At 60.5% G+C, this 55,877-nt stretch carries 58 protein-coding genes and 1 pseudogene (1 of these 59 running past the window's edge); 44 read left to right on the forward strand and 15 right to left on the reverse strand.

Annotated features, from left to right (window positions below):
- Window positions 1-135: 135 nt before the first annotated feature.
- Window positions 136-846 (reverse strand): TetR/AcrR family transcriptional regulator, encoded by a 711-nt coding sequence (locus AB0P14_RS11850; protein WP_363842201.1) that lies wholly within the window; start codon window positions 844-846, stop codon window positions 136-138.
- Window positions 847-975: 129 nt separating this feature from the next.
- Between AB0P14_RS11850 and AB0P14_RS11855 the strand changes: the two genes are divergently transcribed.
- The 3 genes from AB0P14_RS11855 (at window position 976) to AB0P14_RS11865 (ending at window position 4,918) form a co-directional block, all read left to right on the forward strand.
- Window positions 976-2,418 (forward strand): FAD-dependent oxidoreductase, encoded by a 1,443-nt coding sequence (locus AB0P14_RS11855; RefSeq protein ID WP_363842204.1) that lies wholly within the window; start codon window positions 976-978, stop codon window positions 2,416-2,418.
- Window positions 2,419-2,498: 80 nt separating this feature from the next.
- Complete coding sequence (locus tag AB0P14_RS11860) at window positions 2,499-3,395, forward strand: universal stress protein (protein WP_363842207.1); 897 nt, start codon at window positions 2,499-2,501, stop codon at window positions 3,393-3,395.
- Window positions 3,392-4,918: an APC family permease gene (locus AB0P14_RS11865; RefSeq protein WP_363842210.1), complete on the forward strand. Its 1,527-nt coding sequence runs from the start codon at window positions 3,392-3,394 to the stop codon at window positions 4,916-4,918. Before AB0P14_RS11860 ends, AB0P14_RS11865 begins: the two co-directional genes overlap by 4 nt.
- Window positions 4,919-5,048: 130 nt before the next feature.
- Here the strand turns inward: AB0P14_RS11865 and AB0P14_RS11870 are convergent, their stop codons facing one another.
- A complete protein-coding gene (locus tag AB0P14_RS11870) occupies window positions 5,049-5,411 on the reverse strand; it encodes a DUF5997 family protein (RefSeq protein ID WP_363842888.1) in 363 nt (120 codons plus the stop codon).
- Window positions 5,412-5,500: 89 nt separating this feature from the next.
- Here AB0P14_RS11870 and AB0P14_RS11875 point away from each other — a divergent pair, with 89 nt between their 5' ends.
- The 4 genes from AB0P14_RS11875 (at window position 5,501) to AB0P14_RS11890 (ending at window position 8,291) form a co-directional block, all read left to right on the forward strand.
- On the forward strand, window positions 5,501-6,304 hold the full coding sequence (locus tag AB0P14_RS11875) for a substrate-binding domain-containing protein (RefSeq protein ID WP_363842213.1): 804 nt from the start codon (window positions 5,501-5,503) through the stop codon (window positions 6,302-6,304).
- Window positions 6,305-6,346: 42 nt separating this feature from the next.
- The gene (locus AB0P14_RS11880; protein ID WP_363842215.1) at window positions 6,347-6,805 is read left to right on the forward strand and encodes a carboxymuconolactone decarboxylase family protein; all 459 of its coding nucleotides are present in this window, start codon (window positions 6,347-6,349) and stop codon (window positions 6,803-6,805) included.
- Window positions 6,806-6,913: 108 nt separating this feature from the next.
- Window positions 6,914-7,930 (forward strand): pirin family protein, encoded by a 1,017-nt coding sequence (locus AB0P14_RS11885; protein ID WP_363842218.1) that lies wholly within the window; start codon window positions 6,914-6,916, stop codon window positions 7,928-7,930.
- Window positions 7,931-7,949: 19 nt separating this feature from the next.
- Window positions 7,950-8,291, forward strand: coding sequence for a GNAT family N-acetyltransferase (locus tag AB0P14_RS11890; protein WP_363842221.1), 342 nt, complete (start codon window positions 7,950-7,952; stop codon window positions 8,289-8,291).
- A 69-nt stretch (window positions 8,292-8,360) separates the two neighbouring features.
- On the opposite strand, the gene AB0P14_RS11895 is transcribed toward AB0P14_RS11890, so the two are convergent.
- Complete coding sequence (locus AB0P14_RS11895; RefSeq protein ID WP_363842224.1) at window positions 8,361-8,624, reverse strand: hypothetical protein; 264 nt, start codon at window positions 8,622-8,624, stop codon at window positions 8,361-8,363.
- 292 nt (window positions 8,625-8,916) lie between these two features.
- On the opposite strand from AB0P14_RS11895, the gene AB0P14_RS11900 reads away from it, so the two are divergent.
- From AB0P14_RS11900 to AB0P14_RS11925, 6 genes are all read left to right on the forward strand, one after another.
- On the forward strand, window positions 8,917-9,519 hold the full coding sequence (locus AB0P14_RS11900; RefSeq protein WP_363842227.1) for an NADPH-dependent FMN reductase: 603 nt from the start codon (window positions 8,917-8,919) through the stop codon (window positions 9,517-9,519).
- Between the two features lie 227 nt (window positions 9,520-9,746).
- A complete protein-coding gene (locus tag AB0P14_RS11905; protein WP_363842230.1) occupies window positions 9,747-10,766 on the forward strand; it encodes a proline racemase family protein in 1,020 nt (339 codons plus the stop codon).
- Between the two features lie 32 nt (window positions 10,767-10,798).
- Window positions 10,799-12,055, forward strand: coding sequence for a histidine kinase (locus AB0P14_RS11910; RefSeq protein WP_363842233.1), 1,257 nt, complete (start codon window positions 10,799-10,801; stop codon window positions 12,053-12,055).
- 393 nt (window positions 12,056-12,448) lie between these two features.
- Entirely contained in the window at window positions 12,449-13,126 is a 678-nt protein-coding gene (locus AB0P14_RS11915; protein ID WP_363842236.1) for a response regulator transcription factor, read from the forward strand.
- Between the two features lie 195 nt (window positions 13,127-13,321).
- Window positions 13,322-13,558, forward strand: a complete 237-nt coding sequence (locus tag AB0P14_RS11920) for a hypothetical protein (protein WP_363842239.1) — start codon at window positions 13,322-13,324, stop codon at window positions 13,556-13,558.
- A gap of 200 nt (window positions 13,559-13,758) precedes the next feature.
- Window positions 13,759-13,911, forward strand: coding sequence for a M48 family metallopeptidase (locus tag AB0P14_RS11925; RefSeq protein ID WP_363842242.1), 153 nt, complete (start codon window positions 13,759-13,761; stop codon window positions 13,909-13,911).
- Between the two features lie 3 nt (window positions 13,912-13,914).
- On the opposite strand, the gene AB0P14_RS11930 is transcribed toward AB0P14_RS11925, so the two are convergent.
- Complete coding sequence (locus tag AB0P14_RS11930; protein ID WP_363842245.1) at window positions 13,915-15,018, reverse strand: (p)ppGpp synthetase; 1,104 nt, start codon at window positions 15,016-15,018, stop codon at window positions 13,915-13,917.
- A 226-nt stretch (window positions 15,019-15,244) separates the two neighbouring features.
- On the opposite strand from AB0P14_RS11930, the gene AB0P14_RS11935 reads away from it, so the two are divergent.
- From AB0P14_RS11935 to AB0P14_RS11950, 4 genes are all read left to right on the forward strand, one after another.
- Window positions 15,245-16,210: a carbohydrate kinase gene (locus AB0P14_RS11935; protein ID WP_363842248.1), complete on the forward strand. Its 966-nt coding sequence runs from the start codon at window positions 15,245-15,247 to the stop codon at window positions 16,208-16,210.
- 107 nt (window positions 16,211-16,317) lie between these two features.
- A complete protein-coding gene (locus AB0P14_RS11940) occupies window positions 16,318-17,124 on the forward strand; it encodes an HAD-IIB family hydrolase (RefSeq protein WP_363842250.1) in 807 nt (268 codons plus the stop codon).
- Window positions 17,125-17,158: 34 nt separating this feature from the next.
- Complete coding sequence (locus tag AB0P14_RS11945) at window positions 17,159-17,941, forward strand: glycerophosphodiester phosphodiesterase (protein ID WP_363842253.1); 783 nt, start codon at window positions 17,159-17,161, stop codon at window positions 17,939-17,941.
- A 39-nt stretch (window positions 17,942-17,980) separates the two neighbouring features.
- The gene (locus tag AB0P14_RS11950) at window positions 17,981-19,096 is read left to right on the forward strand and encodes a glycerate kinase (RefSeq protein WP_363842256.1); all 1,116 of its coding nucleotides are present in this window, start codon (window positions 17,981-17,983) and stop codon (window positions 19,094-19,096) included.
- Between the two features lie 129 nt (window positions 19,097-19,225).
- Here AB0P14_RS11950 and AB0P14_RS11955 read toward each other — a convergent pair whose 3' ends face one another.
- Window positions 19,226-20,545, reverse strand: coding sequence for a solute carrier family 23 protein (locus AB0P14_RS11955; protein WP_363842259.1), 1,320 nt, complete (start codon window positions 20,543-20,545; stop codon window positions 19,226-19,228).
- A gap of 69 nt (window positions 20,546-20,614) precedes the next feature.
- A complete protein-coding gene (locus AB0P14_RS11960) occupies window positions 20,615-20,926 on the reverse strand; it encodes a metalloregulator ArsR/SmtB family transcription factor (RefSeq protein ID WP_363842262.1) in 312 nt (103 codons plus the stop codon).
- A gap of 53 nt (window positions 20,927-20,979) precedes the next feature.
- On the opposite strand from AB0P14_RS11960, the gene AB0P14_RS11965 reads away from it, so the two are divergent.
- A complete protein-coding gene (locus tag AB0P14_RS11965; protein ID WP_363842265.1) occupies window positions 20,980-21,909 on the forward strand; it encodes a cation diffusion facilitator family transporter in 930 nt (309 codons plus the stop codon).
- A 153-nt stretch (window positions 21,910-22,062) separates the two neighbouring features.
- Here AB0P14_RS11965 and pgm read toward each other — a convergent pair whose 3' ends face one another.
- On the reverse strand, window positions 22,063-23,706 hold the full coding sequence (gene pgm, locus AB0P14_RS11970) for a phosphoglucomutase (alpha-D-glucose-1,6-bisphosphate-dependent) (protein ID WP_363842268.1): 1,644 nt from the start codon (window positions 23,704-23,706) through the stop codon (window positions 22,063-22,065).
- Between the two features lie 176 nt (window positions 23,707-23,882).
- On the opposite strand from pgm, the gene AB0P14_RS11975 reads away from it, so the two are divergent.
- Entirely contained in the window at window positions 23,883-24,368 is a 486-nt protein-coding gene (locus tag AB0P14_RS11975) for a DUF4190 domain-containing protein (protein ID WP_363842271.1), read from the forward strand.
- Between the two features lie 123 nt (window positions 24,369-24,491).
- On the opposite strand, the gene AB0P14_RS11980 is transcribed toward AB0P14_RS11975, so the two are convergent.
- Window positions 24,492-25,970, reverse strand: coding sequence for a peptide MFS transporter (locus tag AB0P14_RS11980; RefSeq protein ID WP_363842274.1), 1,479 nt, complete (start codon window positions 25,968-25,970; stop codon window positions 24,492-24,494).
- Between the two features lie 157 nt (window positions 25,971-26,127).
- On the opposite strand from AB0P14_RS11980, the gene AB0P14_RS11985 reads away from it, so the two are divergent.
- The 3 genes from AB0P14_RS11985 to AB0P14_RS11995 all read left to right on the forward strand — a co-directional run bounded on the left by AB0P14_RS11985 (window position 26,128) and on the right by AB0P14_RS11995 (window position 27,854).
- Window positions 26,128-26,454 (forward strand): rhodanese-like domain-containing protein, encoded by a 327-nt coding sequence (locus AB0P14_RS11985; protein WP_363842277.1) that lies wholly within the window; start codon window positions 26,128-26,130, stop codon window positions 26,452-26,454.
- 61 nt (window positions 26,455-26,515) lie between these two features.
- Window positions 26,516-27,454 carry a prephenate dehydratase gene (gene pheA, locus AB0P14_RS11990; RefSeq protein WP_363842280.1) on the forward strand — a complete coding sequence of 313 codons (939 nt, stop codon included), beginning with the start codon at window positions 26,516-26,518 and terminating at the stop codon, window positions 27,452-27,454.
- A gap of 226 nt (window positions 27,455-27,680) precedes the next feature.
- Complete coding sequence (locus AB0P14_RS11995) at window positions 27,681-27,854, forward strand: hypothetical protein (RefSeq protein ID WP_363842283.1); 174 nt, start codon at window positions 27,681-27,683, stop codon at window positions 27,852-27,854.
- Window positions 27,855-27,900: 46 nt separating this feature from the next.
- On the opposite strand, the gene AB0P14_RS12000 is transcribed toward AB0P14_RS11995, so the two are convergent.
- Window positions 27,901-28,968 (reverse strand): diacylglycerol kinase family protein, encoded by a 1,068-nt coding sequence (locus AB0P14_RS12000; RefSeq protein ID WP_363842285.1) that lies wholly within the window; start codon window positions 28,966-28,968, stop codon window positions 27,901-27,903.
- Window positions 28,969-29,019: 51 nt separating this feature from the next.
- On the opposite strand from AB0P14_RS12000, the gene serS reads away from it, so the two are divergent.
- The 3 genes from serS (at window position 29,020) to AB0P14_RS12015 (ending at window position 32,623) form a co-directional block, all read left to right on the forward strand.
- Window positions 29,020-30,297 (forward strand): serine--tRNA ligase, encoded by a 1,278-nt coding sequence (gene serS, locus AB0P14_RS12005; RefSeq protein ID WP_363842288.1) that lies wholly within the window; start codon window positions 29,020-29,022, stop codon window positions 30,295-30,297.
- Between the two features lie 143 nt (window positions 30,298-30,440).
- A complete protein-coding gene (locus tag AB0P14_RS12010) occupies window positions 30,441-31,286 on the forward strand; it encodes an HAD family hydrolase (protein WP_363842291.1) in 846 nt (281 codons plus the stop codon).
- A gap of 230 nt (window positions 31,287-31,516) precedes the next feature.
- Complete coding sequence (locus AB0P14_RS12015; RefSeq protein ID WP_363842891.1) at window positions 31,517-32,623, forward strand: hypothetical protein; 1,107 nt, start codon at window positions 31,517-31,519, stop codon at window positions 32,621-32,623.
- 118 nt (window positions 32,624-32,741) lie between these two features.
- Here the strand turns inward: AB0P14_RS12015 and AB0P14_RS12020 are convergent, their stop codons facing one another.
- Window positions 32,742-33,230 carry an inorganic diphosphatase gene (locus AB0P14_RS12020; RefSeq protein ID WP_363842294.1) on the reverse strand — a complete coding sequence of 163 codons (489 nt, stop codon included), beginning with the start codon at window positions 33,228-33,230 and terminating at the stop codon, window positions 32,742-32,744.
- A 188-nt stretch (window positions 33,231-33,418) separates the two neighbouring features.
- Between AB0P14_RS12020 and dacB the strand changes: the two genes are divergently transcribed.
- Window positions 33,419-34,816 (forward strand): D-alanyl-D-alanine carboxypeptidase/D-alanyl-D-alanine-endopeptidase, encoded by a 1,398-nt coding sequence (gene dacB, locus AB0P14_RS12025; RefSeq protein ID WP_363842297.1) that lies wholly within the window; start codon window positions 33,419-33,421, stop codon window positions 34,814-34,816.
- An 8-nt stretch (window positions 34,817-34,824) separates the two neighbouring features.
- Here the strand turns inward: dacB and AB0P14_RS12030 are convergent, their stop codons facing one another.
- Window positions 34,825-35,076 carry a hypothetical protein gene (locus AB0P14_RS12030; RefSeq protein WP_363842299.1) on the reverse strand — a complete coding sequence of 84 codons (252 nt, stop codon included), beginning with the start codon at window positions 35,074-35,076 and terminating at the stop codon, window positions 34,825-34,827.
- Between the two features lie 38 nt (window positions 35,077-35,114).
- Window positions 35,115-35,492: pseudogene (locus AB0P14_RS12035) on the reverse strand (DNA-binding response regulator); the annotation flags it as partial.
- Window positions 35,493-35,495: 3 nt separating this feature from the next.
- On the opposite strand from AB0P14_RS12035, the gene AB0P14_RS12040 reads away from it, so the two are divergent.
- The 13 genes from AB0P14_RS12040 (at window position 35,496) to AB0P14_RS12100 (ending at window position 47,924) form a co-directional block, all read left to right on the forward strand.
- Window positions 35,496-36,698 carry a zinc-dependent metalloprotease gene (locus tag AB0P14_RS12040; protein ID WP_363842302.1) on the forward strand — a complete coding sequence of 401 codons (1,203 nt, stop codon included), beginning with the start codon at window positions 35,496-35,498 and terminating at the stop codon, window positions 36,696-36,698.
- Window positions 36,698-37,765 carry a tRNA lysidine(34) synthetase TilS gene (gene tilS / locus AB0P14_RS12045; RefSeq protein WP_363842305.1) on the forward strand — a complete coding sequence of 356 codons (1,068 nt, stop codon included), beginning with the start codon at window positions 36,698-36,700 and terminating at the stop codon, window positions 37,763-37,765. Before AB0P14_RS12040 ends, tilS begins: the two co-directional genes overlap by 1 nt.
- A 78-nt stretch (window positions 37,766-37,843) precedes the next feature.
- The gene (gene hpt / locus AB0P14_RS12050; RefSeq protein WP_363842308.1) at window positions 37,844-38,395 is read left to right on the forward strand and encodes a hypoxanthine phosphoribosyltransferase; all 552 of its coding nucleotides are present in this window, start codon (window positions 37,844-37,846) and stop codon (window positions 38,393-38,395) included.
- 242 nt (window positions 38,396-38,637) lie between these two features.
- Complete coding sequence (gene ftsH, locus AB0P14_RS12055) at window positions 38,638-40,713, forward strand: ATP-dependent zinc metalloprotease FtsH (RefSeq protein WP_363842311.1); 2,076 nt, start codon at window positions 38,638-38,640, stop codon at window positions 40,711-40,713.
- 19 nt (window positions 40,714-40,732) lie between these two features.
- Window positions 40,733-41,320, forward strand: a complete 588-nt coding sequence (folE, locus tag AB0P14_RS12060) for a GTP cyclohydrolase I FolE (RefSeq protein ID WP_363842314.1) — start codon at window positions 40,733-40,735, stop codon at window positions 41,318-41,320.
- 11 nt (window positions 41,321-41,331) lie between these two features.
- A complete protein-coding gene (gene folP / locus AB0P14_RS12065) occupies window positions 41,332-42,285 on the forward strand; it encodes a dihydropteroate synthase (protein ID WP_363842317.1) in 954 nt (317 codons plus the stop codon).
- A complete protein-coding gene (gene folB, locus AB0P14_RS12070; protein WP_363842320.1) occupies window positions 42,282-42,713 on the forward strand; it encodes a dihydroneopterin aldolase in 432 nt (143 codons plus the stop codon). The genes folP and folB overlap by 4 nt, the downstream gene beginning before the upstream one ends.
- On the forward strand, window positions 42,710-43,234 hold the full coding sequence (gene folK, locus AB0P14_RS12075) for a 2-amino-4-hydroxy-6-hydroxymethyldihydropteridine diphosphokinase (RefSeq protein ID WP_363842323.1): 525 nt from the start codon (window positions 42,710-42,712) through the stop codon (window positions 43,232-43,234). Before folB ends, folK begins: the two co-directional genes overlap by 4 nt.
- Window positions 43,235-43,347: 113 nt before the next feature.
- On the forward strand, window positions 43,348-43,866 hold the full coding sequence (locus AB0P14_RS12080) for a DUF3180 domain-containing protein (RefSeq protein ID WP_363842326.1): 519 nt from the start codon (window positions 43,348-43,350) through the stop codon (window positions 43,864-43,866).
- 61 nt (window positions 43,867-43,927) lie between these two features.
- Entirely contained in the window at window positions 43,928-44,380 is a 453-nt protein-coding gene (locus AB0P14_RS12085) for a PH domain-containing protein (RefSeq protein WP_363842894.1), read from the forward strand.
- Entirely contained in the window at window positions 44,377-45,930 is a 1,554-nt protein-coding gene (locus AB0P14_RS12090; protein ID WP_363842329.1) for a PH domain-containing protein, read from the forward strand. Before AB0P14_RS12085 ends, AB0P14_RS12090 begins: the two co-directional genes overlap by 4 nt.
- Window positions 45,920-46,846 (forward strand): DUF2520 domain-containing protein, encoded by a 927-nt coding sequence (locus AB0P14_RS12095; protein WP_363842332.1) that lies wholly within the window; start codon window positions 45,920-45,922, stop codon window positions 46,844-46,846. The genes AB0P14_RS12090 and AB0P14_RS12095 overlap by 11 nt, the downstream gene beginning before the upstream one ends.
- Window positions 46,847-46,946: 100 nt before the next feature.
- Window positions 46,947-47,924: a pantoate--beta-alanine ligase gene (locus AB0P14_RS12100; RefSeq protein ID WP_363842335.1), complete on the forward strand. Its 978-nt coding sequence runs from the start codon at window positions 46,947-46,949 to the stop codon at window positions 47,922-47,924.
- Window positions 47,925-48,091: 167 nt separating this feature from the next.
- Here the strand turns inward: AB0P14_RS12100 and AB0P14_RS12105 are convergent, their stop codons facing one another.
- The 3 genes from AB0P14_RS12105 to AB0P14_RS12115 are packed head-to-tail and all read right to left on the reverse strand — an operon-like array spanning window position 48,092 to window position 51,422.
- Complete coding sequence (locus AB0P14_RS12105) at window positions 48,092-49,030, reverse strand: ribokinase (RefSeq protein WP_363842338.1); 939 nt, start codon at window positions 49,028-49,030, stop codon at window positions 48,092-48,094.
- Entirely contained in the window at window positions 49,027-50,430 is a 1,404-nt protein-coding gene (locus AB0P14_RS12110; RefSeq protein WP_363842897.1) for an MFS transporter, read from the reverse strand. The genes AB0P14_RS12105 and AB0P14_RS12110 overlap by 4 nt, the downstream gene beginning before the upstream one ends.
- Before the next feature lie 23 nt (window positions 50,431-50,453).
- Window positions 50,454-51,422 carry a nucleoside hydrolase gene (locus AB0P14_RS12115; RefSeq protein WP_363842341.1) on the reverse strand — a complete coding sequence of 323 codons (969 nt, stop codon included), beginning with the start codon at window positions 51,420-51,422 and terminating at the stop codon, window positions 50,454-50,456.
- A 166-nt stretch (window positions 51,423-51,588) separates the two neighbouring features.
- Between AB0P14_RS12115 and AB0P14_RS12120 the strand changes: the two genes are divergently transcribed.
- From AB0P14_RS12120 to AB0P14_RS12140, 5 genes are all read left to right on the forward strand, one after another.
- On the forward strand, window positions 51,589-52,629 hold the full coding sequence (locus AB0P14_RS12120; RefSeq protein WP_363842344.1) for a LacI family DNA-binding transcriptional regulator: 1,041 nt from the start codon (window positions 51,589-51,591) through the stop codon (window positions 52,627-52,629).
- A gap of 168 nt (window positions 52,630-52,797) precedes the next feature.
- Window positions 52,798-54,306 (forward strand): lysine--tRNA ligase, encoded by a 1,509-nt coding sequence (lysS, locus tag AB0P14_RS12125; protein ID WP_363842347.1) that lies wholly within the window; start codon window positions 52,798-52,800, stop codon window positions 54,304-54,306.
- Between the two features lie 5 nt (window positions 54,307-54,311).
- Window positions 54,312-54,464, forward strand: a complete 153-nt coding sequence (locus tag AB0P14_RS12130; RefSeq protein ID WP_363842350.1) for a hypothetical protein — start codon at window positions 54,312-54,314, stop codon at window positions 54,462-54,464.
- A 96-nt stretch (window positions 54,465-54,560) separates the two neighbouring features.
- Window positions 54,561-54,893, forward strand: a complete 333-nt coding sequence (locus tag AB0P14_RS12135) for an Lsr2 family protein (protein ID WP_363842353.1) — start codon at window positions 54,561-54,563, stop codon at window positions 54,891-54,893.
- Between the two features lie 206 nt (window positions 54,894-55,099).
- Window positions 55,100-55,877: the start of an ATP-dependent Clp protease ATP-binding subunit gene (locus AB0P14_RS12140; RefSeq protein WP_363842356.1), read on the forward strand. 1,718 nt of this gene lie beyond the right edge of the window; only the first 778 of its 2,496 coding nucleotides appear in the window; the start codon lies at window positions 55,100-55,102; its stop codon lies beyond the right edge, outside the window.

Here is a 55,877-nt window from a genome sequence, read left to right on the forward strand (position 1 = left end):
CGTGGGTGCCGCCCAAAATGGTCATTCCAGACCAGGCGGCGAGGTCGGCCAGATGGAACATGGGTGCGGCATGGAGCAATGTGGCACCTGCTTGACGGTCTTATAAGACCGTCATGACCCGCCAACGCCGTCTTTTTAGGTTCGGACAGCTGTACAGGAGCCGGGCCCCAACGTTGCTGCTAGTCCGGCGATCATTGCTTTGAGTCCCAGCGCGAACGCGGCGTCGGCGTCATTGGCCCGGCCCGTTCCGGGCGAAGGGCCCAGCCCCCTGTGCTGCACGGCGTCGCTGAAGTGGGGTGCCTCCGAGGCGAGGGATCCGACGTCGAAAATGTCATCCGGTGCGGTGACGTCGTAGGCAGATCCGTAAATGAATGATTCCAAGGCCACGATGGCGTCAATGATGGATTCACGCTGCCAGCCGGCAGCAAGAAAGCCTTGTGTCACGGCCTCATACATGGTGATGGTGGCCGGTGCATTGGTGACCGGCAGTAGCGCAATAACGGGGATCAGCGGCAAATGCGCGGCGAAAACATCCCGATAGGACCGCGCCCAACTGGCCACCGCGGATTCCCATGGCTCGTTTCTGAACGCGGAAACATCCACGCGGCCCATGAGGTGATCCTCCACGAGCAGCAATACGTCCTGCTTTGAACGCACATGGTTGTAAAGGGCTGATGGCGCCACATGCAACGATTTGGCCAGGGCTGCCATGGTCAAACCCTTATAACCGTCGTGGCTGATCAGCTTCAGGGCAGCCTTGGTGATCCTCGCAGAACTCAGCAATGCCTGCGGGGGGCGGCCCGCCCGGCGTCGTGCTTGATGATGCAGATCTGCGGTCTCAACCAAGGTAAATCCCCGTCCTTATCCTTACGCAATCTCCTCGCGCAACTTCTTCAGGCACCTAGGCGCAGTTTTCTTATTTTCTTTGGCCAGCCCCTTTACGGCAGCAGTGACGTCCGTTACAGTCTATTCTAAATGAACGCCATTCATTTAGTGAAGGGCATCACTGAAGTTTTGCAAGAGAGGGAAGCAATGACATCGGCAGACAATCCCGTCAGGATCGAGCGAGACGTCGTTATCATCGGCGCCGGACCATCAGGCCTGACCGCCGCGCATGAACTGAAAAAGGCGGGCCTGAGTGTGGCCGTCCTGGAAGCCCGCGACCGAGTGGGTGGACGCACCTGGTCCAACACGATCGACGGCGCCTGGCTGGAAATTGGCGGCCAGTGGGTCTCTCCGGACCAGACGGCACTGATTGGACTGCTCGAGGAACTTGGCCTGGACACCTACTCGCGCTACCGCGACGGCGACAGTGTGTATATCGCCCCCGACGGCACGCGCACGCGCTACACAGGTGAAATGTTCCCCGTCAGCGCCGGCACCGAGGAGCAAATGAACAAGCTCATCGCCGTCTTGGATGAACTCGCCGCCGCGATGGATCCGGCCAAACCCTGGGACCATCCGCAGGCCCGCGAGCTGGACATCATCTCCTTTCATCACTGGCTGCGGACCCAGAGTAACGATGAGGAGGCTTGCAATAACATCGGCCTGTTCATCGCCGGCGGCATGCTGACCAAACCCGCCCACGCCTTCTCGGCTTTGCAGGCGGTCTTCATGGCGTCCTCCGCCGGCTCCTTCAGCAACCTCGTCGACGACAACTTCATCCTCGACAAGCGCGTGGTGGGCGGCATGCAGGGCGTATCCCTCGCGATCGCCGCCGAGCTCGGTGCCGATGTCATCCTCAATTCCCCGGCCCGGACCGTCCGTTGGGAGAAGAACGACGCCGAATATCTCGCCACCGTGATTGCCGACGGCGCTACCGTCACCGCCAAGCGTGTGATCATGGCCGTTCCGCCCAACCTCTACAGCCGGGTCTCCTTCGATCCGCCGCTGCCGCGGCGCCAGCACCAGATGCATCAGCACCAATCCTTGGGTTTGGTCATCAAGGTTCATGCGGTCTATGAAACCCCGTTCTGGCGGAAAGACGGGCTGTCCGGCACCGGCTTTAGTGCCTCCTCGTTGGTTCAGGAGGTCTACGACAACACAAACCACCAGGACCCCCGCGGCACGCTGGTTGGCTTCGTTTCCGATGAAAAGGCCGACTACGCTTTCACGCTTTCGCCGGAGCAGCGGAAGAAGGAAATTACCGCGTCCCTTGCGGAGTTCCTCGGCGATGGCGCTGGGGAACCGGTGGTCTACTACGAATCCGATTGGGGTTCGGAAGAGTGGACCCGTGGTGCCTATGCGGCCAGTTACGATCTGGGCGGCCTGCACCGCTACGGCCCGGATCAGCTCACCCCCGTAGGCCCGATTCATTGGTCCTGCTCGGATTTGGCCGCCGAGGGCTACCAACACGTGGACGGTGCCGTCCGCATGGGACAGTTCACCGCCGCCGCCCTGATTAAAGAACTGGCCTAGCACACCGGTTCACCAGCACTAATTAGCGACATCTCTGAGCTGTTTCTCTTAGCGACAACGAAGTCCTGAGGAGGACCCTTATGCGGTATGTAGTTGGATATACGGCCAACGCCCGTGGCGGCGATGCCGTCAACCTGGCCGTGGCCTTGGCCCGCCGGCAGGGTGCCGCCTTGGATCTGGTCATGGTGATGCCCCAAGACTCTCCCTACAACGGGGCGTACCCGCCGGTTTCAGGCATCGGCGACATCATGTCCCAACAGATCTCGCAGTGGGTAGAGGAGGGTTTGGCCCTGATCCCGGACGACGTCCCAGCTCAGGCTCACATCCAGCGCGGAGAATCCGAGGCTGAAGCGCTCATTGCTGCAGCGCAAGAGTTGGGAGCTGGTCTGTTGGTCATTGGGGCCAGCAGCACTGGGCTGTTCAAGCGGTTCTCCATCGGTTCGGTTGCCAGCTCTTTACTGCACGCTTCGATGATTCCGGTGGCGCTTGCCCCGTCGGGTTACAGCCGTACTGAACCCATCACACGCCTGACCTGCGCACTGGGCACTCGCATCGGGGCCGAAGAAGTCCTCACCGTTAGCGTCGCAATGGCCAAACGCCGGGGCCTGCCCTTGCGGCTGATTTCCCTCGTGGCCCTTGGCAATGACGGCCCCGGGGCCAGCGAGCCTGGCGCTTCTGTGGATGACGCCCGGGCCCACCTGCGCGGCGTTGCCGAAGCCAGTCAGGATCTGGAGCCCGGAGAGCTGGAAACACTCAAACTCGAGGTTGTGGTTGGCACCGGGCGGAGTATTGAGGACGCCGTGGACCGGCTCGACTGGGAGGACGGGGAGCTGTTGATGATTGGCTCCAGCCGGCTGGCCCAGAACAAATCGATCTTCTTAGGCGCCACCGCCAACCGCATCCTGCGCGCACTGCCGGTCCCCATGATCGTGGTCCCGCGCGACTTCGCACTTTCAGACGAAGAGGCCACGTTATGAGTAACCGAGAAACTGCCACAAAAACCACTACCGGGCTGAGCGAGAAGGGCCTGAAAGCCGGATCGGTAGGGTTGATTGGCGCCGTCGTGATTGGCGTTTCCTGCATCGCGCCGGCCTATACCTTGACGGCCGCACTAGGCCCCACGGTGTCCGAGGTGGGCGTGCACCTGCCGGCCATCTTCCTGGTCGGATTCATCCCGATGCTGCTCGTGGCGCTGGGCTACCGAGAACTGAACAATGCCATGCCCGACGCCGGGACCTCCTTCACATGGGCATCGCGCGCCTTTGGGCCGTGGCTTGGTTGGATGGGCGGTTGGGGCTTGATCGCAGCAACCATCATTGTGCTGTCCAACCTGGCGGCCGTGGCGGTGGACTTCTTCTACCTGATGCTGGCCCAAGTCTTCAGCAACGATTCCTTAGCCGATCTAACCACCGTGCTCCCGCTGAATATCGCCACAACCTTGGTCTTCATTGCCGGTGCCTGCTGGATTTCCTACCGCGGCATGGAAACTACTAAGACGTTCCAGTACGTTCTGGTGGCATTCCAACTGTTGGTGTTGGGGTGGTTTGCTATTGCCGCATTCGCCCATGTGGCTAACGGCACGGCCTTTGACGCCACAGCTATCCAGGCCGATTGGTTTAACCCCTTCGCCGTGGAGTCTTTCTCGCAGTTTGCTGCTGGTGTTTCCTTGTCGATCTTTATTTTCTGGGGCTGGGATGTCACCCTAACCATGAATGAGGAAACCAAGAACCCGGAAAAGACACCGGGCCGGGCGGCCACCGTCACGGTGGTGGTGATCATGGTCATTTACATGACAGTTTCTTTGGCCACGCTGGCGTTCGCGGGCATTGGCACGGAGGGGCTGGGCGCAGGCAACCCGGAAAACCAGGGCAGCATCTTCGCTGTTCTGGCTGGACCGGTTATGGGGCCCTTCGCGATTCTGATGTCGTTGGCCATCTTGAGTTCGTCCGCAGCGTCGTTGCAGTCAACGTTTGTATCCCCGGCCAGAACGTTGCTGTCCATGGGGCACTACAAGGCGTTGCCCAAGAGCTTTGGCAAGATCAGCCCCACCTACAAGTCGCCTAGCTACGCCACCATTGCGGCGGCCATTGCTGCGGCGGCCTTCTATGTTATTACCCGCACACTCTCGGAGAATGCTCTGTGGGACACCATCACGGCCTTGGGCATGATGATCTGCTTCTACTACGGCATCACTGCACTGGCCTGCGTGTGGTATTTCCATGCAGAAGCGTTCCACGGAATCCGGAGCTTCCTGTTCAAGTTCTTGGCGCCGTTGGTGGGCGGAGTCATCTTATTGGTCATGTTCTTCAAGACCGCTTACGACTCCATGGATCCCGACTACGGATCGGGCTCCAATATTGCCGGCCTCGGTCTGGTGTTTATCCTCGGTGCCGGCGTGATTCTGTTGGGCGCAGTCTTGATGCTGATTATGAATTGGCGCCACCCGGAGTTCTTCAAGGGCCAGGTCCTCAGCCGGGCCAGCCAGCCGTACAACCCGTAACTCAACGGCCCTACCCCACGAAAAATGCCGCCGTTCCCGCAATTTGCCACAGGTAGACCAGGTGGCAAATTGCGGGAACGGCGGCATTTAAGATCCCAGCGCGGGAGACCTGACTGCCGGAACGGTCAGGCTAGCTCTTCGGGCGGCGGGCTGCTTCGCGGTCCTTGGCCAGCTTGGCTTCGGCGCGTGCTTTGGCGTGCACGGCGCGCTCCTCAACCAGCCACGCGGGGGGAGCCTGCAGTAGCGCGGTGATCTCCGCTGTCGTGAGTGGCTCGGTGATGTTGGAGCGGTTGAGGCCACCAATGGAGATGTTCAACTTCTGCGCAATCACGGGGCGGGGGTGCGGTCCGTTGCGGCGCAGTTCGGCGAGCCACTCCGGGGGAGTGTCCTGCAAAACCTTAAAGTCCTCCCGGCTGATCGCGTTCTCTTGGAATTCTGCGGGAGCCGCGGGCAGATGGATGCCCAGCTTCTTGGCCGCTGTGGCGGATTTCATGGCTTGGGGGGAAGGATTAATGCTCATACATCAAGGGTACCGGTGCGCGGACGGTAGTTTAGGGCAAAGCGGTGCGTTAGGGTAAACAGGTGTCTGAATCCCGCGAACTTACAGTGACCTTTGTCCCGGGTGTGACCCCCGGAAAGTGGATCCACCGCTGGGAGGAGCGCATGCCTGGCGTGCCGCTCGTCTCCACACCAGTGCCCGAATCCCGCCAGCTGGACGCCGTGCGCGCTGGCGAAGTCGACATGGCGTTCGTTCGATTGCCCGTAGACAAGACGGGACTGCACGTCATTCCGCTCTACAACGAACTCTCCGTGGTGGTGGCGCCCAAGGATCACCCCATCGCTGCCTTCGACGAGTTGGACGTAGCGGATCTGGCCGATGAATACCTCCTAGCCGACCCGGATAATTTCCCGGAATGGCGCGATATTTCCACCGAAATCGCCGCCGGCACCCGCAAACCCCTGCCGCCCATGGCCTCCATCGAAGAGGCTCTGGATCTGGTCGAAGCCGGGCTCGGCATCCTGATCCTGCCCATGTCCGTGGGCCGTCATTTCAGCCGCAAGACCCTGCGTTCACGCTTACTCCATGGCGTTGCCGAGACCAGCATCGCCTTGGCATGGATTGACTCGTTCCAGCCGCTGCCCGCCGAAGATGAGGCCGTCATCCAGGAGTTTATTGGCGTGGTGCGCGGCCGCAGCGCCAACAGCTCGCGCCAGCCTTCCGTGCAGGCCAAGCAGGATGCTGCCCCTAAGAAGGGCGCCAAGACTGGAAAAAGTACGACGTCGGCACGCACCCCTGCTGCCAAGGGAAAGTCGGCCGGGGCTAATTTGCGCGGCGGTGGCCGGCCAGGCGGCAAGGCTCGGGCCGCAAAGCGCGGCCGGCGCTGACTCACCCCTTCCATTTGCCAGATTCCAAGGAGCGCGATCTCGATGACCGAACACTTTTTTCTGGATAAGTCCGACCCCGGAAGCTGGCGGGCACTGAATGGACTAGCTCTCAAGGTGAAGTCAGCAACGGACGCTTCTGATATTCCACGATCCGTTGTGGAACTTCTGAACGTGCGCGTCTCTCAGATCAACGGGTGCGCCTTTTGCTTAGACATGCACAGCCGATACGCGTTGGACGCCGGGGTGAGCAGCCAACAGCTCGCGGTTTTGCCAGTGTGGCGACAAACCGAAGTCTTCTCCGAGCTTGAGCGGGCGGCGCTCTTGATTGGTGAAGCTGCTGCACTCCTGGGCGATAGCGATTCGAGGCAAGAGGAGCTCCAACAAGCCCGAACGGTGCTGACGAATGAGCAATTCTCAGCACTACAGTGGGCCGGCATTGCTATCAATTCGTTCAACCGCGTCTCCATCATGAGCCAGCACCCCGTTCGAGCCCGAGCGTAGCCCCCACACCCTCCCGCTGCTCGCCCCACGCCCTCCCGATCCGCCGCGCGCCCTCCCGATCCGCCGCGTGCCGGGTCTTGCGGCCGCGGTGGTCCTAGACTTGGCCCCATGAGCAACCTCGAAACCACTCCCGATGAAGTGATCTGTGAATTCGAACAAAATGTTGGCGATTCCGAGGTGCTCCCGCCACGGGCGGTCCCGCTAGGCGGAGTCCGGGCCATGGACGTTCGCCGAACCCTGCCGCAAAAGCGCCGCAGCCTCATCGGGGCTTGGTGCTTCGTGGATCATTACGGTCCCGATCTGGTCCCTGCCACCGGCGGGATGCACGTACCGCGCCACCCCCACACCGGACTGGCCACGGTTAGCTGGTTGTTCTCCGGCAAGATCGATCACCTTGACTCGGCGGGATTCGCCGCCGTCGTCCGTCCTGGTGAAGTGAACTTGATGATCGCCGGCCGCGGCATCTCGCATCAAGAGTTCTCAACCCCAGACACAACCGTTCTCCACGGTGCGCAGCTCTGGTACGCACTGCCTGATGCAACCAGGCACATGCCACCAACCTTTTCGCATTACGTTCCGGAACCGGTCATTGGTGACGGCACGGAATTGCGGGTGTTTCTTGGCTCCTTAGCGGGTTCAACTTCGCCGGTGGAGACCTACACGCCGCCCTTGCTGGGTGCAGAGGCGGTGCTGCGTGCCGGTGCAAAGCTGGAACTTGAATTGGACCCGGCTTTTGAATACGGGGTTCTGCTGGACACCGGGGACCTGAAGCTGGACGGCGAGCACGTACCCGTGGATCATCTTGTGTACCTACCTCTCGGACGCTCGAACATGGTGCTGGAGACTGGTAACAACCCTGTTCGGGTGCTTCTCATAGGAGGGGAACCCCTGAGTGAGAAGATCGTCATGTGGTGGAATTTCATCGGCAGAAACCACGAGGAAGTTGTGGCCTACCGAGCCGCTTGGCAAGCCGAGATCGGCGCCGAACCGGCACTGCCGTTGGAGCAAGACGGAGGCTACCCTGACGGCGCGCCCTACCCACGTTTCGGTCCGTTCCCCGAGCACCGACCGGCCCCGCTTCCTGCGCCCGGACTTCCCAACGTTCAGCTACGCCCGCGCGGTTAAACCACCCATAGGAGACTCCATGCCCAACGAATCAACGATCACCGTGCGGCAGAACTCCAGCCGTCATCGGTACGAGCTTCTCGACGGCGATAAGGTCATTGGCAAGGCACATTGGTTGTCATTTGAGCGTGACGCCAGCCCGGAGCGGATTTTTTTCCACACCACGGTCGACGACGATTACGCAGGCCAGGGTCTGGCTGGAAAGCTGGCCCACTTTGCACTTGAGGACACCATTGCGGAGGGCTTGAAAGTGGTGCCTGTTTGCCCCTATATCAAGGTCTACCTACGCAAACATCCCGAGTTTCAGCAGCATGCAATTCCGGTAGGCCCTGAACACATAGCCGCGGTGAGCTCGGCTTAAACAAATATCCCGCAGGAGCGGATGTTGAATCAACAAGCGCTGCTGCGGGATATTGGTGGGTGCTGAGATTTAGCGTGAAGCTGAGATCTGTTCCATCTTCTGCTTGTTCACCAAGGTCTTGACCTGGGTCAGATCGTTGATGACGCTGTTGAGCTGCTTCTTGGATGTGGGCCACGTGGTGCCCTTAAAGCGGTTGGCGTCGGGGCCTTCCCAGCGGACGGACTGTGCCTTGCCGTCGAGGGTGCTCATTGCAGTGGTGATCTGGTCGATGGCTGAAGCCAACTTGGAAACCAGTTCTGCCATGTCCTGGGGATCGCTACCTAGCATTGCCATGATGTTCGTCCTTTTCTAAAAGTTTGCGGTCTAACCGCGAGTGGTTCGCTGTTACCGGGGGATTCCGGCTGAGCGATTACTAAGAATCTATCCCGGCCCTGCCAGTGTCGTCGATGGGTTGCCCTATCCATGCAGCGCTACCCATAGAGCCCTATCCATCCGCTCGGCCCCCTAGTTACCGTAACCGCGCAGGACTAAGCTCGAAATCGCGTCAACCATCAGCAGTTCGGCATGGTGCACGGGCTAGTGAAACACTCACTCCGTGCGGCATCAGCAGATAGGGAAGAAAGCAATGGCCACCTACAAAATCGGCTACTTCGTCGGAAGTCTCGCCAGCGGTTCCATCAACCGGACCCTCTCCAAGGCCTTGATCGGCCTGGCACCTCCGGAGCTTGAATTCACCGAGATCCCCATCGGGGACCTGCCTCTGTACAGTTCGGATTTTGATAGTGATTATCCGCCAGCGGGGCAAGCTTTGAAGCAAGCCATCGCCGCCGCTGACGGAATCCTCTTTGTCTCGCCGGAGTACAACCGCTCCATCCCCGGCGCCTTGAAGAATGCCATCGACTGGGCTTCCCGGCCCTGGGGCACCAACTCCTTTGCCCGTAAGCCCACAGGCATCATCGGTGCGTCCCCCGGCGGCATCGGTACCGCCGTCATGCAGTCCTCAATGCGCAGTGTCCTCAGCTTCTTGGACGCGCCGCAGCTCAACTCGCCGGAGGCCTACATCAGCTTTAACGCTGCAGACTATGGAGACGACGGCGAGGTCAAGAATGAGGGAACGAGGGAGTTTCTGAAGCACTACATGGACGAATACGGCGCCTTTGTGGCCCGGGTTCTGGCCGTTAACGCTCCGGGTCACATTGGTGACGAGCACCCTTCCACCAGCAAGTAATTCACCACCCAGATTCACCGCACCAAGAACGGTGCAGTACAAAAACGCCGGCTCCCACACTCACGTGGGGACCGGCGTTTGCCATGGACATTCAACGCAGTAGCCTCGTGCGGCAGAACCGTAGTTCCTGGTGGATCATTGACAGGCCAAATGTGCCGTGCCATATTGACCACAAATGGGGAAGTATCCGCCCAAGCTTGGTTTGTCAGCCTAAGGGAGAGACAGCTATGAAAGCGGCACTGTGGGAAATTGAAACCTTTGACTATCACACGGCAGGGGAGCCTTTCCGGATTGTGCCGGCGCTGCCCATCCTGATCGAGGGCACGACGGCGCGCGAACGACGTGAACGTGCCATCGAGGGGGATGCGAACAAGATCCGTAAGTTGCTGGTCAATGAACCGCGGGGTCACGCCGATATGTACGGCGGCTTCGTGGTGCCGCCAGATGATCCGGGTGCCCATTTCGGAGCCATCTTTTGGCACCGTGAGGGTTTTTCCACAGTGTGTGGCCACGGCACCATGGCGTTAGGTACCTGGGCAGTACGCAGCGGTCTGGTCCGTGCCCCGGACGACGGCGAGACTGACGTTGTGATTGATATTCCTTCGGGTCGCGTCACGGCTCGGGTGACCATGGCAGAGGGGAAAGTTCATGAGGTGGGGTTTCACAATGTTCCCTCCTATGTGGTGGCTAGGGACATTGAGGTCAAGACGGCTGATTTTGGGCGTCTGCGCGTAGACCTGGCCTGGAGTGGGGCGCTGTATGCCTCGGTGCCGGCCGCCGCAGCGGGACTGGAGGTGGCGCCGTCGAACTTGGCAAGGACAGTTGCAGCAGCTCATCAGGTGACCGCAGGACTCGCCGATCATCCTGCAGCGCAGCACCACCTAGACGCCTGGCAACATGGCATTTATGGCACCATTTTCCACGAGCCAATGCCGGCGTCCGGGCCCGGATTGAGGCAACGTAATGTGAGTGTTTTTGCAGACGGGCAGGTGGCCCGTTCGCCCAGTGGATCAGGCACGGCAGCGCGTGTGGCTCTGCTTAGCGATTCGGGGGAGTTGGCTGAAGGAGAGGGCCTGGAGCATTATTCCATCATTGATTCGCGCTTTGCGGCACGGGTTGTGGACCGGGTTGATGGGCCAGCGGGAGGACTCGTGGTGGAGGTCAGTGGGCGGTCTTTCCCTGTAGGGGAGGGAAAATTCACTTTGGACGCCGATGACGAGCTGGGGCTGGGATTTGTTCTGCGGTAGCGGCACCGTCCGCTTTCTGGGACGATAGCCCAGTGACTGAATCCCTTCGCCCCCATACCGGTCCGTCGCTGCAAATTCCTCGGAAGTGGCGGAAATTTGGGCTTTCGGAAATGCTGCAAGTAGGGCATTCGCCGCTTTCCATGTGGATTGCGTTCGTCATTGCCGTTTTCGTGACGGTTTCTGCTTTTGACGATGTGCGTCTGTCTGTCCAGACTGGTCCGGGAGGTCAGATTCCCTGGCTATTGATTTCCTGCACAGTTGCCTACTGGACCGTCTGGATGGCGCTAGCCTTTCGGCCACAATGGGTCGCCGCACTGTTTGTGCTCCAACTGGCCACGATGCTGCCGCAAGACTTGATTGCCGGGCCTCTACTGGCGGCTTTCGGGGCCATTGCCGTGGCTGCCTACCGGGTTTCCCTGCGCTCGCTTGCCGTCATCGTGGGTAGCTTCCTGGTATGGCAAATTGTCTGGGTACTGTTTGTTGCGCACATAGGAATAACGCAACTGTGGGGATATATACCGGTCACTCTGCTCCTCACGGCACCCGGCCTAGCCATCAAGTTGCTCCGCGAGAGGGCTCTCCAAGTAGCGCGTGAACAAAAGGCCGCCGATGAAAAGTCGGCTGCAGCCGCCGTTGAACAGCGTGCTGAATTGGCCCGTGAACTTCATGATGTTGTCACACACGGCTTGACCATGATTGCGGTCCAGGCAAACCTTGGCAAGATCTCCAAGGAAGAGCTGGCCAAGGAACACGCCCTCACCGAGATTGGTTCCATGGCCAGAAACTCCTTGGATGATCTCCGACGGTTGATCGTCGCCATGCGCGCGGACGAGCGATCTGCCGAAGGGGCACCCGCGCAGGATGCCGGACTTTTGCCCAGTGTGGCCTGTATCGACTTGGATGGCAGTTTTGCCGATGCCCAGAAACGGCTCAGCGGCCTCGGCTGCCCCACCAGTATCAAGACTTCCGGGAATCTGGATGACACTCCAAATGGCCTCCGTCCCACGGTCTTGAGGATTTTGCAGGAAAGTACCACCAATATAGTCAAGCATTCTGGGAAGGGGGCCAGATGCGAGATTTCCATGTATGTGGCGGATAACCACCTTGAGTTAGTGATCCAGAGCCGCATGACGCCGGGCAAGCCTCGGCTTCCCGTCTCCGGCACCGGACTGGCCGGATTGCAGGAAAGAGCTTCGCGGCTGGGAGGCACCCTCGAGGCGGGGCCCGACGACGGCTGGTGGCGTGTCCGCACGGTCCTGCCGTTCAAGGATCGCCAGTCCTTGCGGTAGCACTCTCGGCCTGCCGAAGCGAACCGGGGGCAGACCGCCTCGCCGAATCAAGGAGAGGCTTGGCCAAGTGGCCAAATCTCTCCGTTTGGGCGTTCAAATCATCGTCCAAGTGGACAGTCCTGGTCCTTTGACATTGAAAGGCATAGTGCGCCTGCGTAGCGTCGATGTTATCGGGGACATCGGGCCACGTTGGAGGGCCGGCGTTACAAATGTCTATTCCGCGATCTTGGAGATCATTATGAATGCAAAACACGTACCAGCAGGCCGCAAGGCAGTAATGAGCGGCAAGTCGAAGCCGTCCGGCATCTGGCCGAGTGGCTCATTTCCGAATCCCACACGCTGACCCGGAGCAATGCGCGTCTTTCCATCGCCGCAGCTACGTAGACTGTCTGCATGAACGAGTTGGCCGAAGATAACCAGAGTACTGACAGTGTTAACGTAGTCATTGTTGACGACGAAAAGTTTGTGCGTGGTGCGCTACGCACGTACCTGTCCCAAACCAAGGATTTAGTGGTTCTGGGCGAAGGCGAGAATGGTGAGGATGCCATCCGTCTTGTTCAGGAGCATAGTCCGGACGTGTTGCTCATTGACCTTCAGATGCCTGTCATGGACGGCGTTACCGCCATTCGCAACATCGTTGCGCAGAATCCGGAGATTGGAATCTTGGTGGTCACCGGCCACATCTCCGACGTCCACCTCAGAGCGGCACTTCTGGCTGGCGCCGGGGGATATGTGGTTAAGGATGCTGAACCGGAACGAATCGTGGCCGCCGTCAGAGACGTTCACGCAGGCGATTGCCCCATTGATCCGGCAGTTGCCCATCTGCTCATCGAGGACCTTCGCGGCAGCAGACCGGCCGCGCGGACGGAATCGTCCATTGAACTGACGGGCCGCGAGGAAGAGGTGCTGAAGTTGCTGTGCGACGGGCGCAGCAACAGCGAGATCGCCGCCGAACTCTATCTCTCCGAATCGACAGTGAAATACCACCTAGTCAGATTAGGCCGGAAGTTTTCCACACGAGACCGCCTGCAACTGGTTGTCACGGCATTGCGCTCAGGATTGGTCGCTTAGTCAGCTTCGCTAACCCGCTTCTTTCCTGTGGTTAGGCATGAATACGGTGCTATCGGGAACATGGGCCGAAAAGACTAACCAAAAGGATAGGGCCAAATGCTCTGTTCTGCGTATCGTTCGCGCGTGCTGAGCCTTAGGCTAGGAGCACCGTCGCCGATCGCGGCACAAAACTCCGCTACCGAAAAGGGCATCTCCATGAAAAAACCATTTGCTTCCGCAGGCATTGCAGCAGTTGTCGCAGCCGGACTCATCATGGCTCCAGGACTGTCCCCGGCCCAGGCCAGCACTCTCGAAGCACCCGCAACCAGCATCTCGGCACCCGTGAACTCATCCGGTGGCATGGGCTTGGGCGGCGCAATTTCCGGAAATGTGGCCACCACCTACGGAATTATGTTCCTCCCCTGCAATATCTTTGGCTGGAAACTCTGCTAAGTAACGCGTTAGAAGGCCAGGCACGTTTGGCTAGGGCATCGTCTAATTTTTAGGCGGTGCCCTAGCTTTTTCTATAGATTTTTAGTGCCTCAACTACAAAAATAGTGTGTTGACGGCGTGCCAGGTGCGGTTTCCGACCCCAAGTGAGTTCACTTCGTCGAACATTTTGTATCGGAGCATGAAGCCCGAGGGCGCTCCGTGTGGGACAGCTGGCGGGGATCGACTACGTCATCACGCACGAGCTCTGCCACTTGAAGGTCCCGAACCACAGCCGTGAGTTTTACCAACTGCTGAGCCGTGTCATGCCTGATTGGGAGCTACGCAAGGACAGGCTGGAGAAGTTCATGGCGTAGGAACTAGAAACCCTGCGCCTTGCGATAGCGCTGCATCTGCTGGTGACGGCGGATCAGGCTGTCGCGGCGCGGGGTTTGTTCTGTTCCGGCTTCCTCTGCGGTGAGGTCAATGTGGCTTTCACCAAACTGCCACAACAGCAGATCATCCAAGAGCCTGTCCGGGCCGGGGGAGTACCTGTGTTCCAGGGCCCTGCGGACATTGGAGATGATCTGCGGCTGCAGGAGGGCGGCCAGATCCACGGTCTTGCCCAGCCCATGCGCGGCCACCAGCTCAGCCGCCCAGCCCCAGTCGTCACCAGCCTTGCGATCAACATGCGGTAGCAGCGTTTGCCACACGGCCTTGATCCGGTTCGGGGTCAGCGAAACGTTGCCCTCACCTTCGGTATCCCAGTAGCTGGTGACCGTTTCATACCTGTCGTGAAGCTCGGAAAACGCCGATTCCACAGTCTCCAGCATGGCTGCCGTGGCAGTGAACTGCCGGTCAAAATAGGGGCTCCAGGCGCGCGGATCCTGGGACTTGAAGCGGATGTCGTGCTCAATCTCGCTCCAAGCGTGAGCGAAGATGGTGCGGATCTGGCATTCGAAAAAGTAGCTGCCGTTTGGCTTAGTATCCGGATCCAGCAACGCCTGGTAGTTGCGGACTACTTCGCTTTGGATGGTGCGCAGGATCAAGTGGCGGCTGGAGTAGCCGTAGGTGCCGGACTCGATCGAGCCAATATCCTTCTCTGTGTCGCCACGGCAGTCAAAGATGCTGCGCTGGCGTTTGATCAGGTTTGCCGCCTGCGCGTTCTCGCCGGGCAGGGTGGTGATAACGCGAACGCCCACCATGTCGGTGAGGTTCTTCAATGGCTCCGGGAACTGCAGGGCAGGGGCGGCGTCGGGTTCGGACACCATCCGTGATGCTTTTTCGCGAAATGATTCCACGGACTTGGTGCGGCTGGTGACAAACAGGGGTTTGTCCTCAGCCTCAGAGAGGACCTCACGAATGAGTGACTCCATCTCAGCGGTCAATTGGATCAGGGCCGGTCGGGTGCGTTCAAAATCGGCGATAGAGGCGCTGACGGCTGGGCGCAGTGATTCATCGAGTCGTTCCCAATTACTACTCATAAACAGAGCTTAAACGGCAGTGTGGGCTGCAAGCGAACCGCAATGCCGCGTATGACAGAAAAATAGCAGAAGTGAGGGCCGATTTCGCCCCGAACGCTCGCTACGGAGTGTTTTGCAACTTACTTGGCAGCTTGCTTTACACCGCGCTTCAGACGCACTGCATCCAGCAGTGCCGACATGGCTCAAATGAGAGTGTAGGAATCCGGTGGCATCGTAGGCTAGTGCCATGTTGACTGTTATTGGCGAAGCCTTGGTAGATGAAGTTGTGCAAGCCGGAAAGGCACCAGTGCCCCATGTGGGCGGGAGCCCCATGAACGTAGCCGTGGGCTTGGCCCGTTTGGGACACCCAGTGCAATTCCTTGGCCGTATCGGCAAAGACGCCTATGGGGACATGGTGGCAGGTCACTTGAAAACTAATGATGTTCTGGTGCCACTGGCGCCGGATGAACTCCCCACCTCCGTGGCCCGAGCGGTGCTGGACACTGACGGCGCTGCCAGTTACGAATTCGCTCTGGACTGGACGCTGCCTTCGTTGGCAACAAGCAGTGAGTCCACCTCCGGCGGACCGGCGGAAAGTGCCAGCCAGTTCATGCTGAACGGGACAACTCTGCTGCATACCGGGTCCATTGCCACCATGCTGGCCCCCGGTGAAGCGCACGTGCTGGCCGCCGTTGTTTCAGCGCATCCGCATGCCACCATCGCTTACGATCCCAACTGCCGCCCCAGCATTATTGGCGACGTTGACCATGCCCGCCAACAGGCAGAAAAATTTGTCCGGCTGGCTGACGTCATCAAGGCCTCCGACGAGGACTTGGAATGGCTGTACCCCGGCGTGGACCCCAAGGAATCGGCGCGCAAGTGGCTGGCGATGGGCGGCGCGGAAGGTCCCGCCGTCGTGGTTGTGACGCAAGGATCAGGTGGGCCATGGGCTGTGTGCGCTGCCGGTGAAGCGGAATGCCAGGTGCCGTCGGTGGAAGTTGTGGACACCGTCGGAGCCGGGGATTCCTTCATGGCAGCCCTGCTCTCAACTCTTGTGGATCGGGAACTGGATGGTGCGCAACGGCGCCGTGAACTGCGTGCCATCAGCACTGCAGTCCTGGGTGAGCTGATCGAGTATGCGGCCCGTGCGGCAGCCATCACTGTCTCTCGCGCCGGAGCCAACCCGCCCAGCCGGGCAGAACTTAGAAAATAGCTGCAAAATTAGGCGGCTGTGCCACGCCCGGGACTGTAGTGAGCTGTTGTGACTAGCCGTCTGAGGCCCGGAAGCCCGGCTTTGCGGGAAGTTGGATAGCCTTGGGTATGCGTTTAATTGCCAGTGACATCGACGGAACCATTCTGGGCCATGACGGAAAGATCAGCGACCGCACTGTGGAGGCCTTCGCAGCCGCCGCCGCAGCGGGCGTTGACATTGTGTTTGTGACCGGACGGCCGCCGCGCTGGCTCGATCCCATCCGGGACCAGATTGGCCACACCGGTACGGTCATTTGCTCCAACGGTGCCGTCAGCTACGACCTCGCCACCGAGCACGTCACCGAATCACATGTTCTGGACTGGGACACCGTGGCCCAAGTGCGCAGCATCGTCTCCGGGTTGGCCCCGGAACCGTACTTTGCGTTGGAGTCACTGCAGGGCTTCCATGTGGAAGAGGGTTTCCTGACCGCGCGCACGGCCGCCAGCGGAGAGTATTTTCCCGGAATATTGACACCGGATATGGCTGATAGCGGCATCGTGAAGATGCTTGCCGTCCTCCACCACGGCACGGCGGATGAGTTCATGGAGCTCGTCTCGCCGGCGATCGGTTCGCTGATCGCAGTCACCCATTCTGCGCCCACGATGGCCATGCTGGAAATGGGACCGCTGGGCGTCAATAAGGCCGTGACGCTGGCTAAATACGCCGCAGCACGGGGAATCGACGCCACCGACGTGGTGGCCTTCGGAGATATGCCCAACGATATTGAGATGCTCGCCTGGGCCGGTTCCGGCTATGCCATGGCCAGTGGCCATCCAGATGCGCTCGCAGCCGCCGCATTGCAGGCGCCACGATTTGAGTCCGACGGCGTTGCCCAGGTCATCGAATCCCGTCTGGCCGCGCTGCGCCTGGCCTGAGCAACGACTACGACAACAACAGAACCCAGAGAGTATGAGTAGAAACAAACCCGCCAAGCCGTTCCTGGCACCCGCGCAGCCGTTGGCCATTGCTCACCGGGGGTTCTCCCGTGTTGGGCTGGAAAATTCCGTAGCGGCATTCAAGGCGGCGCTGGAACTGGGCTACCAGTACGTGGAAACGGACATCAACACCACAACTGACGGTGTAGCCATGGTGTTTCACGATGCCACGTTGGACCGCACCACGGACATGCAAGGCGTCATTGCCGAGCTGCCCTATTCCCACGTGCGCCAGGCGCGCATTGGCGGCCAGGAGCCCATTGCCACGCTGGAGGAATTTGTTGTGGCTCTCCCGGAGGCCCGGTTCAATGTCGACGTCAAGGATGCCGGCTCGGTGGCCCCGCTGATTGCTACCATTGAACAACACGGATTGCATGACCGGATTTGCGTGGCGTCGTTCTCGGACAAGCGCCGCCGCACGGTGTTGGCTGGGCTGAGCCGGCCCGTGGCGAGCTCTCCGGGGAAGCGGTTGCTGGTGGCGTACTTTCTCGTGTCGCGCTGGCTCCCGGCATCGATAGTTCGTTTCCTCATGCGGGATGTGGATGTCTTGCAGCTCCCAACACATTACAAAGGTCTAGAACTTGTCACTGGGGCCACGGTGCGCCGGGCGCACTCGCTGGGACTGAAAATTCATGTCTGGACCATTGATGATCCTGCCGAGATGAATCGGCTTTTTGACTTGGGCGTTGATGGGATCATGACGGACAGGGCTGATCTGTTGGCCGATGTCATGCGCCAGCGGGGCTACTGGGCGTAATGCTTCGGCCATGTGGGTTGTGGGTGGCAGGATGGACACATGCGAATTCTCATTGCCCCGGACAAGTTCAAGGGGACCCTGACCGGGCCTGAAGCAGCGGCCGCCATGGCTGAGGGAGCCCTCCGTGTCTATCCGGACGCGGTGGTGACGGCTCTTCCCATTGCCGACGGCGGAGAGGGTACCGTGGAGGCGGCCGTTGCGGCTGGTTTTTCAGAACGCCTAAACGCCGTGGTGGGACCCATCCTCAAGCCCGTTGGCGCTGTCTGGGCCTTTGCCGAGGCCAGCAAGGTGGCTGTCATTGAAACAGCCCAGGCCAGCGGCTATCTGCTCAGTGAACCCACGGTAGAAAACTCCCTGCGCGCCCATTCCTACGGTTCTGGCCAGTTGATAGCTGCAGCCTTAGACGCCGGTGCCACGGAGATCATCATTGGTTTGGGTGGTTCAGCCATGACCGACGCCGGCACGGGTGCCCTGCGGGCGCTGGGCTTGAGGCTGATGGATGCACAAGGGAACCTGGTGCCGCTGGGCGGTGGATCCCTCATTGACGTCGTCGCCGTAGATGCCACGGGCCTTGACCCGAGGCTGGCCGCCGTCAAGGTGCGGATGGCTGTTGACGTGGATAACCCGCTTTACGGGCTCAATGGTGCCGCCCACATTTTCGCCCCGCAAAAGGGGGCCGATGCGGACGCCGTCGAACGCCTCGATGCGGGGCTGCGCAATCTGGCCTCGGTGGTCCGGGAAGCCACGGGCATTGACATGGACGTGCCCGGCTCCGGCGCGGCCGGCGGTTTTCCCTCTACCTTCGTGGCGTACGCCAATGCTTCCGTTGAGCGCGGCTTCGATTTGGTCGCATCCCTGATCGATTTGGAAACCCACCTGGCCGATGCAGACCTGGTCATCACGGGGGAAGGCTCCCTGGACGCGCAGTCATTGTCGGGCAAGGGGCCGCTCGGCGTGGCTGACGCTGCCCACGCGAGGGGGATTCCCGTCGTCGTGGTTGCCGGGCGCATCACGGTGACGCCGGAGCAGTTGGCCAAACACGGGGTTGTTGCCGCCGTCAGTGCCACAGACGTTGCCGGCTCCCCGGAAGCGGCGCTGGCGGACGCTGCGCGTTACACCACGCGTGCCACCTCCGAGGCGCTCAACGGCATCTAGCAACGGAACTTAAAGCAGTATGCGCCAAACTCGTGATGAGTTTGGCGCATTGACTCCTATGCGCTGAACCGAGCCTGGGCTCAGGGCATAGTGAGAGTTCAGCGGAGGAGTAGGCGTCCGCGGCGGGTTTTACTTCGTGGTGTTTTCAACGGCGAGGGAGTCGGGCTCCGGTTCTAGCGGGTCGGTGGTGGTGCCGCGCCACTTCGCCAGGGCGCTCATGCCGTGGTAAACAATCAACGCTGAGGCGGTGCCCAGTGCAATGCCGGCAAATTGCAGGTTCCCGATCTCCCACGTGAAGTCGGCAATGCCGACGATCAGTGCCACGGCGGCCGTGGTCAGGTTGATGTTGTTGGAGAAATCGACCTTATTCTGCACCCAGATGCGCACACCCAGAACGCCGATCATGCCGTACAGCAACGTCGCCGCGCCACCGAGCACGCCAACCGGAACCGTGGCAATTAATTCGCCAAACTTCGGGGAGAAGCTCAGCGCCAACGCCGCAATGCCGGCAACAAAGTACGCAGCGGTGGAGTACACCTTGGTGGCGGCCATGACGCCAATGTTTTCAGCGTAGGTGGTGGTGCCGGAACCGCCACCGAAGCCTGCCAAGGTGGTGGCAACGCCGTCGGCAATCAGGGCGCGCCCGGCGTACGGGTCAAGGTCTTCCCCGGTCATCAGGGCAACAGACTTCACATGACCAATGTTCTCGGCCACCAGCACCAGGACTACGGGAATGAACAAGCCGAGGACGGCGAAGTGGAAGGTTGGGGTCTGGAAGTGCGGCAGGCCAATCCAGCCGGCCGCCTCAATCTTGGAGAAGTCCACTTCCTGGCGCAGTACAGCCACCAGATAGCCGGCCACCACACCCACCAAAATGGCCAAGCGGCCCAGAATGCCGCGGAACAAGACGCTCACCAGGATGATGACACCCAGGGTGATGACGGCTGTGATGGGCGCCAGCTTGAAGTTGTTCCATGCCGACGGTGCCAGGTTCAGCCCGATCAGCGCCACAATGGTGCCCGTGACGGGAGCCGGCATGAGCCGGTTGATCCACGAGGAGCCGAACTTCTGCACAATGAGGCCAATGATGGCCAGGGTTACGCCGGCCACGACCACGCCGCCCAAGGCTCCGGCCACACCAAATTGTTGCTGGGAGGCCATGATGGGGGCGATGAAGGCAAAGCTGGAACCCAGGTAGCTAGGGACCCGGCCGCGGGTGAAGATCAGGAACAAGATGGTGCCGATGCCGGAGAAGAACAACGTTGTCGCCGGAGGCATGCCGGTCAGCAGCGGGACCAGGAACGTTGCGCCGAACATCGCCACAACGTGCTGGAGGCCAATGCCGATGGTCCGCGGCCAGCTCAGCCGCTCGTCGGGGGTGACCACCTGTCCGGGGGCAATAGTCTTGCCGTCACCGTGAATTCTCCATTGTGTGCCCAGCAAATTCATCCGCTTATCTCCCGTTCCAGGCCGCGCCTGTGCTCGGTCCGCAGATAAGAATATCGGATGAATGCTCTGTTATGGGTGCGGCAGGTGGCCCTCGTTGGCTAGAAGCACGACGCCGAGGAGATCGTTGAGTGCGTGTGCCAAGGCCGGATGGGCTAATTCATACCGGGAGCGGCGGCCTTCAGCGATGGCGACGGCTAACCCGCAGTCCCGTAGGCAGGACAAATGGTTGGACATACTCTGTCGTGAAACTCCCAGTTGGGCCGCCAAGTCAGCCGGATACTGCGGTTCTTTGGCCAGGTTCATGAGAATTTCGGCCCGGGTGGGGTCGGAGAGTGCGTAGCCAAAGCGGGCCAACACCGCTGCATTGCTAATGGGCTTCATTCTCAATATGCTACAGCATTTGATGAATTCAGCCTTCGCTGTACTATTGAGGCATGTCTGGTCACCATCATTCCCATTCCCATGCGGGCGCTCCCGGAGAAAGTCATTCGGGCCGCCTTGCCGTGGCTCTGGGGATTACGCTGGCAGTGTTCGTTTTCCAAGTCATCGGTTCAATCCTGACCGGTTCCTTGGCCCTGCTCTTTGATTCCGCCCATGTGTTGACCGATGCTGGTGGGTTGGCCATGGCGCTGCTCGCTGCTCGGCTGATGGTGCGCCCGGCCAGCAGCAAGCGCACCTGGGGCTTTGCCCGAGCTGAAGTATTGGCCGCTACAGCGCAAGCCGCCGTGCTTCTCGCCGTCGGGCTCGTGGTTTTGGTGGAGGGTGTTCAGCGCCTCTTCAACCCCACCGAGATCGCCTCCCAAGAAATGATCGTGTTTGGTGCGCTCGGCCTGCTGGGCAATATCGTGTCCATGTTTGTGCTGATGGGCGGGCGGTCCAAGAACTTCAACATGCGCGCCGCGTTCCTGGAGGTCGTGAACGACGCGCTCGGCTCGGTGGCCGTGATCGTGGCCGCGATTATCATTTCCACCACCGGCTGGATGCAGGCCGACGCCCTAGTGGCCATGCTCATTGGCGCGCTGATTCTGCCGCGGACCGTGAAGCTGCTGCTCGAGACCATTCACGTTCTGCTGGAATCCACGCCGTCGGGGCTGGACTTGGACGAGGTTCGCAAGCACATCATGGAACTGGAGCATGTGCGCGGTGTCCACGATCTGCACGCAAGCCAGATCGCGACGGGACTACCCATTCTCTCGGCCCACGTGGTGGTTGACATGGAATGCTTCCACGACGGGCACGCCGCGAAGATGCTCGACGCACTCCAACACTGCGTCGCCGGCCACTTCGACGTCAGCGTTGAGCACTCCACGTTCCAGCTGGAGCCTGTGGGGCACGCCGAACACGAGCAAGGCGCCCACCACTAGCTGTCCCCTAGATGCGGCGGCGTTCTTCAATTTCGATCCGTGAGATATGGCTGCTTTGAGTACTCATAAGCGCCTTGTCTCACGGACCGATGAAGCTGCATTGCGGAAGTGCTCACATTCGCCCCGGGTAGGAGGCGGCGGTTAGGGCCGGCGTTAGGAGATGACGCCGTCCACGAGCGCCTTGGCCTCGGCCTGGACCTGCGCCAAGTGCTCGGCGCCCTTGAATGATTCGGCGTAGATCTTGTACACGTCTTCGGTGCCGGACGGGCGTGCCGCGAACCAGGCGTTCTCGGTGGTGACCTTCAGGCCGCCAATGGCTGCGCCGTTGCCAGGGGCCTCGGTCAACTTGGCTGTGATCGTCTCGCCAGCCAAGGTGGTGGCGGAGACATCGGCTGCGGAGAGCTTGCCCAGCGCCGCCTTTTGCTCACGGGTCGCGGCCGCATCGATGCGCGCGTACGACGGCGCCCCAAAGCGATCTGTCAGCTCACCGTAGTGCACCGAGGGTGACTTGCCCGTGACGGCCGTGATTTCCGAGGCGAGCAGGGCCAGCAAGATGCCGTCCTTGTCGGTGGTCCACACAGAACCGTCCTTCTTCACGAAGGAAGCGCCAGCGGATTCTTCCCCACCAAAGACGCCCTCGCCGGAGAGTAGCCCGGGCACAAACCACTTGAAGCCCACGGGAACTTCAACCAGCTGGCGGCCAAGGTCTGCTGCAACGCGGTCAATGATGGAGGAGGAGACCAGCGTCTTGCCCACACCGGCAGTGGCGGGCCACAGCGTGCGGTGCGTGTAGAGGTACTGGATCGCCACCGCCAGGTAGTGGTTCGGGTTCATCAGCCCCGCGTCCGGGGTGACGATGCCATGGCGGTCGGCGTCGGCGTCGTTCCCGGTAGCAATGTCATAGGGTGCGCCAGCTTCAAGCTTCTTGATCAGAGATGCCATGGCCGACGGCGATGAGCAGTCCATGCGGATTTTCTCATCCCAGTCCAGGGTCATGAAGGCCCATTGCGGATCCACGGTGGGGTTGACCACCGTCAGATCCAGGTTGTGGCGTTCGCCAATTTCGCCCCAGTAGTCAACGGAGGCGCCGCCCATGGGGTCCGCGCCAATGCGCACACCGGCGGCCCGGATGGCGTCCAGATCCAAGACGGACGGCAGGTCATCGACGTAGCCGGAGAGGAAATCGAACTTGCCGGTGGTGGAGGCCGCCATGGCATCGGACAACTGCACGCGGCGCACCCCGCGCAGTCCGTCTTCAAGGAGTTCGTTGGCGCGGTTGGCGATCCAGCCGGTGGCATCAGAATCGGCGGGGCCACCGTGCGGGGGGTTGTACTTGAAGCCGCCGTCGCCCGGAGGGTTATGGGACGGAGTCACCACAATGCCATCGGCCAAGGCATCCGTGCGGCCCTTGTTGTAGCTGAGAATGGCGTGCGAAACGGCCGGAGTGGGCGTGTAACCGTGGCGGGCGTCGATCAATACCTGCACACCATTGCCGGCCAGCACCTCAAGGGCAGTGTTCTGGGCCGGTTCGCTCAGTGCGTGCGTGTCCTTGCCCATGAACAGGGGACCGGTGATGCCCTGAGAATTGCGGTATTCAATAATGGCCTGCGTGATAGCGGCGATGTGGCCCTCATTGAAGGACGACTTCAACGAGGATCCACGGTGTCCGGAGGTGCCAAAAGCCACGCGCTGAGCCGGATCGCTGAGGTCCGGTGTCAGATCGTAGTAGGCGTCCATGAGGGCGGAGAGATCAACAAGGTCTTGGGGAAGGGCAACAGTGCCCGCGCGGCTAGCCATAACCACAGCATGACAGAGACACCCCGTGGATGGCACGTGTTGCCCAAAGTGTGAACTCTTCATAGCAGTGGTTGCCCGTGGGGGGCGAGGCGCCACTGGACTAGCATGGATGACAAAGACAACCACTACCTGTGTACCTGCGAAGGCACAGGCACAGCATCGTGTAGGAGCAATACATGTCTGATCAGCCGGATACGCCACAGCCTTATATGCCGCCAGGCTACAACTCCCCGCCGGTGCCGCCTTATATGCAGCCGGCTCCTCCTGCTCAGTCTGCTGCGCCCGTGCCCCCGTACTATGCTCAGCCAGCTGCACCCGCGGCCCAGCAGCCTTACTCGCAACCGCCGCAGTTCAATGCGCCCACCTATTATCAAGGTGGCCCCGGCTATCCAGGCCCGGTTGATCCCAAGGGTATGAGTTTGACCAGCATGATCGTGGGCCTAGCCTCGCTCGTCTTGGTCGGGTTCCTTATTGTTCCCCAGATTGTTGGCATAATTCTGGGCCACATGGGACTCAAACGCGAAAGCCCCCAAGGGCGTGGTTTCGCCATCGCCGGCCTGGTGCTGAACTACCTGGCGTTGCTGATCTACGGGATCATCGTGGGAATTTGGTTCGCCATAGTGCTGGTGGCGGCCGGTTCTTCTCCCTCATACTCTTACTAGAGCGTCAGCGCTAAAACCGGAATAAGAAACCGAATAAAATACGACGGCGGCACTCACCGAATCGCGTAAGCGAAAGGTGAGTGCCGCCGTCGTACTTTAAAGCTTTTAAAGTCTGGAGCAGGGCTACATGATCCCGGCCATCAGCTTCTTAATGGGCTTCTTGGCGAGGAACAGGGCCACACCGAATCCAATGGAGACCAGACCGATGACGAGGAAGTAGGGGGTCTCGTTCTCGGGGTCGTACCACTGGGCGAGGACACCGGACATGGCGGTTCCGAGTGAGACGGACAGGAAGAACAAGGCCACCATCTGTGTCTGGAACGCGGCCGGGGCAAGCTTCGTGGCCAGCGACAAGCCCACGGGGGAGAGCATCAGTTCGGCGACTGTGAACAGCAGCAGAATGAACACAATCGCCATCATGGGCACCGAGGCCATGCTGGCGAACGGGATGAAGCTCAGGTAGGCCAAGCCCATGACCATGAGCGCAACGGAGAACTTCACCGGCGTACCGGGCTGGCGTGCGCCCCACTTGGTCCAGAGTGCGGCAAAAACACCGGCCAAGATGATAATGAACACCGGGTTGATCGAGGAAACCCAGCTGGCGGGAACCTCCCAGCCGAGGATTTCGCGGTCGAGGCGCTTATCGGAGTATAGGGCAATCACGGTGAACTGCTGCTGGAACAGCGACCAGAAAACCGCACTGGCCAAGAACAATGGCATGAACGAGAAAACGCGGCTGCGCTCCTCCCCGGTGACCGTCTTGTTGGCCAGAATCACCGCGAAGTAGGCAATAGTTGCTGCGATAACTACGGCAACAATGACCCACTTGAGGTTCTCGGCGGTGATCAACTTCAGGGTTACGGCCACAACAATCACTACGACGCCGGCAATTGCCAGTCCGGCGAACTTGCCGTACTGCTCGCGCGGGAGCGGGTTCGGGATCGCGTGAGCAGACTGCGGCAGGTTCTTGCGCGTCAGTCCGTACTGCAGCAGACCGAAGCCCATACCAACGGCCGCCGCGGCGAAACCAATGTGGAAGCCGTAGGTGACCTGCAGCCAACCGGTGGCCAGCGGGCCGATGAGACCACCAATGTTGATGCCCATGTAGAAGATGGAGAAACCAGCGTCACGCCGGTTGTCGTCCTTGGCATAAAGCGTTCCCACCAAGGCGGTGGCGTTAGCTTTCAAACCACCGGAGCCGACGCCGATCAGGATCAGGCCTACTGTCAGGCCAACGGCTCCGGGGAGCAGGGCCAAGGACAGGTGACCGGCCATGATCAGGATGGCGCTGTAGAACAGCACCCGCTCCGAACCCATGAGGCGGTCTGCCACCCAAGCGCCGAGAATGGTGGAGAGGTAAACACCGCCACCGTACGCACCGACGATGCCCAGCGCGGTGGTCTCGTCAATGCCGAGCCCGCCCTGAGTGACGGAGTAGTACATGTAGTAGGCAAGAATTCCCTGCATGCCGTAAAAGGAGAACCTTTCCCACAGCTCAACGCTGAAGAGGTTCAGCAGCATCTTGGGCTGTCCGAAAAAGGCGGTGTCGGGGTGTCTTGGGGGAGCCGTTGCCGGATCGGCGGGGCTGTTTTGTGAACTCACTTAAGCAATTTTGTCACTTCTGATGCCGATCGTCACATTTGGGTTTCCAGCAAGAAATAGGGTAGCTGCTCTTTATTGGTCCTCACTGCGCTCTCCCCGGTCCCCTCGAGCGCTAGGCTTAGCCCATATTGGAATCAAACTTTTTAGGAGAGCAAACATGTCAGACATCATGAGCGTCACGGTTGCCGAGATGGGCGAGGACGCTGTGATTTTGGATGTCCGCGAAGACTACGAGTGGGAGGCCGGCCACGTTGACGGCGCCGTGCACATTCCCTTGGAACAGTTGCCGGCGCGCCTCGAAGAGCTCGACCCCGACGTAGACGTCAACGTTATCTGCCGCACCGGTGGACGTTCATTCCGGGCTACCACTTGGCTGGTCCAGAACGGCTACAGCGCCTTCAACGTGGTGGGCGGCATGGGTGCATGGTTCGAAGCCGATAAGCCCATGGTCTCCTCCAACGGTCAAACTCCCCGCGTCCTCTAATTGTCCGCAACCAGCGGACGAAACCACGAAGCTACGCATCTACGAACGAGACAGGTTCTCCATGACATCCGCGCCCTTTGATACAACACTGCCCCTGACCTTTCTTGGGCCGGAGGGGACCTTTACCGAGGCCGCTCTGCTGCAGGTTCCGGGTGCGATCGAGATGGAACGAGTCCCGTCGACCAACGCAGCAGCCGCGCTTGCCAAAGTGCGCAGTGGAGAAGCTTTCGCGGCCATGCTCCCGATTGAAAACTCGATTGAGGGCGGTGTGCCAGCCACGCTGGACGCGATCTCCAACGGAATTGAACTGCGCATCTTGCACGAAGTGGTGGTGCCCGTCAGCTTCGTCTTAGTGGCGCCGGCAGGGGTGACGCTCGCCGATATCAAGGCCGTGGGCACACACCCGCACGCATGGGCCCAGACCCGGGACTGGTTTAGCGAAAACCTGCCACAGGCGGCCCATGTCCCGGCAAATTCGACGGCGGCTGCCGCCCACTCCCTAGTCACTGGCACTGACGCTTTCCAGGCCGCCGTATGCGCACCACTGGTTGCTCAGCAAACAGGACTGAATATTCTTGCCGCCGCCATCGAAGACAATACGGGGGCCGTCACACGCTTTGTTTTGGTGGGTCAGCCGGGATCGCTGCCGGCACCTACCGGTGCCGATAAAACCACCCTTGCCATTCCGCTCCCCGAGGATCACCCCGGCGCGTTGATGGCCATCCTGGAGCAATTTGCCAGCCGTGGAGTGAACCTGAGCCGCATTGAGTCCAGGCCAACCGGGCAGTTCCTAGGTCACTACACCTTCAGCGTTGACGTTGACGGGCATATCAACGACGCCCGGGTAGCCGATGCCTTGCGTGGCTTACACCGGGTCAGTTCCGACATTCGTTTCCTGGGCTCTTACCCGCGTGCCGATCGGCAGCCGCCGGCGATCCGCTCCTACAACTCGGACGCGGCATTTGCCGACGCCGCGTCTTGGGTCGAATCTCTCATCTAGTCGCTTACCTGCTCACACACCTGGGAAACGGCACGCTGACGAGGGTTCCTTCTCTGCCTGTCTGGCTTTGTCTGGCCAGCCCGGGCGAAAGAATCGCTGCGCCGCGACTCTTTCGCCCGGGCACCGGCACGCCTATGCTTGGCCTATCTCCACAAGGTGACTTCTGTGCAAGGTCACTTGCCGGAGATGGAAAAGTTGCTCCCAGCAGGGAAGAGGCGAGTCAATCATGGATCCGCAGGTAGAAAAGAACAGCAGCCAGGACGGCACCATTGTGAACCCTGGCAGCAGTTCAGGCCGGGACACTTCCGTCGGTGACGAGGGCGACGACGCCAATGAGTTGCGCTTTGACGAAGAGGAACGCCTCATTAAGGAACAGTCGCAACGCCCCGAAACTGACTAGAGCGGACTTCCCCAGGTTGCCCGTGCCTTGCCGTGCCGTGCCCTGCCTAGGCCGGGTTGTTTGGTGCAGCCACGCGGACCAGTACGGCCTTGTGCTCCACACTGACTCGCACACTGGTGGCGGGGCCCGAAGGATCCCCGTCAATTTGAGTTTCGACAGGCATGACCGTGCGGATGGTCAGATTCTGGGAACGGTAAAAATCAATGACGGGCAGGTGGTTCTTGTGTTGGAACACCACTTTTCCCGCCATCGCTAGCCAGCCGAAGGCGCTGCGGGGGCTGATTACCACCACGTCCAGGACGCCGTCGTCGATCAGAGCTCCCGGAACAAAGTCGATGCCGCCGGGGAGCAGCCCGCAGTTGGCAAACAGCACGGAACGGACCTTGCGCTGCTGGGCGGGTTCGTTGTCGAGAGTGATGCTGACCTTCTTGCGTCGCCCGGCCATGTGGCGCAGACCGGCTTCGCTATAGGCGAGCCAGCCCACGTGCTCCTTGAGCTTGGAATTGGTGTCATTCATGACATCCGCGTCCATGCCCAGACCGGCTATCACCATAAACGAGTGCTTTGATTCGGCCCCCGTCACGGCGTTCTCGATCTCCATGAGTCCAGCGTCAATGTGGCGTTGGTGGCCAAAGAGCGCAATTTGCACGCAAGCGGCCATGTCGGTGACATCGAGGCTGAGGTTGCGGGCCAAGAGGTTGCCAGTGCCCAACGGCACGATGCCCAGGGGGATTTCCGTGTGTCGCAGGGTCTGACCCACAGCGCGCACGGTGCCGTCGCCGCCGCCCACAATAACGACGTCGGCCTTGGCACCCAGCGCAGCTTCAGCCATAGCGAAACCTGGATCCTCCGCAGTGGTTTCGAAGAAGAGCGGGGCCGGCCAGCCAGCTTTGGAAACGGAGCGGCTGATGAGGGATTTGGCCGCCTCGGCGCCATTTTTAGTGGGGTTATAGATGAACGCCACTTGCTGTTTAGCGATGTTGATCTTGTGGGGAGAATCGGCCACGGCACTGCGGGTGTGCTTTTGCGCGAGCTTGCGCACACCCACCCAGCTCGCGGCGGCAGCCAGCACAATAATGGCCACAATGATGACGGCAAGGAGTTCGGTTTGCATGATTCTCTAACCATAGCGGCTGAAGTTGCATTGATTGGATAGGCTTAGGGCGTGATCGATGTACGAGACCTCTGCGAAAATCCTGAAATTTACCGTGCCAGCCAGCGTGCGCGTGGTGCTGATCCGTCGGTGGTGGACGCCATCATTGCTGCCGACGCCGCACGTAAGTCCGCGATCACCTCTTTTGAGGCGTTGCGGGCTGAGCAAAATGCGTTTGGCAAGAAGGTGGCCAAGGCTAAGGGCGAGGAAAAGACCGCCCTGCTGGCCGAGGTGAAGGAGGTGGCTATTGCCGTCAAGAGCGCTTCGGCTGCTTCCGACGCCGCTGCCGCGGAGCAGGACGCTTTGGTGCGCAGCATTCCCAACCTGGTCTCTGACGGTGTTCCCGAAGGCGGCGAGGATGACTTCGTCGTGGTCAAGACCGTGGGTAGCCCGCGTGAATTCCCCGACTTTGAGCCCAAGGACCACCTGGAAATTGGTGAACTCATTGGCGCCATCGACATGGAACGCGGCGCCAAGGTGTCCGGTTCACGCTTCTACTTCCTCAAGGGAGTGGGCGCACGCCTGGAAATGGCGCTGCTGCAAATGGCCATGGATCAGGCCATCGAAGCCGGCTTCACACCCATGATCACCCCTACCCTTGTTTTGCCCGAAACCATGGCTGGTACCGGCTTTGATGTGGAGCACGACGCCGAGATCTACCGTCTCGCTGACGACGACCTCTACCTGGTGGGCACCTCCGAGGTAGCTCTGGCCGGTTACCACGGTAACGAAATCATTAACGTTGACGAGCCCGTCCGCTACGCCGGTTGGTCCTCCTGCTACCGCCGTGAGGCCGGTTCGCACGGTAAGGATACCCGCGGCATCATCCGCGTGCACCAGTTCAACAAGGTGGAAATGTTCGTTTACACCTCAGTTGAAAAGGCTGCCGAAGAGCACCAGCGGCTGCTTGCATGGGAAGAGGACATGCTCGCCAAGGTTGAGCTTCCCTACCGCGTGATCGACACCGCCGCCGGAGACTTGGGCATGTCCGCCGCCCGCAAGTTCGATTGCGAAGCTTGGGTCCCTACGCAGGACGCCTACCGCGAGCTGACCTCCACCTCTAACTGCACCACGTTCCAGGCGCGCCGCTTGAACATCCGCGAACGTCAGGTTGCCGAAGACGGTGGCAAGGGCAGCACCCGCGCTGTCGCCACGCTTAACGGCACACTGGCCACTACTCGCTGGATCGTCGCCATTTTGGAACATCACCAGAACGCCGACGGTTCGGTCACCGTTCCGGTGGCCCTGCGCAAGTACCTCGGCGGCATGGAAGTTTTCCCGGTCCTCTAAGACTTTTGCGGTCTGTCCACACACCCTGTGAACGTCGGATTAATACTCACACTGTGCAAACAGCTGTGGACATTAACCCGGCGTTCACGGCATTAACAGGTGGAATATGTGGCATTTTTCCCTGAATCTGTTTAGCTGGATGTATGACAATGACAGTAAATACTGCAATTGCCGGCATCGATGACCGGTCCACTGCAAGCCCAAAGTACTTAGTAGCCCTAGATGTAGACGGAACGTTGGTTGATCACGACGGTGTTATGAGTGATTCCGTCCGCACCGCAGCAACGGCCGTGGTCGACGCTGGTCACCACGTCATCATCGCCACCGGCCGCTCACTCGGAGCCCTGCTGCCCATCGTGGAGATGATCGGCATGCGCACCGGGTATGGGGTCTGTTCCAACGGTGGTGTGACCATTCGCTTGGACCCCACTCTGGAGAACGGCTACGAGGTCATAGACCGTGTGACTTTCGATCCGGCTCCCGCCCTGAATACTCTGCGTGACAAGATCCCCGGGGCTCGCTTCGCGTTGGAGGACGCTGAGGGAAACTTTCTGGCCACCTCCCGTTTCCAGGACGACAGCTTTGGCATTGAGGCCCGCGGTGTGGACTTCGAGCACCTGTTGAACACTGATGCTGTGCGCGTTGTGGTCAATAGTGCTGAAGCCAGCACGCAAGAATTCTCAGACGCCATCTCCGCCGCTGGCCTGAGCGGAGTCACCTACGCCATCGGTTGGAGCGCCTGGCTCGACATTGCCGCGGCGGGCGTCACCAAGGCTTCCGCGCTTGAGGTGGTGCGTTCTTCACTGGGCATTGATCAGTCACTAACAGTGGCCATGGGCGACGGCTCCAATGACGTTGAAATGCTTCGGTGGGCTGGCCGCGGTGTAGCCATGGGCCAGGCTGAGGACAATGTGAAGGCCGCCGCCAACGAGGTAACCGCTTCTGTGTACGACGACGGTGCTGCCACCATCTTGCGTAGCCTGCTCTAGTCCCCACGCCTCGCAACCTCAGGGCGGGCCCCTCTCCGCACAGCCAGTTTTCCAAGAGCAGAAATGGCTGCTGCCATTGGGGTATGGCACGTGCCTCGCTCGAGGCTCCAGTGCGGAGGGTTGCCACCTCGCGGGCATTATACGACGTCTCGCCGCTTGAAAAAACCGTCAGGTAGGCTGGAAGAGGAATATGGACGATTAGTGAACTACCGACATGGAGGTACGTGCTCATGACCACCAATTCTCAGGGAACAGTTGATCCCCTTGATTTCAGTGCAGTATTCAAACGGGATGAAGGCAGCGGGCCGAAGGCCTCGTTCTACATACCCTCTGACGTAGCCGGCACACAGGCCGACAAGTCCGCGAACATTCTCAAGAGCCACATCAAACTAGCTTCCGAACAATTCGTGGAATCTGGGATGAGCAAGTCGGACACCGAAGCTATATTCGCACCCATCGCCGACCTAGTCGCCGATTCATCGTATTGGAGACTGCAGAGCCGGGGGCTCGCGGTGTTCGTTGCTCCCGACTTCCACTTGGCGGTGAGGATCCCGCTCGAAGTAAGTGAGTCTGTGACGGTCGCCGACCACTTCCAGGTTCTACCCTTAGTCCCCATCTTGGAAAATGACGGCAAGTGCTACATCCTGGCCCTGGCGAAAAACTCGCTGCGACTCTTCGATGCGACCCGTAACAACATCGAGGAGCTGCCGCTCGGAACGATCCCCGAATCTTTTGATGCCGTGATCGGCGAGCTTCCCGAACAATCGCTGCAGTCGCGCGCAATCGGCGGCGGGGACTCGGCCTTCTACGGTCAGGGCGGATCGGGTGAAACGGAGACCATGCTCACCGAGAAATTCATTCATGCCGTAGGTAAGGCGGTCGGCGATGAACTCGGGACCGCGCGGTCGCAACCACTCGTTCTGGCCTCTGTTGCGGAGTATCTGCCGATCTTCCGCGACGCCAGTTCATACCCTGCGGTCCATGGCCAGGTGATCGCGGGCAATCCTGAACATAAACATCCGGATGAGTTGCGCTCGGCAGCGTGGAAGCTGCTGCGTGAAAGCGAAGCCGCCCGCGATTCTGCAGAGCGTGAGCGCGCCCTATCATTGGTTCACAACGGCAAGGGCGCGTTGGATGTTGCTGAAATCGCGCGGGCAGCGGACGAAGGCCGAGTCGATTCCCTGTACCTGCCACGTGACGAGAAACGACTGACTTCACCAACAGTGCGCGAGTTGGTGAACCGAGCCGTCCTGTCGACCGTGCGAACATCCGGCACCTTGCGAACGCTGGGCGAATGGGACCGTGACGATGAGGTAATGGCCACTCTGCGGTACTGAGAGGGAGCCGCGGAGATCCTCAGGATCCGTGCCGACGTTACCGTCCCCAGGGAGACAAAGGCGGCGCACCCCGCAAAAGGGGAGCGCCGCCGTCGTACGTCATAAAAGCCGCAAAAAACTAGTGCTTGGTGTCCTCGAAGCGCTTGATGGAGGCTTCCAACTCGGCTTCTGCAGCTGCACGGTCGGCCCAGCCCTCAGCCTTGACCCACTTGCCGGGCTCCAGATCCTTGTAACGGGTGAAGAAGTGCTCGATCTCCTTGACCAGGAATTCATCCACGTCGGAAAGTTCCTGAATATGGTCAAAACGCTTGTCGTCGACAACGCAGAGGACCTTGGCGTCGCCACCGCCGTCGTCGGTCATGTTGAAGACAGCGATGGGGCGGGCGTCAACAACCACGCCGGGATGCAGATCGTAATCCTGCAGCATTACGAGCGCGTCCAACGGGTCGCCATCTTCGCCGAGAGTGTTGTCGAAGAAGCCGTAGTGAGTGGGGTACTGCATCGAAGTGAACAGCACGCGATCCAGGCGGACGCGCCCGGTCTCGTGGTCAACTTCGTACTTGACGCGTGATCCGCGGGGGATCTCGATGGTGACGTCGTGCTTCATCGTTAGGCTCCTCAAATGATGGGGTGTGCGCGGCCGGACACGGCTCTGCACGGAAAATCCGTCTAGTATGAGGATATAGGCGCTTTCGCTGCGCTAAAAACCCGCCCGGACTTTTCCGGCGCAATAATGCCCTTTTTAGTCCGATCGCGTGAGCCCGGACCACCTGCCTCGAAGGAACCGCCTGCTTCATGGGACGCACGTCAAAAGCTGTGACGAGCGGCTTGCTCATCTGCGCGCTGGCCGCCGTAACCGTGCCGGCCGGGCTGCACCTGATCCCCGCATTCCTGCCCCAAGACCCCGCCGCTGTGGCAGTTATCCCCACGGCCCAGCTGGCGCCCACCGGCATCAGCACGCTCACCGGAATTGACCCGCTGTCCGCGACGGCGCCCCTGCCGGACGCGGCTCAGCTCTCTGCCGATCTGACAAAAGCCCTAACGTTCGACGGCGAGGGCACCTTCAGCATGTATGTCGCCGACGCCTCTTCCGGGACGCCGCTGTTTTCCCAGGACGGGCAGACGGCGCGGATTCCGGCGTCGAACCTAAAATTGCTGACGGCCGCGGCCGCGCTCAAGACGCTGGGTCCAGATACGCACTTCACAACTGAAGTGTTGGCGGGCTCCAGTGCCACGGAAATTGTCCTGCGGGGCGGCGGAGATACCATGCTCGCCGCGGGGGAAAGCGATCCGGAGGCCGTCATGGGTCACGCCGGGCTCGCCACCCTAGCGCAGCAAACAGCCACGGCGTTGAGCAAGGCAGGATTCGCCGGGCCCGTCACGCTGACCCTGGATGACACTGTCTTTACCGGCCCTTCACTCAACCCCAAATGGACCAAAGGAGATGTGGACGCTGGAGAGATCGCGCCCATTTTCCCGCTCGCCCTGAACGCAGGCCGGTTTCACCCTGAGGTATTGAGCGGCCCCCGCCCGCAGGATTCGGCGATGACCACCGCGCAGGCCTTTGCCAATGCGCTCGCAGACGCTGGTGTGGCCACCACGGAAACCATTGGCCGCGGTACTTCCACGGGCGCGGTTCTGGCCTCGGTTGAATCGGCCACCGTGGCTGGGCAGACTCAGTACATGCTGGCTGAATCAGATAACTATGTGGCGGAAGCGTTAGGCCGGATGGTGGCCGTGAAAATGGGTAGTGAGGCCAGCAACGCAGGAGCCGTGGCCGCGGTCCGCCAAGTGGTGGAACAGCTGGGGCTGTCCATGAACGGGGTTGTCAGCACCGATAATTGTGGACTCGCCGAAGGCAACTTGATCAGCCCCGAACGCCTTGTTCAGATGGTCTCGCTCATGCTGGCAGACCCCTCTTCCGATGTGGGTCAGGCCCTGGCTGGGCTGCCTATCGCCGGGCTGAGTGGTTCCTTGTCCCAACGCTTCGTGGCTGCTCCGCAACTGGATGGGGCGGGGCTGGTCCGTGCCAAGACCGGGTCCCTGAATGAGGTGACAGCACTGTCTGGTTACGTCATCAACTCCCACGGCCGGCTGCTGGTCTTCTCGATCTTGGGCAATGGGCTCACCGGCGGTGCCGCTGCGGCACGCCCCGTGGTGGACGCAGCCGCAGCGGCCTTGGCCGCGAGCTAGCCTGTGAGTTAGCCTGCGAGGGCTTTCTCCAGAGCCTCGCCACGCTGTGTCAGGAAGGTGGCCACGGTGGCGGACCTGTCCGTGATGTCATCCTGGCTCAAGCCATCACTGGCGGGGATGGACGCTGTGATGGTGGTCAGCAGCGATTGGGCAGTTCCGTCACCGAACACCTGCTGGTAGAGCTCCTGGTACGCGGACTTGTAGAGCGTCTGGAATGTGGCGGAGGCCAAGAAGCGGGTCTTGAGAGCGTTGCCGCGCACTTCCCATGAGATAGCGCAGCAACTCCCACTGGGTCGTTGTCAGAGGAGGCGATGCCGGAACGTTGCACCAGCCGGTGGAGGCGCAACATGAGCTCTTCGATGCTGAATGGCTGGCTCACGTAATCGTCGCCACCGGAAGCCAGCCCGGCAATCCGGTCATGTACGCCATCTCATGTACGCCATCGCGGGCCGTGAGAGAAAGTGCTGGGATAGTAGACGCGAACTCCTTGATTCTCCCCAGTAATTCAATACCGTCCAACCCGGGCAACATCCCAGCTGGCCATGCGCAGACCCATGCTGATCAGTTCTGTCAAACTTGCCCCATCATCCACCACAAGGGCGCGGATAAGGCTGCCGTCAGGATGGGACAACTGCGTCGAGGGGTCTGCGCCAGCAGAAGTACAGGCACATGTGATCTGATGGTAAACATGAGCCAGAACAGCAGCGCCGCATCCGGAACGCCGTCAGCCCCCGCCATGGTCAATTGGGAACTAGCCGCAAAAACGGCAGCCAATTTAGCCCCTGCCGGGCCGGATTTGAGCGGCTCGGAAATCTCCGCTGCAGTGGAAAACCTGCGCCTCATGGCCGAAAAATCGGTGCCACACGTGCATGAGATCAGCCGTCTTGAGGCAGCGAAAGACCTCCACGACTCCGAGGTTCTGATTGTGGACAGGGCATCCTGGGCCAAAGCCAACACGCAGAGCTTTGCCGTCATGATGGATCCCGTACTGCGGGCGCTCGCAGCCAAGCAGGCCGATTCTGCCAAGAGTTCCGGGCCAGCGCAGGGCAGTCCGGGTGCCGCATTCAGCGCCACTGTGACGGGGGCTCAATTGGGAGGCGCCTTGGCGTTTCTTTCCAGCAAGGTTTTGGGCCAGTACGATCCCTTCTCCGCACTCGGGCAGAACGACCCCAACGCTGCCCACTCCAACTCCGCCCACTCCAACGCGGCGAAGTCCGGCGGCCGGCTGCTGCTCGTGGCGCCGAACATCATCACCGTAGAACGCGATCTGAAGGTGGATCCGGCCGATTTCCGGCTTTGGGTATGCCTGCATGAACAAACTCACCGGGTGCAATTTGCGGCGGCACCTTGGCTGCGTCACCACATGATTGGTGAAATTGAGAAGCTCGGCACCTTGCTGGTGGGCGACTCCGAGAAATTCGGCGAACGTCTTCTCGAATCAGCCAAATCACTGGGCCGCAAGCACGATTCCACAGCCAATTCCACCCCGGAATCTTCCCGGGGCGGTGTTTTGGACCTCCTCCAGGATCCCGCGCAAAAAGCGGCGTTGTCGCACTTGACGGCCGTCATGAGCCTCTTGGAGGGACACGCCAACGTGGTCATGGACGGTGTGGATAAGAGCATCGTCCCCACTGTGCGCACCATCCGACAACGCTTCACTAACAGGGGCAAGGACCGCGGTGTGATTGAAAAGTTCATCCGGAACCTGATGGGGCTGGACGCCAAAATGCGCCAGTACAGTGACGGGGCCAAATTTGTCCGCGACACCGTGGCCGTGGTCGGCATGGACGGCTTCAACCAGGTCTGGAACCAGGTAGAGAACCTGCCCACCGAAGCAGAAATTCACAACGCCCGCCTCTGGGTTGACCGGATGGGCCTGTAATGAGCCCCCGCGGCCGGCTCGATCCCACCGTGGGCAAGGCCCGGGCTATGGTCGGCGCCCTGCTCGGGATAAAAACCACGGGCAAGAACTTAGTCGTTGAGAACCCGCCGCTGATCCTGGTGGGCTGTAGCGGCGGTCCTGATTCCCTCGCCTTGGCGGCCGTTTGCGCGTTCTTTGCCACACGAGGGGAAGTGCGGGTGGGTGCCGTGGTGGTTGACCACCAGATGCAAGCGGGCAGTGCCGAAGTCGCTCAAGCCACCGCCCATCAGTTGCAGGAGCTGGGCTTGGACCCCGTGGTGGTCCGGACCGTGGATCTGAAGCACGACGGCGGTGGGCCGGAAGCCGCAGCCCGCGCAGCCCGCTTTGGCGCACTCGAGGCGACGGCCCACGAGTTGGGCGCCTCACACATCCTCTTGGGCCACACCCTCGACGACCAAGCAGAATCAGTCCTCTTGGGACTCGCCCGAGGCTCGGGAACTCGTTCCCTCGCTGGCATGCGCGAACGCCGCGGCATATACCTGCGCCCCTTTTTGGGGCTGCGCCGGGATGAGACATTGGCCATATGCGAGGCCTTGGCTCTGAAGCCGTGGCATGATCCCGCCAACCAAGACCGAGCCTATTTACGGGTTCGGGTGCGCAATGCGGTGATCCCATTCCTCCACGAGGAACTTGGCCCCGGAGTAGCAGAGTCCCTGGCTCGCTCCGCCACCATTTTGGGTTATGACGCCGACTTCCTGGATCAACTGGCCGAGGCAGAGTTTGCCAAACTGGCCGAACGTAGCGCGGAAAAAGGCCCAGATGCGCACATCACCCTGCCAGAAGACGAGCTGAGGGCATTGGCTCCGGCCCTGAGGACGAGAGTGTTGGCGCTGGCCGCCGTCGAACTTGGGGGAGTGCAGCCGAGCCTTGAACGGCTCGGCGCGGCAGAAAATTTGCTGGCCCGAAAAGGGTCGGCGGGACCGGTGCAATTGGCCGGAAAAGTCAGTGCTTGGCGGATTTCCCGGAATCAAAGTGTTCCCCACGAAGGCCGCAGCTATGGGAAGCTAGTTCTTAGGCGCAGCACCTAGGCGCACACAGCAGCAACAAAAGCAGCAACAAAAATGCACTAAAAACCAGTACCGATCCTTCACAAACAGGAGTCATGGGTGGATTCACAAGACGTCCAAGCCGATCTTAAGCATGTTCTTTACACCAAGGAACAAATCCAAACACGCGTAGCCGAACTGGCCGCGCAGATTGATGCGGACTACGAGGGCCGCGACGTCCTTCTGGTGGGTGTTCTCAAGGGCGCCGTCATGATCATGGCGGATCTGTCCCGTGCCCTGCACAGCCACGTCACCATGGACTGGATGGCAGTGTCCTCCTACGGTTCCGGCACCCAGTCTTCGGGAGTTGTCCGGATCCTGAAGGACCTCGAAACCGACCTCATGGGCAAGCACGTCCTCATTGTTGAAGACATCATTGACTCGGGCCTGACCCTGTCATGGCTGCGCGCGAACCTCATGTCCCGCGGCCCGGCCACCGTGGAAATCTGCACGCTCCTGCGCAAACCAGCTGCGGCCAAGGTGGAAATCGACGTCAAGTACGTTGGTTACGAGATCCCGAGCGAATTTGTTGTTGGCTACGGCCTGGACTTCGCCGAGAAGTACCGCAACCTGGACTTCATCGGCACGCTCGCACCGCACATTTACGAGTAAGAGAAGCGTTCCAACGCTAGAAATGCCGCCGCTGCTTACTTTCTGCCAGGGTTTAAACCACGGCAGAAAGTAAGCGCGGCGGCATTTGTTGCAAATAACGTTATGCCCTCAGGGAACTAAAGGGCATTCCCGTGCGTGTAGCAAGGCGAACGGTGTAAAGCTATAACTTGGGAACGTGTCGGAAGCGTCCTGTACGAGTATGAATTGGTTGAGCGGGAGGGACGAGGCCTAGCCTCGAACACATGAAAGTCAAAAAACTCTTCAAGGGTCCATTTATCTGGATCATTGTGGTTGTGGTGCTCATTAGCGCCGGTCTGTTTACCCTGACCGGTACCAATCAGAGCCGCATTGGAACCTCTGACGGCCTAGAGCTGCTCACGAGCGACAAGGTGGCCTCCGCCAAGATCTTCGGTTCCGAAGGTCGGGTGGACATGATCCTCAAGGACAACTTTGTCAATGCCGACGGCAAGGACCAGGGCAAAAACGTCCAGTTCTTCTACGGCAACTACCGGGCCACCACGATGCCTGAGCTTATTGACAACGCCAAAATGACGAAGTTCGACGACCAACCGGCGTCCAACAACTTCTGGTCCAGCATCTTCTCCCTTCTGATCCCGTTCGTACTGATCGGTCTGATCTTCTGGTTCCTGTTCTCCCGCATGCAAGGCGGCGGCTCCAAGGTCATGCAGTTCGGCAAGTCCAAGGCCAAGCTGCTCACCAAGGACCACCCGCAAGTCACCTTCAATGACGTTGCCGGCGCGGATGAAGCCGTCGAAGAACTGCACGAAATCAAGGATTTCCTGCAGAACCCCGACAAGTTCACCGCGGTGGGTGCCAAGATCCCCAAGGGCGTGCTGCTGTACGGCCCTCCCGGTACCGGTAAGACTCTGCTGGCCCGTGCCGTGGCTGGCGAGGCTGGCGTGCCGTTCTACTCAATTTCCGGTTCTGACTTTGTGGAGATGTTCGTCGGCGTGGGTGCTTCCCGTGTCCGCGACCTCTTCGAGCAGGCCAAGGCCAACTCCCCAGCCATCATCTTTGTTGACGAGATCGACGCCGTTGGCCGTCATCGTGGCGCCGGCATTGGCGGCGGCAACGATGAGCGCGAGCAGACCCTCAACCAGTTGCTCGTTGAAATGGACGGCTTTGACGTCAAAACCAACGTCATCTTGATTGCTGCGACCAACCGACCCGACGTTCTTGACCCGGCTCTGCTGCGTCCGGGCCGCTTTGACCGCCAGATCCCTGTGGAAGCTCCCGACCGTTTGGGCCGCGAACAGATCCTGCGGGTTCACTCCAAGGGCAAGCCCATGGCTCCCGGCGTTGACTTGAACGCTGTTGCTAAGAAGACGCCAGGTTACACCGGTGCTGACTTGGCCAACGTGCTCAATGAAGCAGCCCTGCTGACCGCCCGTTCCAATGCCCAACTCATTGATGACCGGGCACTGGATGAGTCCATTGACCGCGTCATGGCCGGACCGCAGAAGCGCACCCGGGTCATGAAGGAACTGGAACGCAAGATCACCGCGTACCACGAAGGTGGACACGCGCTGGTTGCCGCAGCCATGCACAACACCGCACCGGTCACCAAGATCACCATCTTGCCCCGAGGCCGCGCCCTGGGTTACACCATGGTGGTTCCTGAGGATGACAAGTACTCGATCACCCGCAACGAATTGCTGGACCAGATGGCCTACGCCATGGGTGGCCGTGTTGCCGAAGAAATCGTGTTCCACGATCCCTCAACTGGTGCCTCGAATGACATTGAGAAGGCCACCGGAACGGCCCGCGCCATGGTGACCCAGTACGGCATGAGTGAGCGCATTGGCGCCGTGAAACTGGGTTCTGGCAACAGTGAGCCGTTCCTCGGTGGCGGCGGTGGGCAAGGTAAGGATTACTCCGAAGCCGTTGCCTCCATGATTGATGAAGAAGTCCGCAAACTCATCGATCAGGCTCATGATGACGCTTACGAAGCGTTGATCGCCAACCGCGACATCCTGGACCGTTTGGCCCTGGAACTGCTGGAACGCGAGACCCTGAACCAGGCCGAGATTGCAGAGATCTTCATCGGTCTGCGCAAGCCTGCCCCGCGCAAGGTGTGGCTGTCCAAGGACTCCCGCCCCGTCTCAGCGCTGCCCCCTGTCATCACCGACAAGGAGCGCCGCGAAGCCCTTGAATCCGGAGCTCCGAAGCCTGAGTCCGTCAGTCCCGAGGATCAGATTGCCAACGCGCACCTGAGTGGTGAACTCGATGCTCCCGGTAACCAGCCGGGTATCGAATTGGGCAAGGGCGATGCCCCGCAACTGCCCGGCCAGCCGTAACACCGGTAGGATCACATCCGTGACTGAATACGACGATGAACAAAAGGTGGACCTACCGCGCATTGAAGCGGCGGTCCGGGAAATTCTCCTCGCCATTGGTGAGGATCCGAATCGCAGCGGACTGCTGGACACACCCAAACGTGTGGCCAAGGCATACGGTGAAGTGTTCGCCGGCCTGCACCAGGACCCTGCGGATGTTTTAGGCACCACCTTTGACATTGCCCACGAAGAGATGGTGCTGGTCAAGGACATTCCGTTCTACTCGACCTGCGAACACCACCTGGTGCCCTTCCACGGCAGCGCCCACGTAGGTTACATCCCGTCGTCGGACGGGCGGGTGACGGGGCTGAGCAAGCTGGCGCGCCTGGTGGATATTTTCGCCAAGCGGCCGCAGGTGCAAGAGCGCCTCACCACCCAGATCGCTGATGCTTTGATTGAACATCTCAAACCTCGCGGCGCCATCGTCGTGGTGGAATGCGAACACATGTGCATGTCCATGCGTGGCGTGCGTAAACCAGGGGCCAAGACAGTCACCAGCGCTGTCCGCGGTCTGCTTCACGAGCCTGCAACCCGGGCTGAAGCCATGAGCCTGATTCTCGGAAGGTAACTGTAAACACCATGGATTCCCTCGCTGCTGCGCCCGGAACGGGCCCTGCCACCTCACCCTTGCCCGTTCTGCGGGCCCGCAAGTCGGTGGCTACCTTTGCCGCACTCCCCAAAGACCGCACCGTGGTCATGGGGATCTTGAACTGCACCCCGGACTCCTTCAGTGACGGCGGCGACTACGACTCCACGGAAACGGCTATTGCCCACGGTCTGCGCATGTTCTACGGCGGCGCTGACATCATCGACGTCGGCGGCGAGTCCACCCGCCCGGGTGCTGCTTATGTTGACGAAACCGAAGAGCAGGCCCGCATCCTGCCCGTTATTTCCACGCTAGCCAAGGCCGGGGCACTGGTCAGTGTTGACACCCGGCACGCCTCCACCGCCGCCTTGGCTCTGGACGCCGGTGCCGGGCTGATCAACGATGTTTCTGGTGCCAATGTGCACCCGGACATGATCGCTTTGATCGCCGAACGCCAGGCTCCGTACGTACTCATGCACAGCCGTGGTGACTCACGTTCCATGGATTCACTGACCGGATACACGGACGTCGTTCACGAGGTTGTTGCCGAGCTCGCTGAGGTTCGCGAGAAGTTCTACGCCGCGGGCGTCAAAGAGGAAAACCTGATCCTGGATCCGGGCATTGGCTTCTCCAAGAATGCTGACCAGAACTGGGAACTGCTGGCCAATCTGGACCAGGTGGCAGCCATGGGCAACAAGATTCTTGTTGGCACCTCCCGCAAGCGTTTCCTCGGCTCACTGTTGACCAGCGCTGGAAAAGCTGCCGCCCCGAAGGAGCGCGACGACGCTACTTCGGCCACCACAGCCATCGCCGCTGCTCAGGGTATTTGGGGTGTTCGCGTGCACGACGTCGATGCCAGCCTTGACGCTGCCAAGGTCGCCGCACGCTTGGTGCAGGGTAAGAAGAACCGCGAAGCGCGTCTATCCGCGCGCCAGGCCGCCCAGTGACGCAGCTGGACACCATCCGCCTAACCCGCGTTACAGCCATCGGCTACCACGGTGTTTTTGAGCATGAGAAGCGGGACGGGCAACCCTTCATTACCGACGCCGTGCTGCACTTGGACATAGGTGCAGCCGCCGCAACGGATGACTTGTCTAAGACCGCAGACTACGGCGCGGTGGCCGAGACCATCGTCGCCATGGTGACCGGGCCAGCTTTTGACTTGATTGAAACACTCAGCGTCCGCATGGCCGAGAGAATTCTGGAAGATTTTCCTGTCGTTCAAGCCGTCGAAGTGACCATCCATAAGCCGAAGGCACCCATTCAGGTCCCCTTTGGCGATGTGAGCATCACGGTCTTGAGGACTCGTGAAACTGCTGGCCTCTCAGATTCTGACGCCACTGCTGCTGGCACTGTTGCGGCGGGCTTGCCATGACTGCTCCCCGTGCGCTGACCCGGGCTATTCTGGCCCTCGGCAGCAATCTGGGTGAGCGTGAAGGCACGCTTTTGGGCGCCGTCGCTGATCTTGTGGATCGTCCGGAAGTACGCCTGCAAAATGTTTCCCCTGTCGTGTCCACGAAACCAGTGGGCGGCCCCGCCGGGCAGCCCGATTTCCTGAACATGGTCATTGCCGTGGACACCACCTTGTCCCCGCTGGACTTGTTGGCTCATTGCCAAGCTGTGGAGTTGGCTTACCACCGGACACGTGAGGTGCGTTGGGGTGCCCGTACTCTCGACGTTGACATCATCGTTTACGGCGACGTACACAGTGATGATCCGGTGTTGACGCTGCCGCACCCGCGTGCCGCCGAACGAGCGTTTGTGGTGTATCCCTGGTCGCTGATGGAAGCTAACGCCACCTTGGACGGCGTGCCGGTGGCACAGCTGGCAGCTGCCGCGGCAGATATGTCCGGCATTTCCCATGTACCGGACGTACCTCCCACTGTTGTGACCTAGCAGACCCTGCGGGAAGCCCACAGGCGCGGGAGAATCACTGAGCCTAAAGTCCAAACGGCGAAAAAACCAGTACGGTTAAATCAGCAGTCCCCAAGTGAAGCGATGAGGCAACAATGAGAAGCACAATGCGGACCATCAGGCCCGCGTGGTTGGCAGCCGTTGGTATTGTGCTGGCGGCCATTGGATGGGTGGCCACTTTGCTGACCTCCCGAGCCAGTTTGGCCCTGCCGGTGCTGCCACTAAGTTCCTTGATCACGATGGCTTTGATAGCTGTGGTGTGTCTGGTGTTGGGCCTGCGGGTGCGCCGCTGGCGCGACGGTAAACGGGAAAAGGCTCTTGATCCGCTGCTAGCCGCCCGAACAGTAATTTTGGCGCAGGCCTGCGCCTATGCCGGAGCCGTACTGTTCGGATGGCATGCCGGAATCCTCATCAACCAAATTCCCACCGTGGCCATGCGCAGCGATCTGGCCATCATTTGGGTTATGGTGGCGCATCTGGCTGGCGGACTGGTCATGTTGGCTGTTGGTGTCATGGTCGAACGATTCTGCAAAGTACCACCGGAAGACAGCGATCCCGGTACATCCAGTACCCGGCCCAAGCGTGAAGGACATGGGGAGGAAGAATTTGCCTAAGCAACATAGCAGCGCCATTGATCCTGACGGAGTAGTTTTCTTACCCGTCTCCGAAAAGCTCATGACCGCCCGCTTTATCTCTGCGGGAATTGGTGCCCTCATTTTCTTGATCATCACCGCGGTGCCGTTGGTTCTGCATCTCACGGGTGTCTGGGCGGGCTACCCGGCATGGTTGGCGTGGGCCGCCCCCGCCGTGGTGGTGGTGATCGCCGTATGGGAAATGATTTTGATCCCCCGCCAGGTGCGAGCCATTGGCTACGCGGAACGTGACGAAGACTTGTTGATCCGCGGCGGTATCCTGTTCCACCGGGTCATGGTGGTGCCATACGGCCGCATGCAATATGTGGATGTGACCATGGGGCCGCTGGAGCGGATGCTGGGACTGAGCACCATCCATCTGCACACCGCATCCCCGGGAACCAATGCGTTGCTCAATGGCCTCCCCGCCGCGGAGGCCGGCCGGTTGCGCGAACAACTCACCGCCCGTGGTGAGGCAAAATTGGCCGGCTTGTGAGCGAGCAATTACCTGAGAACGCCGGAGTGCCGGGCGTGCCTGACGCACCCGTCAGCTCCGGCGTGTCCGAAGCGCCCGCTGCGCCAGAAGGGTTCGCCACCGACAGCCCCGATACCTGGCACCGTGTGCACCCCGTGTCGCCCCTGGTCCGTGGGTGGATCGCTGTGGCAGCCGTCATCTTCATTTTTGGCCGAAACTCCCTCGACTCGCTCTTCTCTGGCGGCTGGGAGAGCGGTGGATCCGTGACCGGCGGGACACCCGTGGTGGTCATCCTCATCGTGGTGGGCGCCGCCGTGATCATTTTCGGTGCGGCATTTTTTCTGTCGTGGCGGTTTACGCGGTACCAGGTCACCGATGAAAACGTGCATATCAACTCCGGCATCATTTTCCGCCAACAGCGCCGCGCGCGCATTGACCGGGTGCAGGCCATTGACGTGATCCAGCCGCTCTTGGCGCGCGCATTCGGCCTAGCCGAGCTGAAGTTTGACGTGGCCGACGGCGGAAAGTCAGCTATCAAGTTGTCCTTCCTCAAGCTTGCGGAAGCCAAGCGGCTGCGCGCGGCAATTCTGGCCCGTGCCGCTGGCGTGGCGTTGGATCCGGATCAGCCCATGAACATCCAAGAGGCCCCGGAAACGCAGGTGCTGGCGTTGGCTCCGCGGAGAATCATTGGCGCCGCATTTTTCTCCACCACCACCGTGTGGGCCGTGATTTTCATTGTGGCGGCCGTTGTGGCTGTGGTGTGGACTGGGGAATTTGCCATTTTTCTCGGTGTTTTTCCGCTGTTCATCGGTATCTTTGCCTCTTACTGGAAGACGATTACGAACGATCTAAATTTCCGTGTCGCCACATCGCCCGACGGCGTTCGGCTGCACTATGGTCTGTTGGAGACACGCTCCCAGACCATTCCGCCGGGTCGCGTCCAAGCCGTGAGTATTTCGCAGGGACCTGTGTGGCGACCCTTTGGCTGGTACAGGGTTCAAGTCAACGTGGCTGGTTATGGTGATGACACCTCCGGCAGTTCCCGCAGCGTGATTCTTCCCGTCGGCACGGAGTCTGAAGTCATGGCTGTTTTGGGCCTGGTCTTTCCGGACCCCGGAGTGGAACGGCCCTTAGAGGTTTTTGCGGCCGGCCTGCACGGGGCGGGTGCCGATGAAGGCTTTGTGCACTCGCCGCGGGCAGCACGCTGGGTTGACCCCATCTCCTGGCGCCAAAATGCCTTCCGGGCAACGGCAACAGCGTTGCTGTGCCGCCGCGGCCGGTTCTTCCGCAGCTTGCAGGTGGTGCCGCACGAGCGCACCCAGTCGTTGGGATTGCGTCAAGGCCCGCTCATGTCCCGTCTGGGTCTGGTCAGCTTTGAATTGCATTCAACGGTGGGACCGATCCGCCCGCGCGTGCATCATCTTTCAACGGCCAACGGGCTCGCACTCTTCGATGAGCAATCAGCCCGCGCCGCAACGGCCCGCCGCATTCAACGCAGCGAAAAGTGGCTCGAAGTAAAACCGTCACTCCTAAATCAAGAAGAAGCAAAGGAGCAACACCTTGGCGATTAAGCCGGGCCGCCTTGGCATTGGAATCATTGGAGCTGGCAAGGTGGGTGCCGTTCTGGGAGCTGCGCTGCGCGGAGCCGGGCACGCCGTCGTGGGTGTTTCTGCGGTGTCCGAAGCATCCTTGGAGCGGGCAGAACTGTTGCTGCCCGGCGTTCCAGTCCTTGCGGTGGAAGACATTGTGGAGCGCTCGGAACTTGTCCTGTTAGCTGTTCCCGATGACGCCCTGGCCGATCTTGTGACTGGCCTCGCCGCTACGGGTGCGTGGCAAGCCGGGCAGCTGGTGGCGCACACCTCGGGGCGTTTCGGCACGGGAGTACTGGCCCCGGTCAAGGCTGCCGGTGGCATCCCGTTAGCTCTGCATCCGGCCATGACGTTCACCGGCATGAGTCTGGACCTGGCCCGCCTCTCCGACTGCTGTTTTGGTGTCACAGCTGATCCGGCCATGTTACCCATCGCCCAAGCCCTCGTGGTTGAAATGGGTGCCGAGCCGGTAGTTATTGCTGAGGCTGATAGGGTTCTCTACCACGCGTCACTAGCGCATTCGGCGAATCACATGGTCACGCTCGTGGCCCAGGCGGCACAGATTTTGGCGGACATTGGCGTGGAATCGACCAGCCAGGTGTTGGGTCCGCTGTTGCGTGCCGCCTTGGAGAATGCGTTGACATCGGGGGAGTCTGCCCTAACCGGTCCGGTGGCGCGCGGCGATGCCGGGACCGTCAGAGCCCATGCCGCTGCCCTGCGCGAGTACACACTGGACACCTCATCCTCGGACGTGCTGGACGCTTATCTAGCCATGTCCGCTAGCACAGCAGCACGGGCGGCTAAGCGGCGGCTGCTTTCCGCGGAAGCCTATCTTGGTATCCAAGCGGCTTTGCGAAACGACGACGGCGAACCCGGCTCGGCCGATCCGCTCACGTAGACGCGCCCATCGCGCAGAGCACCTTCCGAGCAGCATAAAATTTTGGCAATGAACTGGCAATGAACTGGCATTGACGTTGGCATTGAAGAGAGTGAAGAACATGAGCACCGTGTTGGTAACCACCATCGCCGAGCTGCGGGATAAGTCAGCGGCACTTTTGTGTCAGCGAGCTGCGCAGGGCGGGCAGGACTCGGGCCGCCAGCCCGGGACGTTGGGCTTGGTCCCTACGATGGGCGCCTTGCACCGCGGACATGCAACCCTGGCCCGCACCGCCGTAGCCGAGAATTCGGTGGTGGTGGCCAGCGTGTTCGTCAATCCGTTGCAATTCGGTGATGCCACGGATTTAGCACGCTACCCTCGCACTACAGAAGCCGATCTGGCCCTGCTCAGCGAGGCCGGCGTGGACATAATGTTCGCCCCTTCGGTAGAGGAAATGTACCCAGGCGGCGAACCCATGGTTCGGGTCACGGCAGGAATGATGGGGGAGCTATATGAGGGCGCCTCACGCCCAGGCCACTTTGACGGTGCCCTGACGGTCGTGGCGAAACTGCTGCACACAGCCATGCCCGACGGCGGCCTGCCGTACCAAGCTGGTGCTGGCGGGGACGGTCCCCAGAACATCGCCGAGGATGCTGCCGTTCGCCCGGCCTACCGAGCATATTTCGGCCAGAAGGACGCCCAACAGCTGGCTCTGGTCCGCAAAATGGTGGCTGATCTAAACTTCCCGGTGGACATTGTTGCTGTTCCCACGGTGCGCGACGATGACGGACTGGCTCTCTCCAGTAGAAACCGATTCTTGTCTGCGCAAGAGCGGGACTCCGCCTTAGTTCTCTCGCGTGCCCTGCGGCTTCTGAAGCGCCGATCCGATGCCCATGAGCCACTCGACATTGACTCGGCGCAAGCCCTCGTGGATAGTGCTCCGGGCGTGGAACTGGACTACCTGGAAGTGGTGGATCCGCTGACACTTGCGGTCCGTGCCGAAAACTGTCAGGACACCCCGTTCACAGGGGAAGCGCTGGTCCTGGTTGCTGCGAAGGTGGGCCCGGTACGGCTCATTGACAACATGCCGCTGGGCTGAGCCGCGAATCTCAGCCTGCCCCACCCCGCTCTGCCCCACCCCACACTGCCCCACCCCACTTTGAAGGTGCGCTCGGTTAAGACAGAACCATGCGCTACTCAAAGAGCTGCGCATGGTTCTGTCTTAACGGAACGCAGAAGCAAAGTCGTGCAGACGGCTCAGCTGGATTATACGGCGGAAATCAGCGCCGTCACGTCCTCCAAATGGGGGTAGGCGGCCTGGGTGCCCCGCTTGGTGGTTGCCAGCGCGGCTGCCACGGAGGCCTGCCTGGCCGCGTCCACGAGCGAATCGCCCGCAGCCAACCGCGCCGCGACAGCTCCTGTGAAAGCGTCGCCGGCACCCGTGGTGTCCACGGCGTCCACCTTCGTCGGTGCAATCAGTACCGCAGGCGCCGAAGCATTAGTGGAATCCAGCACCACAGAGCCAGCCGCACCGAGTGTCACCAGCACCTTGGACAGACCACGCGCGGCGAAACGTGCAACGGCCCCGTGCCAGGCTACGGCTGGCGCATCGGAGACCGGCATGGCAAACCCGTCAAGGAAGGCCGAGGCCTCATGGACGTTGACCAGCAACACATCCACCGACTGGGCCAACTCCTCGGTGATGGGAGCGTACGGCGAGAGGTTCAACAGAACTGTTGCTCCGGCGTCGTGCCCGGCAGCAGCGGCAGCCAGCGCGGTCTCCGGGGCCACCTCCAAGCACAGGCAGACCACGGCGGCGTCGGCAAAAACTGCCGGTTCCAGATGGGCGGGCAAGAGCGTTGCATTGGCGCCGGCGGAGATGATGATGGTGTTCTCGCCGTGGGCGTCGACCGAGATGACGGCGACACCGGTGGGCTCGCTGACGCGGCGGAGGTGATCGATATTGACCCCAGAACTGGCGGCGGAGGCCAGCAGCATATCGCCATTGGCGTCCTCGCCCACTGCGCCCAGCAGCGTCACCTGACCGCCTAGCCGGGCCGCGGCAACAGCCTGATTGGCACTCTTGCCGCCCGGATTCACCGCAAAACCGTTGCCGTGGAGGGTTTCGCCGGGATTGGGCAACCTATCGCAGTAGATGGTCAGATCGGCATTGAGGGAGCCAGCAACAACTATTTTGGCACTCATGGTGCTACCTCCGCGTCAAGGGGTTTGGGAACCAGCAGCGAGGCCGCGAAGGCTGCGCCGGTGAGGGCCAGGGCCACGATGACAACCGTCAGGTAGGAGCCGTGGCCGCCCAGAGGGGCGGTGGCAACCAAGATGGCTGGCAGGACTAGGAAGCTGAGTCCGGCGCCGAGGTTGAAGGCGCCGGCGTTCATGCCGGGCAAGAATCCGGGGTTTCCTGCCGGAGACAGAACTACGCCAAGGCCGTTGAGCATGATGTTTACAGTACCGGCGTACATGATGCCCAACAACACGGTGCCGGTGATCATCCAGGCCAGGCTGTGGAGCCCGAGGAAGCCGATGATGGCCAGCGCGGCCATGCTGCCCAGCAGCCCCACCCGCAACATCATGGTGTAGCCAATGACCGGCGCAAGGCGACCTGTGAAGGGACCAACCACCCAACCTAACAACGCGTAAGGCGTCAGGATCAGCAAGCTCATCTCCGTGGCGCCAATACCAAAGCCGGGGTCTGCGGCCTGCACAAAAGCCGGAACAATGCCGTTGATGACGGCGAAAATGCCCGTCATGGTCAAGGTGGTAGTCAGCAGCGGAGCCCAAGTGGAGCGCTGGCGCAGGTGCACAATTTCAACCATGGGGTGTGAGGAGACCTTCTCCACGCGCCAGAACGCCATAAAAGCGAGCACGGCGAGCAAGGCCAGTGCCAGTGAAGTCACGAGCGGAGCGGTTGTGATGCCACCCACCAGCTTGGTGGCTTCATTTAGGGCAGTGAGCAGGGCGCCCACGGCGATGACGATGAAGAACACGCCCAACCAGTCCATCTTGGTGCCTTCGCCAGGCTTGGATTCGCCGGCCAGGAATACGATCAGCACGGTGGCGATTGCGGCAGTGACCACCATGAGCCAGAAGATGCTGCGGAAGCCAAAGTGCTCGGCGAAGTAGCCGCCCACAAAGGAGTCAATGCCAGCAATTCCGCCATTGACGGCGGTGATCAGACCCATCAAAGCGCCGTACTTCTTGGGGTCCTTGACCGCGGAGCGGAGCATGATCAGGCACAGCGGAACCGTGGGGCCGCTGACGCCTTGGATGATGCGTCCCACAAAGAGCCAGGTGATGTCCGGGGCCATGGCGGAGATGATGGAGCCCACGCCCATCATGACCATCATGCCGATCAGCACTCTCTTGCGGCCGATGATGTCGCTCAGGCGGGGCAGGAACAGCGAGAAGACGGCGGCGGCTGTGAAGAACCAGGTCTGTGACAGGCCAATGGAAGCCTGACTGGCGTTGAGTTCCTCGCCCATGGTGACCAGCGCGGGGCTGAGCATGGAGGCGTTGAGCTGGAAGGCCACGCAGGCCGTCAGCAGCGCCACCATGAGAGCGGTAATGTTGCCGGGCTTGCTCAGCATCCCGGACTTTGTGGTTGCGAAGCTCACGCGTCGACCTCACCAATGTTCACGAGTGCGTCGGTGACCATGTTCCAGAACTTCGCATGGTCAAGGGTGACGGCAACGCTGGTCTTGCAGTCGGCCGGGGCGGGGGCGCGGAAATCGGCCACGGTCATGCCCAAGGTCAGCGTGCCCGTGAGCTCAATGTCCACGGGAACCTTCTGTGTGGTCATGACGGTGGGGTCAATGACATAGGCGACGGCGCACGGGTCATGCACCGGCGGGTAGTCAAAGCCCTGTGCATCCTTGTACGTCTTGGCGAAGAAATCCATCAGCTCCATGACGAACTTGGCCGGCTTGGTGCCCACGGCATCAATGGCGGCAACCACCTCGGGTGTGGCCAGCGCCTGGTGGGTCAGGTCCAGTCCAACCATGACAACTTCCCAGCCGGCGTTGAACACGATGTGTGCTGCCTCGGGATCGATCTTGATGTTGAATTCGGCCACCGGGCTCCAGTTGCCCACGTGGTAGCCGCCGCCCATGAGGACAACTTCCTTCACGCGCTCAACGATGCGCGGTTCCTTGCGCGCGGCCATGGCGATGTTCGTCAGTCCGGCGGTGGGGACCAGGGTTATGGTGCCCGGTTCGTGCGCCATGATGGTTTCAATGATGAGGTCGACGGCGTGGCGTGGGTCCAACTCGATGGTGGACTCGGGCTGTTCTGGACCATCCATGCCGGACTCGCCGTGGATGTCAGGCGCTGTCTCGATGCTGCGTACCAAGGGGCGGTCGCAACCTGCGGCAAAGGGGACTCCGGTGATGCCGGCAATGGTGCCCACGCTCAGGGCGTTGCGGGTGACCTTTTCAAGTGTCTGGTTACCCACCACGGTGGTCACGGCAAGCAAGTCAATGTTGGGGTTGCCGTGGGCCAAGAGCAGGGCCACCGCATCGTCATGGCCGGGGTCGCAGTCAAGAATGATCTTGCGGGGCTGGGCTGCAGTTTGCTGTTCCATAGTATTTTCTCCACGTCGTTGGGGCGGCTCCGGAGTTTCCCGGTGATGCACAGTAATCAAGTGTGGCACCACAGGAAGTTAACGTCAAGCGCTTAACGCGAGGCACGTTAAGCGCTTGATTCGTTGCGGTTGCAATGATCTTCCCAGACGCCGGTACGATCGATCCATGCAGCCGCCACCATCAGCCCCCGCCCGCAAAAACGGCAACCGCCGCGTCACGGCGGCCATGGTTGCTGCTAGGGCGGGAGTATCGGCGGCAACGGTTTCACTGGTGACCAATGGCAAGACCGCAGGGCGGGTGTCCGAGGGGAATATCGCCAAGGTTGAGCAGGCGGTGCAGGAGCTCGGTTACGTGGTGGATTCCCTCGGCAGTTCCCTAGCCAAGGGGCACAGCAACATTGTTATTTTGGTTGCTCCGGACGTTTCAAATCCGTTTTATGCCAAGGTTATTGCCGGCCTGAGGGAAGTCATCGGCCAGCAGTATGCGCTCCTGTTGTCAGTGACTGATGCCGGACAAACGCCGGATCCGGCGGATGTGCGCCGCCTGCTGGCCTTGCGTCCCGCCGGACTGCTCATCGATGCCCCCAGCTCACGGTTCCTTGTAGAACTGCAGGCCAGCGAACCTATGGTGTTGTTGGATGCGGCCGGCATTAGTAATGATGTGCCATCAGTAAACTTCGATGTGGCGAGCGGGGCCCGGCTGCTGGCTCAGCACTTAGCTGGCCAGGGGCACCGGAAGGTCGCCTACCTTGATAGCACCACCGGCACCGAAACGTTCCGGGTGCGCCGTGCAGCCTTCTGCGACAAAGCCAGAGAGCTGGGCTGTGACGTAGTGGCCGTTGCCCAAACAACAATCGATGTGGGCGCGGCGGCGCTAGCCTTCGCCCAGGCATGGCCACAATGGTCAGCCGCCGGGGTAACCGCCATTGCCTGTGCCACTGATACCCAGGCTTACGGTGTCCTGCAAGAAGCTCGCGTGGTGGGCTTGGCTGTGCCGCAGAGCCTTGCTGTCGCCGGTTTTGATGACCTGCCCTATTCACAGACATCCAGCCCGGGACTGACCACGGTGCACTTGCCAGCCATGGAAATGGGGCGTCTGGCAGGACGGCAGCTGTTGCAAGTCATGGGCGGAAAAAACGTGGCGGTGACACCCGTGGTGCTTGAAGCTACCTTGGTGGTTCGAGGCTCCACCGTCGAAGGGGCCTAGGAAACGGCCTAGCCCGAATAGAAACCGGAATCGAAAAGTCCCAACCGGCGTTTCAACGTCAACGCAGGCACTGCTACCCAGTGCCGAGCCAGCGCTTGAGCTGCTGGACTGAGGGCTTAAAGCGGACGCGGAGCGTATACCCAGATTCACCAACTAAGCTGTTAACTCGTGAGCGCAGAAAATACCCTTTCCCCTGAACCCAGTGACGTATCCGAGCAAATGCTTGTCCGTATGGACAAGCGTGCCAAATTGCTTGAGCGAGGCGAACAGGCCTACCCGGTTGGGGTGGCACGGACCCACACTCTAGAAGAGATTCGGGCCAAGTACCCGGAGCTGGAAGCCGATACCGCCACGGGTGAGATCGCCGGCGTTACCGGCCGCGTTGTGTATGTACGCAACAAGGGCAAGCTGTGCTTTGCCACGCTACAGTCCGGCTCAGGCGTCCGCTTGCAGATCATGCTCTCCTTCGCCAATATTGGCGAGGAGGCACTGGCCAACTGGAAGTCGCTAGTTGACCTCGGCGACCACGTCTTCATCAAGGGCGAGATCATCAGCTCCCGCACCGGTGAGCTGTCCATCATGGCTGCCGAATGGGCCATGGCTGCCAAGGCGCTGCGCCCCCTGCCCGTCTTGCACGCAGAGCTATCCGAGGAAATGCGCGTCCGCCAGCGTTACGTTGACTTGATTGTCCGTGACACTGCTCGCGAACAGGTCAAGAAGCGCTCCGCCATTGTTAAAGCAATCCGCGACACGCTCCACGGTGAAGAGTACATTGAGCTGGAAACCCCCATCCTGCAGCTCATCCACGGTGGCGCCTCTGCCCGCCCGTTCCATACGCACCTGAATGCCTTTGACCAGCCCATGACCTTGCGGATCGCCATAGAGCTGTTCCTGAAGAGGGCGGTAGTTGGCGGCATGGACAAGGTCTTTGAAGTCGGCCGAATCTTCCGTAACGAAGGCGTTGATTCAACGCACAGCCCCGAATTCACCATGCTGGAAGCGTATGAAGCATATGGTGACCAATTCACCATGGCTAAAACCATGCAGCGCATTATTCTCGCCGCTGCAGATGCTGTTGGCTCGCGCATCATTGAAACTGATCAAGGTCAAATTAATCTCGACGGCGAATGGCCTTGGCTGCCCGTCTATGAGGGTCTTTCCAATGCTGTTGGCAAGGAAATTACCCCCGAGACGACGGCTGACGAATTGCGTGCTATTGCGCAAGAGCGTGAGATCAAGATTGATTCGGCCTGGGATGCTGAGAAACTGGTCACCGAACTCTTTGGTGAAATTGTGGAGCCTACACTAATTCAGCCCACCTTTGTTTGTGATTATCCGCCGTCGGCGCAACCGCTGGCCCGCCCGCACCGTGACAAGCCCAATCTCATCGAGGCGTGGGATTTGATTATTGGCGGCACGGAGACTGGCACAGCCTTCTCCGAGCTGGTTGACCCCGTTATTCAGAGAGACCGTCTCACTAAGCAGTCCCTGGCTGCAGCAGCCGGTGATCCTGAGGCCATGCAGTTGGATGAAGACTTCCTGAGGGCGCTGGAATATGGTGCACCGCCCATGGGTGGTCTGGGGCTGGGTGTGGACCGTTTGGTCATGCTATTCACCGGTGTTGGTATTCGTGAAGCCATTCTCTTCCCCTTGATGAAGCCAGAGCAGGAGTCGTAAATAATATGGAATACGTTGCAGTTATTCTGCCGTCATTGGGTGTTGGTGCAATTTTTTACTTCGCGATGAAGGCCATATTCAATGCCGATCGTGCAGAACGCGACGCATTGGCGCAGGCTGAAAATGAAGTAGATTCCAAGGATGAACAAGGCGTTTAGCGAGTCGCGCAATAACTGAACTTTGACGTGACAGAATTTTCAAACCATAATCGTTTCTGAAGTATTCATTTACACTATGTGAGGCGAGCAATCCCCATGGCACAGAAAATTCACATCACCCTTGTGGACGATATTGACCAGAGCGCAGCCGACGAAAACGTCACTTTCGGGCTAGACGGCATCAATTACGAAATTGATCTTTCCGCGGAGAACGCAGCAGCATTGCGCGAATCATTGTCTGCGTACATTGCTTCAGGGCGCCGCGTTGGTGGCCGTGCAGTGCGGGGTCGTGGTCCTGCAGCACCCAAGGCTGGCAGCGACGTAGCCGCAATCCGCGCATGGGCCCGGGAAAACGGGTACACGGTGCAGGAGCGAGGCCGCATCCAGGCCGAGATCCGCGATGCCTACTACGCGGCTCAGGGTAAGTAGCAGCGTAACTAGCAACAGAGTTTTTCGTCCTTCCTTAGGGCAGCGCAACGGCGGCATCACCTCACCAAGGTGGTGCCGCCGTCGTACTTTAAAAGCCGCAGCGGATATGCAGGGACTAGTTTGCTATTTCCCCTGTGGCGAACATGCCCCCACAGGGCCCGGGTACTGCGTAGCATCAAAGTACGCAGTAAAAGGAGTGTGGCGAAATGTTTGAGCGATTTACTGATCGAGCCCGACGTGTTGTTGTGCTGGCCCAAGAAGAGGCCCGCATGCTCAACCACAATTACATTGGCACCGAGCACATTCTGCTCGGTCTCATCCACGAGGGTGAGGGTGTTGCCGCTAAGGCCTTGGAGTCCTTGAACATTTCGCTGGACGGTGTCCGTGAACAGGTTCAGGAAATCATTGGTCAGGGGCAGCAGGCGCCCAGCGGGCACATCCCGTTCACCCCGCGCGCCAAGAAAGTTCTGGAACTTTCGCTGCGTGAGGCACTGCAGCTGGGCCATAACTACATTGGCACCGAGCACATTCTGCTCGGCCTGATCCGTGAAGGTGAAGGCGTTGCCGCGCAGGTACTGGTGAAGCTAGGTGCTGATCTGGGCCGTGTGCGCCAGCAGGTCAACCAGCTGTTGTCCGGCTACCAGGGCAAGGAACCTGCCGCCAGTGGCGGCGGCCAGCAGCCCGAAGGTACGCCCGCCGGCTCAGTTGTGCTGGACCAGTTTGGCCGGAACCTGACCCAGGCAGCGCGTGAAAACAAGCTTGACCCGGTCATTGGGCGCGAGCACGAGATGGAACGCGTTATGCAGATCCTCTCGCGCCGCACCAAGAACAACCCCGTGCTGATCGGTGAGCCCGGCGTTGGTAAGACTGCCGTTGTTGAAGGTTTGGCTCAGGCCATCGTGCGCGGCGACGTGCCCGAGACCATCAAGGACAAGCAGCTCTACACCCTTGACCTCGGCTCACTCGTGGCCGGCTCACGCTACC

Source organism: Specibacter sp. NPDC078709, from assembly GCF_040686795.1.
GTDB lineage: Bacteria > Actinomycetota > Actinomycetes > Actinomycetales > Micrococcaceae > Specibacter.

Excerpts from the sequence above, each read along its gene's own strand:
- ftsH (WP_363842311.1), top strand. The coding sequence starts at position 38,638 with ATGAAAGTCAAAAAACTCTTCAAGGGTCCATTTATCTGGATCATTGTG.
- AB0P14_RS11930 (WP_363842245.1), bottom strand. The coding sequence starts at position 15,018 with ATGAGTAGTAATTGGGAACGACTCGATGAATCACTGCGCCCAGCCGTC.
- AB0P14_RS11940 (WP_363842250.1), top strand. The coding sequence starts at position 16,318 with ATGCGTTTAATTGCCAGTGACATCGACGGAACCATTCTGGGCCATGAC.
- AB0P14_RS12010 (WP_363842291.1), top strand. The coding sequence starts at position 30,441 with ATGACAATGACAGTAAATACTGCAATTGCCGGCATCGATGACCGGTCC.
- AB0P14_RS12100 (WP_363842335.1), top strand. The coding sequence starts at position 46,947 with ATGAGCACCGTGTTGGTAACCACCATCGCCGAGCTGCGGGATAAGTCA.
- AB0P14_RS12130 (WP_363842350.1), top strand. The coding sequence starts at position 54,312 with ATGGAATACGTTGCAGTTATTCTGCCGTCATTGGGTGTTGGTGCAATT.
- AB0P14_RS12135 (WP_363842353.1), top strand. The coding sequence starts at position 54,561 with ATGGCACAGAAAATTCACATCACCCTTGTGGACGATATTGACCAGAGC.
- AB0P14_RS11965 (WP_363842265.1), top strand. The coding sequence starts at position 20,980 with ATGTCTGGTCACCATCATTCCCATTCCCATGCGGGCGCTCCCGGAGAA.
- pgm (WP_363842268.1), bottom strand. The coding sequence starts at position 23,706 with ATGGCTAGCCGCGCGGGCACTGTTGCCCTTCCCCAAGACCTTGTTGAT.
- AB0P14_RS11885 (WP_363842218.1), top strand. The coding sequence starts at position 6,914 with ATGAGCAACCTCGAAACCACTCCCGATGAAGTGATCTGTGAATTCGAA.
- AB0P14_RS12040 (WP_363842302.1), top strand. The coding sequence starts at position 35,496 with ATGGTAAACATGAGCCAGAACAGCAGCGCCGCATCCGGAACGCCGTCA.
- AB0P14_RS11945 (WP_363842253.1), top strand. The coding sequence starts at position 17,159 with ATGAGTAGAAACAAACCCGCCAAGCCGTTCCTGGCACCCGCGCAGCCG.
- AB0P14_RS11920 (WP_363842239.1), top strand. The coding sequence starts at position 13,322 with ATGAAAAAACCATTTGCTTCCGCAGGCATTGCAGCAGTTGTCGCAGCC.
- AB0P14_RS12080 (WP_363842326.1), top strand. The coding sequence starts at position 43,348 with ATGAGAAGCACAATGCGGACCATCAGGCCCGCGTGGTTGGCAGCCGTT.
- AB0P14_RS12020 (WP_363842294.1), bottom strand. The coding sequence starts at position 33,230 with ATGAAGCACGACGTCACCATCGAGATCCCCCGCGGATCACGCGTCAAG.
- AB0P14_RS11935 (WP_363842248.1), top strand. The coding sequence starts at position 15,245 with ATGTTGACTGTTATTGGCGAAGCCTTGGTAGATGAAGTTGTGCAAGCC.
- folP (WP_363842317.1), top strand. The coding sequence starts at position 41,332 with ATGGATTCCCTCGCTGCTGCGCCCGGAACGGGCCCTGCCACCTCACCC.
- AB0P14_RS12000 (WP_363842285.1), bottom strand. The coding sequence starts at position 28,968 with ATGCAAACCGAACTCCTTGCCGTCATCATTGTGGCCATTATTGTGCTG.
- AB0P14_RS11895 (WP_363842224.1), bottom strand. The coding sequence starts at position 8,624 with ATGGCAATGCTAGGTAGCGATCCCCAGGACATGGCAGAACTGGTTTCC.
- AB0P14_RS11880 (WP_363842215.1), top strand. The coding sequence starts at position 6,347 with ATGACCGAACACTTTTTTCTGGATAAGTCCGACCCCGGAAGCTGGCGG.
- AB0P14_RS11905 (WP_363842230.1), top strand. The coding sequence starts at position 9,747 with ATGAAAGCGGCACTGTGGGAAATTGAAACCTTTGACTATCACACGGCA.
- AB0P14_RS11870 (WP_363842888.1), bottom strand. The coding sequence starts at position 5,411 with ATGAAATCCGCCACAGCGGCCAAGAAGCTGGGCATCCATCTGCCCGCG.
- folK (WP_363842323.1), top strand. The coding sequence starts at position 42,710 with ATGACTGCTCCCCGTGCGCTGACCCGGGCTATTCTGGCCCTCGGCAGC.
- AB0P14_RS11975 (WP_363842271.1), top strand. The coding sequence starts at position 23,883 with ATGTCTGATCAGCCGGATACGCCACAGCCTTATATGCCGCCAGGCTAC.
- AB0P14_RS12120 (WP_363842344.1), top strand. The coding sequence starts at position 51,589 with ATGCAGCCGCCACCATCAGCCCCCGCCCGCAAAAACGGCAACCGCCGC.
- AB0P14_RS11960 (WP_363842262.1), bottom strand. The coding sequence starts at position 20,926 with ATGAAGCCCATTAGCAATGCAGCGGTGTTGGCCCGCTTTGGCTACGCA.
- AB0P14_RS11855 (WP_363842204.1), top strand. The coding sequence starts at position 976 with ATGAACGCCATTCATTTAGTGAAGGGCATCACTGAAGTTTTGCAAGAG.
- AB0P14_RS11865 (WP_363842210.1), top strand. The coding sequence starts at position 3,392 with ATGAGTAACCGAGAAACTGCCACAAAAACCACTACCGGGCTGAGCGAG.
- AB0P14_RS11995 (WP_363842283.1), top strand. The coding sequence starts at position 27,681 with ATGGATCCGCAGGTAGAAAAGAACAGCAGCCAGGACGGCACCATTGTG.
- AB0P14_RS11915 (WP_363842236.1), top strand. The coding sequence starts at position 12,449 with ATGAACGAGTTGGCCGAAGATAACCAGAGTACTGACAGTGTTAACGTA.
- AB0P14_RS12085 (WP_363842894.1), top strand. The coding sequence starts at position 43,928 with ATGACCGCCCGCTTTATCTCTGCGGGAATTGGTGCCCTCATTTTCTTG.
- AB0P14_RS11860 (WP_363842207.1), top strand. The coding sequence starts at position 2,499 with ATGCGGTATGTAGTTGGATATACGGCCAACGCCCGTGGCGGCGATGCC.
- tilS (WP_363842305.1), top strand. The coding sequence starts at position 36,698 with ATGAGCCCCCGCGGCCGGCTCGATCCCACCGTGGGCAAGGCCCGGGCT.
- AB0P14_RS11890 (WP_363842221.1), top strand. The coding sequence starts at position 7,950 with ATGCCCAACGAATCAACGATCACCGTGCGGCAGAACTCCAGCCGTCAT.
- AB0P14_RS11950 (WP_363842256.1), top strand. The coding sequence starts at position 17,981 with ATGCGAATTCTCATTGCCCCGGACAAGTTCAAGGGGACCCTGACCGGG.
- dacB (WP_363842297.1), top strand. The coding sequence starts at position 33,419 with ATGGGACGCACGTCAAAAGCTGTGACGAGCGGCTTGCTCATCTGCGCG.
- AB0P14_RS12105 (WP_363842338.1), bottom strand. The coding sequence starts at position 49,030 with ATGAGTGCCAAAATAGTTGTTGCTGGCTCCCTCAATGCCGATCTGACC.
- AB0P14_RS11900 (WP_363842227.1), top strand. The coding sequence starts at position 8,917 with ATGGCCACCTACAAAATCGGCTACTTCGTCGGAAGTCTCGCCAGCGGT.
- AB0P14_RS12110 (WP_363842897.1), bottom strand. The coding sequence starts at position 50,430 with ATGCTGAGCAAGCCCGGCAACATTACCGCTCTCATGGTGGCGCTGCTG.
- AB0P14_RS12115 (WP_363842341.1), bottom strand. The coding sequence starts at position 51,422 with ATGGAACAGCAAACTGCAGCCCAGCCCCGCAAGATCATTCTTGACTGC.
- pheA (WP_363842280.1), top strand. The coding sequence starts at position 26,516 with ATGACATCCGCGCCCTTTGATACAACACTGCCCCTGACCTTTCTTGGG.
- AB0P14_RS11955 (WP_363842259.1), bottom strand. The coding sequence starts at position 20,545 with ATGAATTTGCTGGGCACACAATGGAGAATTCACGGTGACGGCAAGACT.
- AB0P14_RS12015 (WP_363842891.1), top strand. The coding sequence starts at position 31,517 with ATGACCACCAATTCTCAGGGAACAGTTGATCCCCTTGATTTCAGTGCA.
- AB0P14_RS11985 (WP_363842277.1), top strand. The coding sequence starts at position 26,128 with ATGTCAGACATCATGAGCGTCACGGTTGCCGAGATGGGCGAGGACGCT.